The organism is Rhodococcus sp. NPDC056516, assembly GCF_042794655.1.
Classification (GTDB): Bacteria; Actinomycetota; Actinomycetes; order Mycobacteriales; family Mycobacteriaceae; genus Rhodococcus_F.
This window is the reverse complement of record NZ_JBHTTG010000007.1, coordinates 283306-340976: the sequence shown is the minus strand read 5'-3', so window position 1 is coordinate 340976 and position 57671 is coordinate 283306. Positions and strand designations below refer to the sequence as shown.

Genomic DNA, 57671 nt, shown 5'->3' with positions numbered 1-57671 from the left:
GGCCGAGCAGGCCAAGGAGTACGGCATCATCGACGACGTGCTCGCTTACCGGAAGCTCAGCGCACAGAAGTAGTCGATTTCCGCCTCGTGTCGAGATCCGTATCCCGATTCCCGACACGAGGCGGACACGTCGAGAAGTGCCAGGTGGAAGGCTTGCCAGGCCGAAATCTCGGCACTTTTCTTTTTTATCCGCAGGCGAAACGCCGAGAACAGGTCGACCCCGTTCGGGATCTGCGGGTACCGTCACTTCACGGGCTGGTTCTCGACCGGCGTTCTGCGATTGTTCGACCAGATTTGTTCGATCAGTTTGTTGATCAGTTTGTCTGATCTGACAACTCTGATCTGACAACTACCGACGTACTGCGGAGCATCTCGACCGATCGAGTGGCGGCGAGCGCACGTACATGAAGGAAAGTAGGGACCTCACGAGATGGCACGCATCGGCGACGGCGGGGATCTGCTCAAGTGCTCTTTCTGCGGTAAGAGTCAGAAGCAGGTCAAGAAGCTCATTGCAGGACCCGGGGTGTACATCTGCGACGAGTGCATCGACCTCTGCAACGAGATCATCGAAGAGGAATTGGCCGAGTCGAGCGAGGTCAAGCTCGACGAGCTTCCCAAGCCTGCGGAGATCCGAGAATTCCTCGAGAACTACGTCATCGGTCAGGACTCCGCCAAGCGGACACTGGCCGTGGCCGTCTACAACCACTACAAGCGCATCCAGGCCGGCGACAAGGGCCGTGATGCGCGGGGTGAGACGGTTGAGCTCGCAAAATCCAACATCTTGATGCTCGGCCCCACCGGCTGCGGCAAGACGTACCTCGCTCAGACTCTCGCAAAGATGCTCAACGTCCCGTTCGCCATCGCCGACGCGACGGCGTTGACCGAGGCCGGCTATGTCGGTGAGGACGTCGAGAACATTCTGCTCAAGCTGATTCAGGCGGCCGACTACGACGTCAAGCGCGCCGAGACCGGAATCATCTACATCGACGAGGTCGACAAGATCGCGCGCAAGAGTGAGAACCCGTCGATCACGCGTGACGTGTCCGGTGAAGGTGTTCAGCAGGCGCTGCTGAAGATCCTCGAAGGTACGCAGGCGAGTGTCCCGCCGCAGGGTGGTCGTAAGCACCCGCACCAGGAATTCATCCAGATCGACACCACGAACGTACTGTTCATCGTCGCGGGCGCTTTCGCAGGTCTCGAGCGGATCGTCTCCGATCGTGTCGGCAAGCGCGGTATCGGTTTCGGCGCCGAGGTTCGATCGAAGGCAGAACTGGATACGGTCGATCGTTTTGCCGAGGTCATGCCGGAGGATTTGATCAAGTTCGGTCTGATCCCCGAGTTCATCGGCCGACTGCCGATGATCGCGTCGGTGACCAACCTCGACAAGGAATCCCTCGTTCAGATCTTGTCGGAGCCGAAGAATGCTCTCGTCAAGCAGTACCGTCGACTCTTCGACATGGACGGCGTCGAACTCGAGTTCACCGAAGAGGCGCTCGACGCGATCGCCGATCAGGCGATCTTGCGTGGAACCGGTGCTCGTGGCCTGCGCGCCATCATGGAAGAAGTTCTTCTTCCGGTCATGTACGACATCCCCAGCCGTGACGACGTCGAAAAGGTGGTTGTCACCGCGGAGACCGTCAACGACAACGTACTTCCGACCATCGTTCCGCGTAAGCCGGAACGTGGCGAGCGTCGCGACAAGACGGCGTAGAAACTCTGAAACGACTGTGGCCCGGCATCTCTCGCGAGATGCCGGGCCACAGTCGTTCGTGCAGGATGTCTATCGGGTATTCGGCTAGATCGGGTTGCCGAGTTCCTTGAGGGGAGTGCGGAACGTCTCCTTGGCGGTGAACGCCGAGATCGCGCAGATGACGCACGCCACCGAAGTCAGAATGGCGACGGGCATCCAGTGTGTCTTGTCGCCGCCCATGAGGGCGTTGCCGATGGCGGGGGCGAAGCCTGCGAGGGCGAAGCCGACCTGGGTTCCGATTGCGATGCCCGAGTAGCGGACCTTGGTGTTGAACATCTCGGAGTAGAACGACGGCCAGATGGCGTTCGGGGCCGCGTAGAAGACGGACATCAATCCGATTGCGGCGAGGAAGATCAGGGGAACGTTGCCGCTGGCGATTGCGCCGAAGTACACGTAGATGAACACGGCGCTACCGAGGGCGCCGCCGATGAACAGCGGCCGGCGACCGATTCGGTCGGAGAGCATCGCCCAGGCGGGCTGACTGAGCAATGCCACGGCGTTGGCTGCGATGGCAACCCAGAGCATGGTCGATTTCGGAATCCCCACTTCTTCGGTGGTGGCGAAGGCGAGTCCGAAGACGGAGAAGATGGTCGAGACGACGGCGATGAAAGCGCAGCAGATCACGCGAATCAGATTTGCGCTGTGGGTGCGAAGAAGATCGGCGACAGGCAATTTGGCGACGGTCTTGGATTCCTGCTGCTCGGTGAACTCTTCGGGCTCTTCGAGCTTGAGACGCATGATGTATGCCGCCACCAGAACGATCAGGCTGCCCCAGAACGGGATTCGCCAGCCCCACGTGTAGAGAATGTCGTCGGGGAGTGCAGCGATGGGCAGGAATACGAGGCTGGCGAGGATGAAGCCGGCCTGGGTGCCGTTGAGGGTCCAACTGCAGAAGAACGCGCGTCGACCTTCGGGGGCATGCTCGAGGGTCAGCGAGCTGGCACCGCTCTGTTCGCCCGCGGCGGAGATTCCTTGAGCGATTCTCATCAGGACCAGAAGTATCGGTGCAAAAACTCCGATCGAATCGGCGCTGGGAATACATCCGATGAGGAAGGTGGCTGCGCCCATCAGAATGAGCGTGAGCAGCATGATCTTCTTGCGGCCGACGCGGTCACCGAAATGACCGAGGACCACTGCGCCGAGGGGGCGCGCGACGTACGCGACACCGAATGTGGCGAGCGAAAGCAGTGCCGCATGTCCGCTGTCCGGGAAGAACACCGTGGGGAAGATGAGCGCGGCGGCGGAGGCGTAGATGTAGAAGTCGTAGTACTCGAGCATGCTGCCGAGAAACGACGACGTTGCGGCGCGCTTGACCTTGGTCGTGTCCGGCCTGGCCAAGGATCCCGCCTCGGGGCCGGACGGTGTAACCGTGCTAGCTGACATGCTCATCTCCTGGGTGGAAGCGTCGTGGAGGCTCTACATCCGCTGATTCTGTTCGTAACGGTGTTCGTATTGAGAACGTCTGTGCGGAGAGCGATACAAGGAATGTAACCGACGCCACAGCAACTACACAAGATTATTAACCAAATAGTTCATAAAAATCTACCGGCGGACACATCACACGTCGAAGCTGCAGTTCAGGGGGTCAGGAGGCAGGCTGCGCTGCGGCCGCCACCAACTGCTCCACCTGTTCCTCGGTGATCCCGAGGCCGAAGGTGGCGAGCTTTCCGAGCGGCATCGAACCGGCGAGCGCCATCATTTCGGGGCTGACCGACTGCGCACCTTCGCCTGCCGCGGCAGACATGGCGGCGCCGAGAACGGCACTGCCGACGGGATGGGCGAGCCATTCACCGATCGTCGACATGGCGTCGAGCGTGCCGACGCCGACGTTTCCGGCCAGAGTGATCGTGTCGGTGGTCGCGATGTCCCGAGACGAGAAGCCGACGCGGATCTCGTACTCGCCGGGTTCGATCGCCCAGTCCTGCGCCGATATGGACCAGTAGGCAAACGCCCTGGTATCGAGCGTGATGGTCACAGACGCAGATTCGTCGGGGTCGAGGTGGATCTTGGCAAACCCCTTCAATTCCTGTGCGGGACGGTCGACGCCTTCCGAGGCGTCGTGAACGTAGACCTGAACGACGGTGCTGCCCGCTCGATCACCGCTGTTGCGCACGGTGACGGTCACGTCGGCGGAGTTCTCGCCGGCGTCGACAGCAGTGTCGGTGATGTCGAAGGTGGTGTAGCTCAGCCCGAATCCGAACGGGTACGCCACCTCACGCAGAGCGGAGTCGTAGTAGCGGTACCCGACGTACAGTCCTTCGCCGTATCGCACGTGCTGCTGTGATCCGGGGAAATGCAGAAACGACGGATTGTCTTGGAGCCGAAGCGGAATGGTCTCCGTGAGTCGACCGGACGGATTGGTGATGCCGAACAGCAGATCGGCGATCGCAGAGCCGCCGGCCTGGCCGAGTAGCCAACCCTCGAGGATTGCGGCGGCATGATCCTTCCAAGGCTCGATCGAAATCACTCCGCCGTTGGAGAGCACGACGACGGTGTTCGGGTTCGCACCGTGGACCGCTTCCAACAGGGCAATCTGGTCGGCGGGCAACTCGATGTCGGTTCGGTCGAACCCTTCGGATTCGGTGGCGGACGGTAGTCCGAGGAAGAGCACGGCGACGTCAGCGCGGCGCGCAGCGTCGACAGCTTCGGTGACCATGTCGTCGTCCGGAGTGCCGTCGAAGGTGAAGCCCGGTGCGAAGGTGACGCGGTCGGCGCCTTCGAGGTCGAGGATCGCGTCCAAGGCATTGTCGAGCCGGGTCGGAACCACCTGTGAACTGCCTGCACCTTGATATCGCGGGCTGCACGCGAATTCGCCGATCACCGCGACGGTTTGCCCGCCGGGCGTCAGCGGCAGTAATTCGCCGTCGTTAGCAAGGAGAACAGCGGACTCCGCCGCCGCGGTCCGAGCCAACTCGTGGTGACGTGCGACGTCGTACGTGTGGCCTTCGGTGCGCGCGGCGGCGGTGCGTTTCACCAGCGTCGACAGGCGTTCGGCTGCAGTGTTGAGTACGGATTCGTCCAGGTCTCCGCCGCGCACGGCGTCGACGATCTGAGTATCGGTTCCGGTCGGCGGCATTTCCAGATCGAGGCCGGCGGTGAGTGCCGCCACGCGATCGTTGACCGCTCCCCAGTCCGAAACGACGAGGCCGTCGAAGCCCCACTGCTCGCGGAGCACCTCGGTGAGCAGCCAATGGTTCTGGCTCGAGTACACACCGTTGATCTTGTTGTACGAGCACATGACCGTCGTCGGGGCCGCGGTTTTGACCGCGTACTCGAATCCGGCCAGATAGATCTCGCGCAGCGTCCGTTCGTCGACGTCGGCGCTGACTCTCATCCGGTCGTGCTCTTGGTTGTTGGCAGCGAAGTGCTTGAGCGAGGTTCCGACGCCGCGAGACTGGATGCCGGTGATCAGCGCTGCCGCGACGCGGCCGGAGAGGAATGGGTCCTCGGAGACGTACTCGAAATTCCGGCCGCACAACGGGGATCGTTTGATGTTGATACCGGGACCGAGGAGAACCGAGACCTGTTCGGCTTTGGCCTCGTCGCCCAGAGCCTCACCGACCTGGCGGATGAGGTCGAGGTTCCACGACGAGCCCAACCCGACTGCCGGTGGAAAACACGTCGCGGGAATGCTGTGGCCGAGTCCGAGTGCGTCGCCACCCTCGGGTTGTTTCCGGACTCCGTGCGGACCGTCGGTCAGCAATATCGACTCGATTCCGGCAACGGACTGGCTGTGCCAGAAATCCGAGCCGGACGTCAACGACGCCTTCTCCTCGAGTGAAAGCCCGTCTACGTAGTTCTCGGTCACGTCGTTCCTCCCGGTGGCAGCTGTGAGTTCCACTCACCACCGTAGGGGGATTTTTCGGACTTCGGGGTGGGTCAGGACGGCGTCGGTGAGGTCAGGAACGCAACAACCATGTCGCCGAGCATCGTTCGGAGATGTTCGCGATGAGTCGAGTCGGTCAGATCACGGTCGAAGAGCGCTTTGAACGTGTACCGGTTGGCGATGCGGAAGACGCAGTAACTGCTGATCAACATGTGAATATCGAGAGCATCGACGTCGGATCGGAATACCCCTGCGTGCTGCCCGTCGTGGAGGATCTGCGAGACCAGGTCGGCGGCGGGTGCGCCGAGGCCGCTGAGTAGTTCGGATTTCTCGATGTGCTCGCCGCGGAGCATGTTCTCGTTTGCCACCAGCCGAATGAAGTTCGGGTGCTGTTCGTGGTGGTCGAAGGTCAGTTCGGCCAAGGCGCGCACTGCTGCGGTGGGGTTCAATCCCTCGAGGTCGAGTTCACGCTCCTGCGCACGAATCACGCTGTACGCGTGTTCGAGGACTGATTTGTACAGTCCTTCCTTGTCGGTGAAGTAGTAGTAGATCATCCGCTTGGTGGTGTGCGTCTTGGTTGCGATCTCGTCCACCCGGGCGCCGGCGAAGCCCTTGTCGGCAAACTCCTCGGTGGCGACGGCGATGATGTTCACCCTGGTCAGATCACTGTTTCGGCGTCGCTTCTCCGGCTTCGACGCCACGGAGTTCACTGACTGCTCGGAAACCATGTGCTCACTCTATCTGTCAGGAGTTTGTCGACTTTGCTTGTCGAGTTCGCGTCGGGGGAGTAACGTCTAGTGAACTAACTCACTAGTTCGTACATTAGCTTCGAACGTCGACACCGAGGTGCCCTGATGACTCCATCTCTGCCGGTTCTGGTCCTCAACGGACCCAACTTGAATTTGTTGGGCCAGCGGCAACCGGAGTTCTACGGGACGGACACCCTGGACGACGTCGTTTCCCGCTGCGAAGTTGCGGCCCAGAAGTTCGGAGCGGTGGTCGAAGCAAAGCAGTCGAACCACGAGGGTCAACTGATCGATTGGATCCACGAGGCCAGAGGAAGAGTCGCGGGCATCGTCATCAATCCCGGTGGGTATTCGCATACATCCGTTGCGTTGCGAGACGCACTGGTCACACTCGACGCCCCCGTGGTGGAGGTGCACATCAGCAACATCCACGGTCGCGAAGAATTCCGTCACCACTCCTACGTGTCCGGGATCGCCGACGCGGTCATCTGCGGGTTGGGGATCGACGGCTACAGCGCCGCAGTCGAATTCGTCTGCATTCGAGAAGGGAAGAACTGATGAGTGATTCGATCCTCTGCGGTCTGATCGGAACCGGCATCGGAGCCTCCTTGACTCCGATCATGCACGAGGAAGAAGGGCGCAGACAGGGCCTGCCGTACGTTTACCGCATCCTCGATCTCGACGCGATGGGGATGGCGCCCTCGGACATCGGTGAACTTCTCACCTATGCACGACGTTTCGGGTTCCGCGGCCTCAACATCACTCACCCGTGCAAGCAGTTGGTGATCGAGCACCTCGACGAGCTCTCGCCGGACGCAGACAAGCTCGGCGCAGTGAACACGGTCCTCTTCGACTCCGGCAAGGTGATCGGACACAACACCGATTGGTCGGGCTTCGGACGAAATTTCGACGAGGGGCTACCCGGTGCGCAGCTCGATCGCGTCGTGCAGCTCGGTGCGGGCGGAGCAGGTGCGGCGGTTGCCTATGCCGCGCTCACCCGCGGCGTCGGGACGCTGACGTTGGTCGATTCGAGCCTGGCTCGCGCGGAAGAACTCGCGGATGCCTTCGCGCGGCAGTTCCCGGCGCAGGTAGTCCAGGCGCGGCACACGAGCGACCTCGCCGAAGCGCTCGGCAACGCACACGGATTGATCCACGCGACACCGATGGGAATGGCGGCCCATCCCGGAATGGCCTTCTCCCCGGATCTGCTCCGCCCCGATCTGTGGGTGGCGGAAATCGTCTACCGCCCGCTCGAAACGGAACTGTTGCGTCAGGCCAGGTTGATCGGCGCGCCGACGCTCAGCGGAGGCGGGATGACTGTCTTCCAGGCCGTCGACGCATTCCGGATCTTCACGGGCATCGAGCCTGACAGCAAGCGGATGCTCGCTCACATGACCGAACTGGTGCACGGCGAACAGACTGCGGCAGCGCTGTGAGTGCCCCCGTTCGGACGTCGATCGCGACGGTCTCGCTGAGCGGCACTCTCGAGGAGAAGCTCGACGCCATCGCGGCCGCCGGCTTCGACGGCTTCGAGGTGTTCGAGCCGGATTTTGTTGCTTCGCCGTGGTCCCCGAAGGAATTGCGAACGAGGGCAGCGGATCTGGGACTCACCCTCGATCTGTATCAGCCGTTCCGTGACTTCGACACGGTGGACGAACGCCAATTTGCTCGGAATCTTGTTCGAGTGCAACGCAAATTCGAGCTGATGGATCAGCTGGGATGCGAGACGCTCCTGGTGTGCTCCTCGCCCCTACCGACCGCGAGTCACGACGATGGTCAGTTGACAGAGCAGTTCGGAGCTCTCGCCGAATTGGCGTCCGAGCACGGCAAGAAAATTGCGTACGAGGCGCTCGCGTGGGGAGCCCACGTCAACACCTACGGCCACGCATGGAAGATCGTCGAAGGGATCGACCATCCTTCACTCGGAACCTGTCTGGACAGCTTCCACATCCTCTCGCGCGGTGACGATCCCGCCGGAATTCGCGAGATTCCGGGCGAGAAGATCTTCTTCCTCCAGTTGGCGGACGCACCGTTCTTGGCGATGGACATCCTGCAGTGGAGCCGGCACCACCGAAACTTCCCGGGGCAGGGCAGTTTCGATCTGAGTGCTTTTGCTCAGCACGTCTACGCCACGGGCTACGACGGACCGTGGTCCCTCGAGATCTTCAACGACGTATTCCGTCGCGCTGACACCCAGCGAACGGCAATCGACGCTCATCGGTCGCTGCTCCACCTCGAAGAACAGGTCGCTGCCGCGAACCCGGCCGTCGGTGGACCCACGCTGTTCACCGCCCCGGAGCGCACGCCGCTCGAAGGAATCGTGTCTCTGCGAATCGCGGCGGGACCAGCTAAGCAGGACCAGGTGCACACGATGCTCTCCCGCCTAGGTTTTCACCTTCTCGGGCGGCACCACGACCACGATTTGCAGTTGTGGCGGCACGGATCGCTCACCGTTGCCGTGGACGCGACCGCGGGCACGGTGTGGACGGCGCCCGGGCTGCCTGCGGATCTACCGGTTCTGACTCAGATCGGCATCCGGGCAACCGAACCTGAAGTGTGGGGTGAGCGAGCGCTGGCTCTCGAAGTACCGGCGACGCGAGTGCAGTTGCCGGGATCGAGTGACGAGAACTCCGAGGTACCGGACGTCGTACGTCTGAAGGTCACCGACGCGACGTCGATCGACCTTCGTGGCCCTGGCAGTGCTGCAGCGTGGGAATCGGCATTCGAGATCTATCCGCTGCCCGCCGAGCGCAATCGTGAACAGGGCGCAGTGTTCACCGGGATCGACCATGTGGCGCTTGCAGTTCCGGCCGAGAGCTGGGACGGCATCATGCTGCTTCTGCGGTCCGTGTTCGAGATGCAACCGCACGAGGGCCAGGACGTCACCGATTCCGTCGGCCTCATGCGGAGCCAGGCGCTTACGCTCGTTCAAGACGGCGACGGACAGGCCCTGCGCATCTCGCTGAACATGGTGGAGGGCAGTCGAAGCGGGCTGCCGACCGTCCGCCGCGGCGGCGTCAGTCACGTCGCCTTCGCGTGTGAGAACATCTTCGGTGCTGCCGCGTCGATGCAGGACTGGGGTTTTGTGCCGCTACCTATTTCCCCGAACTACTACGACGATCTCGACGCGCGTTTCGGACTGAATGCCGAACTGCTCGACCGTATGCGTAGCGCCGGAATCCTTTACGACGCGGACGCTCACGGCGAGTTCTTCCACCTGTTCACCCCGACCGTCGGGGGAGACCTGTTCTTCGAGGTCGTGCAGCGAGTGGGTGGGTACGAGGGCTACGGGGAGGTCAACTCCGCTGTGCGACTGTCGGCTCAATTGCGTGCGAGTTCGACGTGACCTCGACTCGGTGCGGGTGCGAGTAGACGTTCATCGAATCGCCGCGGATGAAACCGGCGAGAGTCAGCCCGGACTCCTGCGCTAGTTCCACCGCCAGTGATGACGGCGCGGAGACGGCTCCGAGGATCGGAATGCCGGCCATGACGGCCTTCTGGACGAGTTCGAACGACGCCCGACCGCTGACGATCAAGATCGTGTCGTAGAGGGGCACTCGGCCGTCGGTGATTGCCCACCCGATCACCTTGTCGACGGCGTTGTGACGGCCGACGTCCTCGCGCAGTGCCAGGAGTTCGCCGGTGGCGGTGAACAATCCGGCCGCGTGCAGGCCGCCGGTGCGTTCGAAGATCCGTTGGCTCTCCCGCAGCGTGACCGGCATGGCCGACAGGGTGGTGGAGGTGACGGAAGTGGTGTCACCGACCAACGGATGACGCGTCGTGGTCCGGACGGCGTCGAGTGAGGTCTTGCCGCACACTCCGCACGCGGAACTGACCACGGTGTTGCGGTCGGTGGTGTGATCGGGCAACGGCACTCCGGGAGCGAGAGCGATGTCGAGGACGTTGTACGTGTTCGCACCGGTGTCGTCGACGCCGTCGCAGTAGCGGACGACGCTCACGTCGTCGCGGGTGGCGATGACGCCCTCGCTGAGGAGGAATCCGTGTACGAGGTCGACGTCGTTGCCAGGTGTTCGCATCGTCACGGCCAGCACCTGGCCGCCGACCCTCATTTCGAGTGGTTCCTCGACGGCCAGCGTGTCGGGGCGCGTGACGACCCGATCGCCCGAGATTCGAACGACCGGTGTTCGTGTGGTGACTCGTCCCATCTCAGGCGCCTGATGCTTCGAGTCGAACGGTGACTGCCTTCGAAACCGGTGTGTTCGACTTGGCTGCAACGTGTTCGAGGGGAACGAGGGGATTCGTCTCGGGGTAGTACGCCGCCGCATTACCGCGGGGGGTGTCGTAGGAGACGATGCGGAACTCCGTGACCCGACGCTCTTCGAGAGTGCCGTCTGGGGTTGTCCACTCGGACACGATGTCGACCAGATCGCCGTCGCGGAATCCGAGTGCGGTGATGTCTTCGGCATTGACGAGGATGACTTTGCGTCCACCCTTGATGCCGCGGTATCTGTCGTCGAGACCGTAGATCGTGGTGTTGTACTGGTCGTGGCTTCGCATGGTCTGCAGAATCAGACGGCCACGAGGGGTGGGTATCCAGTGCAGGTCGTTCACGCCGAAGTTGGCTTTGCCGGTGTGCGTGCGGAATTCGCGCGAGTCACGTGGTGGGTGGGGGAGCTGGAATCCGTCGGGCTCACGGACGCGGGTGTTGTAGTTCTCGCAGCCTGGCACCACCCGCGAGATGGAATCGCGAATCAGGTCGTAGTTGCCCTCGAACGCCGACCAGCGGACGGAGTGATCGCTGCCGAGTAGTTCGCGGGCGAGTTGGCAGATGATGGCGACTTCACTGCGCAGGTAGGGGCTGACCGGTGTGAGGCGTCCGCGGGACAGGTGCACCATGGACATCGAATCCTCCACGGAGACAAGCTGCTTTCCGCCGGCTTGGACGTCGAGGTCGGTGCGTCCGAGGGTGGGGAGGATGATCGCGGTCTGCCCGTGGACCACGTGACTGCGATTCAGCTTGGTGGAAACCTGCACGGTGAGTTCGCACTGGTGCAATGCCGTTTCGGTGGCCGCAGTGTCCGGGCTGGCCTGGATGAAGTTGCCGCCCATCGCCATGAAGAAGCTTGCCTTGCCGGCGTTCATGGCGCGGATCGCGTCGACGGTGTCCCAACCGTGCTTGCGTGGGCTCGAGATCGAGAACTCGGTGTCGAGCGCGGCCAGGAACTCTTCCGGCATCTTCTCCCAGATGCCCATCGTGCGGTCACCCTGGACGTTGGAGTGTCCTCGCACGGGGCAGACGCCTGCACCTGGTTTGCCCATCATCCCGCGCATGAGCAACAGGTTGACCGCTTCCTCGATGGTGGCAACTCCGTGTGTGTGCTGAGTGATGCCCATGGCCCAGCAGGTGACTGTTCGTTCGGATCGGACCAGGGCGGCGGCTGTTTCCTCGAGTTGCGTCATCGACAGGCCCGTCGCTTCGATCACGGTGTCGAGATCGACTGCGCGGATGTGCTTCTCGTACTCGTCCCAACCGGCGCAGTACCGGTCGACGAATGCGCGATCGACGACGGTGCCGGGAGCGCGATCTTCCTGTTCGAGCAGCAGCTTCCCCAGGCCCTGGAACAGCGCCATGTCTCCGCCCAGCCGGATCTGCAGGAACTCGTCCGCGATCTCGACTCCGTGCCCGATCACGCCGGACACCTTCTGTGGATCCTTGAACCGTCGCAATCCCGCTTCGGGCAGGGGATTGATGGCAATGATCTTGGCGCCGTTGCCCTTTGCCTTCTCCAGCGTCGAGAGCATTCGAGGGTGGTTGGTGCCGGGATTCTGCCCGGCGATGAGGATGAGATCGGCGTTCTCGAGGTCGGGGACGGTCACCGAACCTTTGCCGATGCCGATGGATTCGGTCAGTGCGCTCCCGGACGATTCGTGACACATGTTGGAACAGTCGGGCATGTTGTTGGTGCCGTAGCTCCGAATCATCAACTGGTAGAGAAAAGCTGCTTCGTTGGAAGTGCGACCGGAGGTGTAGAACACCGCCTCGTCCGGCGACGCGAGGCCGTTCAGATGTTCGGCGATCAGTGCGTACGCGCCGTCCCAGTCGATCGGCTGATAGTGGGTTGCGCCCGGCGTCAGAACCATCGGGTGCGTCAGTCGGCCCTGCTGCCCGAGCCAGTAATCGGTCTTGCCTTCGAGGTCGGAGATCGAGTGCTCCGCGAAGAACTCGGGTGTGACGGTGCGAAGCGTTGCTTCCTCGGCAACAGCCTTCGCGCCGTTCTCGCAGAACTCGGCGGGCTTGCGATGTCCGGGAGTCTCCGGCCATGCGCACCCCGGGCAGTCGAAGCCGTGACGCTGGTTGAGCCTGGTGAGCGTTCGGGCGGTCCGTAAGGCCCCCATCTGCTCGATTCCGCGTTGCAGCGACACCAGGACGGCCGGTACTCCGGCGGCGTAGTCCTTGGGATGCGTGACTTCGAGATCCGATTCGTCGATGTCTTTCGAGGGGCCCTGGCGCGTCATGTCTCCATAGTGGCCCGAACGAGCCGGTACTGCCATCGAATGGCCCGGTCGAACTCGCCGGAATGCGACATTCATCGGCTAGCCTTACCTACCGAACCAGCGGACTTAAGGGGTAAGAACATGGATCGAACGGACGCAGGTCGGCTGACCCGGCGCGGATTTCTGATCGGCACGTCGGGAGCGTTGCTGGCATTCGCCGCAGCCTGCTCCAGTTCGAACGACGAGGACACACCCCCCAGCGGTGACTCTGCGGGATCGATCACTCACAAGTTCGGTACCACCGAACTGCCCAAGGATCCGCAGCGGATCGTCAGTGTCGGATACAACGATCAGGATGCGATTCTCGCGCTCGGCGGGACCTTGGTCGGAACCTTCGACTGGTACGGCGACTACCCCTCGGGTGTGTGGCCGTGGGCGCAACCTCTGCTGAACGGGTCGAGTCCGGAGATCATCGGAACCGCGGGCACCACCATTCAGATCGAGAAGGTCGCCTCCGTGACACCCGACCTCATTGTGGGCACCTACTCCGGGCTCACTCAGGCGCAGTACGACAAGCTCAGTGCCATCGCGCCGACAGTGGCACAGCCGAAGGAGTTCGCGGATTACGGAATCCCCTGGCAGGACCAGACGACCGTCATCGGCGAGGCATTGGGGCAGCAGGGAAAGGCCACCGAACTGATCGCCGGCGTCGAGGAGAAGTTCGCCGACGTGAAGACGGCCAATCCGGCGTTTGCGGGCAAGACTGTTCTGGTTGGCGCGTTGAAGGGACCGGGGCAGTTCGGGGTCTACGGACCGGAAGACCCCAAGGTGCGGTTCTTCACCGAGCTCGGATTCGTGAATCCGCCTGTCACCGATCAGATCACGGGTAACTTCGCCGAGATCAGCACCGAGCAACTCTCTCTTGCCGACGTCGACGTACTCGTCTGGTACGCCGGTGGTGGTTACGGCGACAAGCTTCGCGCGGAATTGGACAAGACCCCGATCTACCAGGAACTCGACGTCGTGAAGGACGACCGCGCGATCATCCTGGAAGACGCTGCTGCCGAAGCCATGACGTGGAGCACCGTACTGAGCCTGCCGTACGCGCTCGAACAGATTCCGCCGCGGATTGCGGGCTTGCTCGTCTGATCGGTTCACGGACAGCTCGGTTCAAGCACCGGGGATTCGGACAGTCGGCGGTACTCTCGCCTCATGGGTGTACACGTGCGGCCGGCTGTCCGATCCGATGTTCCGGCACTGTCGGCGGTGTTGGCCGAGGCGTTCGAGGACGATCCCTTGATGGCGTGGATGTTGCCGAACGAAGCCACCAGGGCTGATCGTCTGACGAAACTGTTTGCCGCAGAAGCTCGTTACCACCACCTCGCCGGTGGCGGTGTCGAGGTGGCCACCGATGACAACGGCGTGATCGGCGGGGCAACTCTGTGGGATCCGCCGGGGCGATGGAAGCAGTCGTGGATCTCCGGGCTCATGAGCTTGCCCGCAATGGTGCGTGTCTTCGGCAGCGGATTGCGACATGCGGCCGAGGTCAGCTCCGTTCTCGAAGGAGCACATCCGAATTCGCCGCACTGGTATCTCGCGACTGTCGGGACCGGCAGTGCAGCTCGAGGTGGGGGATACGGCAAAGCGCTGCTGAACTCCCGGTTGGAGCGTTGCGACCGTGAACATGTCGACGCTTACCTCGAGAGCAGCAAGGAATCGAACATCCCGTACTACAACCGCTTCGGTTTCGAAGTGACCCGCGACATCGTCATGCCGGGCGGCGGGCCGACGATCTACGCAATGATGCGTCAACCGCGGGGCGCGTGATACCAACTAGTGGTGACCCAGATTCCCGAGCTCCACGCAGGCACACCGTTCGACGAACTCGACGACTACATCGCTCTGGCCAGGTTGTCCGGCCTGGTGTTGTCACCAGACGGCTCGCTGCTCATCTGCGCGCGCGCAGTTCTCGACGACAAGAGCGCCGAATACGTGTCCTCGTTGTGGGAGATCGACCCGGAAGGTCGACGTCCTGCGCGTCGGTTGACCTGGGGTTCGACCAGCGAGTCCGGTGCTGCCTTCGCGTTCGACGGCGACGTGCTCTTCACCGCCACGCGAGCGGTGCCGGGCGAGAATGACCCGCAACCCGCACTGTGGCGCCTACCTGCGGCCGGCGGAGAAGCTCAGCTGCTGATCTCACGTCCCGGTGGCGTCTCGTCGGTATCAGCGGCCAAGGCGGCGCCGACGTTCGTGGCCCAGACGTCGGTCATGGCTTCGGCGATCAGTCTCGACCAGGACGATCAGGTGCGATCGACGCGCAAGGACAAGAAGGTCACGGCGATGCTGCACACCGGTTATCCGGTGCGGCACTGGGACCACGACCTGGGCCCCGATCATCCGCATCTGGTTGTGGCTGAGACGGATTCGAAGGAATCCGTCGAATTGCGGGACATCACGCCAACTGCAGGCGCGTCGCTGCGAGAGACGTCGACCACGATCTCCGACGACGGTCTCTTCGTGGTGACGACGTGGACTGTCGGCGATCCGAGTGCCGCCCGCCGATCCACGTTGGTTCGGATCGACACGGTGACCGGCGACCGAACCACCCTCGTCGACGAGGCCGACGCGGACGTCTACAACCCGGTGCTCTCGCCGGACGGAACCAAGCTCGCGTTCATCCGGGAGACTCTCACCACGCCGGAGTCCGCGCCGCGAATGACTCTGCAGCTCTACGACTTCGGATCCGGTGCCGTGACCGGCGTTGCCGACGGCTGGGATCGCTGGCCCACCTCCCTGGCCTGGCTACCCGACGGATCCGGGCTGGTGGTCACCGCTGACGACGGCGGCCGCGGTCCGATCTTCACGATCGACCTGTGGGGCCAACCGGTTCGCCTGACAGCCGACGACGCGGCGTACACCGACGTTCGAGTGGCGCCGGACGGTGAGTCGATTTACGCGTTGCGGGCTTCGTACGAAGCGCCCCCGCACGTGGTGCGGGTGGATCTTCGATCAGGTGAGATCACCGCACTTCGTGGACCCGACCCGCTGCCGGAGCTGCCGGGAACGCTGACCGAGATCACTGCGCGCGCCGAGGACGGTTCGACGGTGCGCAGTTGGTTGGCGCTGCCGACCGGCGCCGCGCCGCATGCACCGGTGCCATTGCTTCTCTGGGTCCACGGCGGGCCCCTCGGTTCGTGGAACACCTGGTCCTGGCGGTGGAATCCGTGGCTGCTCGTTGCCAAGGGCTATGCAGTACTGCTGCCCGATCCCGCGCTCTCGACCGGATACGGCCAGGATTTCGTTCAGCGCGGGTGGGGTCAGTGGGGCAAGGCGCCTTTCACCGATCTGATGGCGATCACCGATGCTGCCGTCGCGCAGCCCGAGATCGACCCCAAGCGGACAGGCGCGATGGGAGGTTCGTTCGGCGGTTACATGGCCAACTGGATCGCCGGCCATACCAACCGTTTCGACGCGATCGTCACCCACGCAAGTCTCTGGGCACTGGACCAATTCGGCCCTACCACGGACGCTGCCTGGTACTGGCAGCGCGAGATGTCGCCCGAGATGGCCGTCGAGAACTCGCCGCATCTGTACGTCGCAGACATCACGACGCCGATGCTGGTGATCCACGGCGACAAGGACTATCGCGTTCCGATCGGTGAGGGCTTGCGGCTCTGGTACGAACTGCTTGCCGAGTCAGGTCTGCCGGCCGACGACCACGGGAAAACGGACCACCGCTTCCTGTACTTCCCGGACGAGAATCACTGGGTGCTCAAGCCGCAGCACACCAAGATCTGGTACGAGGTGGTCACCGCGTTCCTCTCCGAGCACATTCTCGGGGAAGATGTCGCGCTTCCGGAAATTCTGGGCTGAACTGCGCGTGCCTCGTTCGGCCGCAACAGCCGAACGAGGCACGATCTTCTTCGCGCGGATCCGGACCGGAATCAGGCGCCGGGGCAGCGAACGGTGTACGACCAGATTGTCTGGTCGGGGCCCGTGACGCGGACCAGGACCGACGAGGCCCCGCCGGCGGGCACGTTGACGACCGTCGAGCCGGATCCCTCGTTGATGTTGTCGCCGACATAACCGGTGCTGTGTATCAACCGTCCTTCGTAGTACACCTCGATCAGGTCCGGGATGTTCTCGGTCTCGTAGCCGAGGACGAACGACGTCGGGCCGCCGCGGCCGAGCTCGTGCTTGGTGCTGGTGATTCCTGCGCCGCCGGAGACCGTCGAGGCGTCACACCGCTGCGTGGGTGCAAACGATCCACCACCGCCGCTGCCGCTGGCCAGCCCACTGAGAATGTCTCTGACATTGCCACTGGCCAGACCGTTGGCGATGTCCTTGGCGCTCGTAGATCCGGCGGCCAGACCGCCGAGAATGTCGTTCACGTTCCCGGTGGCGATTCCGCCGACGATGTCGCCCACGCTGCCGCTGGCGATGCCGTTCGCGATGTCGTTCCCCAGGTCGCCCACGCTTCCGTTGATCGTGGCGCTGCCACTGTCGACGCTTCCCTGCACGCTTCCTTCGATGCCGGGCGCAGCGGATGCAGTCGCCGGAAGCACCAGGGCAACCGCCGCTCCGATCGTCGCGGCAGCCGCCAAGGTTCGAACGCCGGGACGGCGAGAACTCCAGTTGTTCAACATATTTGCTCCACAGGTCGTTGGTCGGTCGTCCTTCAGAGCGATCCTGTCAGCGGAGCGGATCGGTGAATATCGTGTGTTCGGCTGACCCCCGGACTGCGGGGACCGTCGTTCGTGGCCACCGCGACGCCTGACGGGCGAATTCGTTCACGACGGGGGAGTCATTAGGATCAAGTGGTGACCAGTGCAGCTCCAGAGAACCCCCAGACCCCCGCCGACGCCCTACCCAAGAGCTGGGACCCCAGCGCGGTAGAGGCCGATCTGTATCGAGGCTGGGTAGACGCCGGGTACTTCCAGGCCGACGCGACCAGCGACAAGCCCGGCTACTCCATCGTGCTGCCGCCCCCGAACGTCACCGGCAGCCTGCACATGGGTCATGCCCTCGATCACACACTCATGGACGTGCTCAGCCGCCGCAAGCGGATGCAGGGCTACGAGGTTCTGTGGCTGCCGGGCATGGACCACGCCGGAATCGCCACGCAGTCCGTCGTCGAGAAGCAACTCGCTGCCGACGGCAAGACCAAGGAAGATTTCGGCCGCGAGCTGTTCATCGACAAGGTCTGGGACTGGAAGCGCGAATCCGGCGGAACCATCGGTGGCCAGATGCGGCGCATCGGTGACGGCGTCGACTGGAGCCGCGATCGTTTCACGATGGACGAGGGCCTCTCGCGCGCCGTCCAGACCGTCTTCAAGCGCATGTTCGACGAAGGTCTGATCTACCGCGCCGAGCGTCTCGTGAACTGGTCGCCGGTGTTGCAGACCGCGATCTCCGACATCGAGGTGAAGTTCGAGGACGTCGAGGGTGAACTGGTCTCCCTTCGCTACGGCTCGCTCGACGACAACGAGCCGCACGTCATCGTCGCGACCACCCGTGTCGAGACGATGCTCGGTGATACCGCAGTGGCTGTCCATCCCGAAGACGAGCGCTACAAGCATCTCATCGGCACAACTCTCGATCATCCGTTCACCGGGCGTCAGATCCCGATCATCGCGGACGACTACGTCGATCCCGAGTTCGGAACCGGCGCAGTGAAGATCACGCCGGCTCACGATCCCAACGACTTCGAGATGGGCCTGCGGCACAACCTGCCGATGCCCACCATCATGGACAAGACCGGCAAGATTGCCGACACGGGAACCGAATTCGACGGTATGGACCGCTTCGAGGCTCGCGTCAAGGTTCGCGAAGCCCTCGCCGAGCAGGGACGCGTCGTGGCCGAGAAGCGCCCGTACCTGCACAGCGTCGGACACTCCGAGCGCAGTGGTGAAGCTATCGAGCCGCGCTTGTCGCTGCAGTGGTGGGTCAAGGTCGAAACCCTGGCCAAAGCCGCCGGCGACGCGGTTCGCAACGGCGACACCGTCATTCACCCGGCAAGCCAGGAACCACGCTGGTTCGACTGGGTCGACAACATGCACGACTGGTGCATTTCCCGTCAGCTCTGGTGGGGACACCGCATCCCGGTCTGGTACGGCCCCGAGGGCGAAGTTGCGTGCTTCGGTCCCGACGAAACGGCACCGGAAGGCTGGGTCCAGGATCCCGACGTCCTCGACACCTGGTTCTCCTCCGGACTGTGGCCCTTCTCGACGATGGGTTGGCCCGACAAGACACCCGAACTCGAAAAGTTCTATCCCACCAGCGTTCTCGTCACCGGCTACGACATCCTGTTCTTCTGGGTCGCCCGCATGATGATGTTCGGCACGTATGTGTCCGAGGACGAGTCGATCACCGCCGGTCCGGGTAAGTCCGGCGCGCAGATGCCGTTCAAGGACGTGTTCCTGCACGGACTGGTTCGTGATCAGTTCGGCAAGAAGATGTCGAAGTCTCGCGGCAACGGTATCGACCCACTCGACTGGGTGGATCGTTTCGGCGCCGACGCCCTGCGATTCACACTCGCACGCGGGGCCAACCCGGGCAGTGACCTGTCCGTCGGTGAGGATTCGGCGCAGTCCTCACGCAACTTCGCGACCAAGTTGTTCAACGCGACCAAGTTCGCGCTGATGAACGGCGCCGCTCCGGCGCCGCTGCCCGCTCGAAGCGAACTGACCGACGCCGACCGCTGGATCCTCGACCGTCTCGACACGGTCCAGGCCGAGGCGGATGTCGCTTTCGATCGCTACGAGTTCAGCAAGGCATGCGAAGGCCTGTTCCACTTCGCGTGGGACGAGGTCTGTGACTGGTACCTCGAACTCGCCAAGGTGCAGTTCGCCGACGACGAGGCCGTCGCCGCGAACACCCGCGCAGTGCTCGGCAACGTTCTCGATGCACTGCTCCGCCTCCTGCACCCGGTCATCCCGTTCGTGACCGAAACCCTCTGGAAGGTGCTCACCGGAGGCGAATCCGTCGTCGTCGCCGACTGGCCGACGCTGTCCGGCGTCGCAGTCGACGCTGCGGCCGCCACCCGGATCGAAGACACCCAGAAACTGATCACCGAGGTGCGACGTTTCCGAAACGATCAGGGGCTCAAGCCTTCCCAGAAGGTCCCGGCGCGTGCGTCCGGGCTTTCGGAGGCCGGCATGGACGGCCAGTTCGCCTACGTGGCAGCGCTGGCCAAGCTGACCGAACCCGAAGAGGGATTCACCGCATCGATCTCCGTCGAGGTGCGTCTGAGCCAGGGCACCGTCACGGTCGACATCGACACCTCGGGCACCATCGACCTCGGTGCCGAGAAGAAGCGGCTCGAAAAGGACCTCGCGGCAGCGCAGAAGGAACTCGTCACCGCCGACAACAAGCTTGCGAACGAGGCCTTCTTGGCGAAGGCACCCGACGCCGTCGTCGACAAGATCAAGAACCGTCGCCAGATCGCCGTCGAAGAGATCGAGCGCATCACAGGACGTCTGAAGGAGTTGGCCGACAAGTGAGTTCGTACGAGCCGTCCCAGTTCGACGCTCAGAGTTCGGTTCCGACTCCGGTCGACATCGCCGAGCTGGCGCTGGTCGAGGCCGAACTCGACAAGCGTTGGCCCGAGACCAAGATCGAGCCGTCACTGACCCGTATCGAGGCGCTGATGGACGTGCTGGGCTCGCCGCAGCACAACTATCCATCGGTGCACGTGACAGGGACCAACGGCAAGACGTCGGTGACGCGCATGATCGACTCTTTGATGAGCGCTCTGCATCGTCGTACCGGCCGAACCACCAGCCCTCATCTGCAGATCGCGACCGAGCGGATCAGCATCGACGGTCATCCGATCTCACCGCGGCTCTACGTGGACACGTTCCGCGAGATCGAACCGTACGTGCAGATGATCGACGCACAGTCCAAGGAAGCCGGGGGACCGGCGATGAGCAAGTTCGAAGTGCTCACCGCGATGGCCTATGCGGCATTCGCTGAGGCACCGGTCGACGTCGCCGTGGTCGAGGTCGGCCTCGGCGGACGCTGGGACGCCACCAACGTGATCGACGGACAGGTCGCGGTGATCACCCCGATCAGTCTCGATCACGCCGAGTATCTGGGTACCGACCTGGCCGGGATCGCGGAGGAGAAGGCCGGAATCATCAAGAAGGGCCGCGAGGACCTGGTTCCGGTGGACACCGTCGCGATCATCGCCGAGCAGACTCCCGAAGTCATGGAGGTACTGCTGCGGCGAGCAGTCGAGGTCGAAGCTGCGGTCGCTCGCGAGGGCTCGGAGTTCAAGGTGCTTGCTCGCCAGATCGCGGTGGGCGGACAGCAGCTCGAACTCCAGGGTTTGAGCGGCGTGTACACCGACATCTTCCTCCCGCTGCACGGCGAGCATCAGGCACGCAATGCGGCTCTCGCGCTCGCGGCTGTCGAAGCGTTCTTCGGTGCCGGTCCGGATCGACAACTCGATCAGGATGCAATCCGCAACGGTTTCGCCTCGATCGTCAATCCTGGTCGCCTCGAACGTGTTCGGAGTGCGCCGACCGTATTTCTCGACGCCGCCCACAATCCGGACGGTGCCCGCGCCCTCGCGGCCGCACTGGCCGCGGAGTTCGACTTCCGCAAGCTCGTGGGAGTGGTCAGCGTCATGGCGGACAAGGACGTCGACGCAATCTTGACCGCATTCGAATCGGTCTTCGACGAGATCGTTGTCACCCACAACGGATCACCCCGGGCGATGGACGTCGAGGAACTGGCCAACATTGCCGTCGCAAAGTTCGGCGACGAGCGCGTCGTCGTCGCACCGGTGCTTGCCGACGCCTTGGAAGTCGCGATCGAAATCGCCGAGCAGGTCGCCGAACCCGGTGAAGCCGTATCGGGGGCAGGGGTCGTGGTGACGGGATCCGTCGTGACCGCAGGCGCCGCCCGCACGCTGTTCGGAAAGGACCCCGCGTGAGCACCCCGTCAGAATCCAATCCCGAGTCCGGCGAAACTGCCGGTGAGTTCGGGCCTCCGACCAAGGACCCGTGGAAGAGTTTCCGCGGAGTGATGGCCGGAACTCTGATCCTCGAGGCGATAGTCGTGCTGCTGGCATTGCCGGTCGTTGCGGTCGTCGGCGGTGGCCTCACCGCGCTCTCGGCCGGATTCATCATTGGCTTGGCGGTACTGATGATTCTGGGAGCCGGAGTCCAGGGAAAGCCGTGGGCGATGGGGTTCAACGTCGCACTGCAGGTGATTCTTCTGTTCGGTTTCTTCGTCCACCCGTCGATCGTGGGTGTGGCCATCACCTTCGGGATCGTCTGGGGATACCTCGTCTACCTGCAGAGAGACATCAAGCGCCGGATGGACAAGGGCCTGCTTCCCGGCCAGCGGGACTGACCATTTAGGCTGTCCGCTGTGACTGAGCGCACCCTCGTACTGATCAAGCCCGACGCCGTTGCCCGTGGATACGTAGGAGAAATCCTCAGCCGTATCGAGCGCAAAGGCCTGACAATTGCAGCACTCGAGCTCCGCGTAGCTTCCGAAGAGGTGGCTGGTAGCCACTACGCAGAGCACGCCGAGCGCCCGTTCTACCCGAGCTTGTTGGAGTTCATCACCTCCGGTCCGCTGGTGGCCGCAGTGCTCGAAGGCCCCCGCGCCATCGCTGCTTTCCGTCAGTTGGCCGGCGGAACCGACCCGGTCGACAAGGCTCTTCCGGGCACGATCCGCGGCGACTTCGGACTCGAAGCGCAGCAGAACCTCGTTCACGGCAGCGATTCCGTGGAGTCGGCAGAGCGTGAAATCGCTCTGTGGTTCCCCGCGCTGTCGTCCATCTGAATCTTCTATCCGGGCCTTCGGCCCACATCTCCACAGCGAATTCTCGGCACGTATCCCACATCGGTGCGCCCTTTGCAGTTGCAGGCGCGTTGGTGTGGGATACTGCTTTCAGTTGAACCGCAATTTGTTTTACGCACGTTCAACCGGATGACACCTAGGTTCGATGCCCTTTCATCGCTGCTCCAGGTCAACAGGAAATCCCTGGACCTCTGCACGCTGGATGATCAGGCGCTCGCGCACAGGACAACGGCCATCCAGCCAGGCACTTCATGTGCTCGCAGTGAATAACGGGCACTGCGGACCATGCGGAGCGAGACCTTACAATCTCGTACTCACTTCTGGGTGCGAGTACACACAGCACGCTCCCGCGTGGCCGCGTGACAACTCGACTTCTGGGTTGGACGCGCCCGGGGGCTGAGGAGACTTACGTGGCCGATCAATCCCCAACCGAATCAGATTCCAGCACCACCCCGGAATTCCCCGACAAGATGCGCGTACACGCGCTGGCGAAGCTGCTCGGTGTCACCAGCAAGCAGGTCCTTGCCGAAGCTGCAGCGCTCGGTACCGAATTGCGCAGTGCGCAGTCGAGTCTCCAACGTGACGTCGCTCAGCGGATTCACGCTTCGTTGACCTCCGCGGCCGAGGCCATCGAGCCGGTCGTCGCTGAGCTCGACACCCTCATCGACCCGGTTGTCGAAGCGCCTGCTGCGGAAACTCCGGCCGAGCAGCCTGCTGCGGAGATTCCAGCCGAGAAGCCGGTGAGGGCTCGTCGAACCCGCAAAAAGGCAGTAGTTGTCGAAGAACCGGCAGCCGAAGAAGCGGTGGATCCGGCTGTCGCCGAGATCAGCGCTGGACTCGACGCCGCTGCTGCGCTGCAGAGCAAGGAAGCCGAGCAGTCCGATCTGTTCACTTCCTTCGAGGCGCCGCAGACCCATCAGCCCGAGGTGGCTCCCGCCGCGCCGCAGGTTCCGCTGTTCCTGCAGCCGGATCTCGAGGCAGCCGAGGTGGCCCCGCGTCGCCGTCGCGCCCGCCGTGAACCCGCCGCACCGGTGGTAGTCGAAGAGAAGCAGACAGCCGCGGAAACCGAAACAGTCGCACCCGAGGTCTCGCCGGTTGTAGTTCCGGCCGTCGAAGAGCCGGCTGTGACCGCCCCGCAAACCGAGGGTGAGAGCGCCGAGTCCGAGGACGAGGACGACGATCAGCCGCGTCGCCGTCGTCGTGGACGCCGTGGACGTGGTCGTGGCCGCGGAGAACAGGGTGGCGAACAGGGCGGCGAGCAGGGTAGCGATCAAGGCTCGGACGAAGAGTCGGAGACGACCACCGAAGCGGAGCAGGAAACTGCCCCCGAGTCGGTCGAGAAGCAAACCGAAGATGCTTCCGGCGGAGAATCCGGAAACAAGACCGAGTCCGACGCGGATGCGGAATCCGAGAACGCCGACGATTCCGACCTCGATGCTGACGGATCGAGCCGTCGCCGCCGTCGCCGTCGCCGTCGTAAGACTGGCACCGATGCCGCCACCGACGCGACTGCGACGTCCGAGGACGATCCGCCGAACACCGTCGTTCACGAGCGCGAACCGCGCAACAAGACCCGCGTCAAGGATGAGGTCCAGGGCATCAGTGGCTCGACGCGTCTGGAAGCGAAGCGTCAGCGTCGCCGCGACGGTCGTGACGCCGGCCGTCGTCGCCCGCCGATTCTGACCGAGTCGGAGTTCCTTGCCCGTCGTGAAGCCGTCGACCGCGTCATGGTTGTGCGCGATCGAGCAGACAGCGGTCAGCCGCACGCGACTACACAGGTAGCAGTCCTCGAAGACGGCGTCCTGGTCGAGCACTTCGTCACCAACTCGGCTTCCGCGTCGATGGTCGGCAACGTCTACCTCGGACGCGTCCAGAACGTGCTCCCCAGCATGGAAGCTGCGTTCATCGACATCGGGCGTGGCCGCAACGGCGTGCTCTACGCCGGTGAGGTCAACTGGGAGGCAGCCGGTCTCGGTGGTAACTCGCGCAAGATCGAGCAAGCTCTCAAGCCTGGCGATCAGGTGCTCGTTCAGGTCAGCAAGGATCCGGTTGGGCACAAGGGTGCGCGACTGACCACACAGATTTCGCTTGCCGGTCGTTTCCTCGTCTACGTGCCCGGCGGCACGTCCACGGGTATCAGCCGCAAGCTCCCGGACACCGAGCGCAAGCGTCTCAAGGAAATCCTGCGCGACATCGTTCCCGCCGACGCCGGCGTGATCATTCGCACGGCGTCCGAGGGTGTCAGCGAAGAAGAGTTGGCGCGCGACGTGACTCGTCTGCAGGCGCAGTGGGCCGGCATCGAGGAGCAGGCCGCCGCTGCGGACGCCGGCAAGTCGGGCAACCCGCAGGCGCTGTACGAAGAGCCGGACATGCTGGTCAAGGTCATTCGTGATCTATTCAACGAGGACTTCTCCAAGCTGGTCATCGAGGGCGAGAAGGCGCACACGACGGTCGAGAACTACATCAACTCCGTCGCTCCCGACCTGCTTCCTCGGCTCGAGAAGTACACGCCGAACAACGGAATCGACGTCTTCGCGGCTCGCCGTATCGACGAGCAGTTGGCAAAGGCACTCGATCGCAAGGTGTGGCTGCCGTCCGGCGGCACCCTGGTGATCGACCGCACCGAGGCCATGACCGTCGTCGACGTCAACACCGGCAAGTTCACCGGAGCCGGCGGAAACCTCGAAGAGACCGTCACCCGTAACAACCTCGAAGCTGCCGAGGAGATCGTTCGCCAGATGCGCCTGCGGGACATCGGCGGAATGATCGTCGTCGACTTCATCGACATGGTCCTCGAATCGAACCGGGACCTGGTCCTGCGTCGACTCACCGAATGCTTGGGTCGCGATCGCACGCGCCATCAGGTGTCGGAGGTCACGTCACTCGGACTCGTGCAGATGACGCGCAAGAAGTTGGGCACCGGATTGGTCGAGGCCTTCTCGACTACCTGTGAGCACTGCCACGGCCGCGGCATCATCGTGCACTCAGAGCCCGTCGAGGTGAAGTCCTCGGACGACGGCGGATCGCGTTCGGGCTCGCAGCGCAGTGATTCCGGTACCTCGCGCAAGAACAAGCGTGGCCGCGGAGACAAGTCGGCTTCGACCGAGTCCAACGGACAGGAAGCTCCGGCGCCGGAGGTTCCGGCCGTCGACGCGACGGTCAAGCGGGCTCATCCGGTGGCATTGGCGATGGCCTCGCATCACAACGACGACGAGACCGTCGCGGCCGACTCGATCGAGTCTGATTCCGCCGGTACGTCTTCGGGGGATGATGCATCCAAAAGTGCCGATCGGCAACAGGATCGGCCGAGTGATACTCCTGCTGTTACTGAGCGCCCTGACGTTCCTGCTGTGGACTCTGCTTCGGAAGAAGCAACTCCCGCAGCGGGTAACGAGCGGGAAGCAACTCCCGCAGTGGGCAACGAGCAGGAAGCAGCTCCGCGAGGTCGTCGGCGTAGTCGCCGGGCGTCGCGGGCAGCGTCGGCACCGGTTGCCGAAGCATCTCCCGAGGTGGGCACGGTCTTCGTGATTCCGACTCCGGAACCCGTGGCGGAAGCGGTCGTGGAAAACGTTCCGGCTCCGGCTACCGAAGTTCCGGCTGAGGAAGAAGTTGTCGTCGTCAAGCGGCCCCGTCGCAGGCGTGCAGCAGCACGTCCCGCGGGTCCGCCGGTCGACGGAGAGTAGAACTACCGTCTTTCGGTCGGTTGGATGTCTTGGCGATGAGCGAGGACATCCAACCGTTATCCGAAGTTTCAGCTGGTAGAAGCAGTACAGAGTAGTGAGCACCACCCCTCGGCGGGGCGGTTTGACCCTGACGGTTGCTTTCCCGTAACCTTGGAGGGTCGCCACCCGGCGGTAGAGATTCCGTGTGCCTAGAGTGCGCGTGAATGTCCCGGTACGTCAGTGCCGAGCCGAGGTGACATAAACCAGACCAGTCGCGATGCATTTGAAGCCTCAGGCAGCAGCGCGAGCAAGTTCGAAGAAGCAAGGGGTAGCCCTCCGATGGCAACGTACGCGATCGTCAAGACCGGCGGAAAGCAGTACAAGGTCGCTGTTGGTGACCTCGTCAAGGTCGAGAAGATCGAGGGTGAGCCCGGCACTGCTGTCTCGCTTGCTCCCGTTCTCGTGGTCGACGGATCCGACCTGACCACCGACGCGGCCAAGCTGGCCAAGGTCGCAGTCACCAGTGAGATCGTCGAGCACACCAAGGGCCCGAAGATCCGCATCCACAAGTTCAAGAACAAGACCGGTTACCACAAGCGTCAGGGCCACAGGCAGCCGATCACGGTGCTCAAGGTCACGGGCATCAAGTAACCAGTTCTTTCTAGCTAATTTCACCCGAGGAGGGTCAATAGCATGGCACATAAGAAGGGTGCATCCAGCTCCCGTAACGGTCGCGATTCAAACGCCCAGCGCCTCGGCGTGAAGCGCTTCGGCGGCCAGTCGGTCAGCGCAGGCGAAATCCTGGTTCGCCAGCGCGGCACGCACTTCCACCCCGGCGTCAACGTCGGCCGTGGCGGCGACGACACCCTGTTCGCTCTCGCTGCCGGTGCAGTCGAGTTCGGCCAGAAGCGTGGACGCAAGACCGTGAACATCGTTCCGGCCGTCGTTGCGGCTGAGGTCTAGTCTTTCTCGCTAGTTGTGCGTCATCGGTTCTACTTCGGTAAGCCGGTTCTGCTTTCGGTAAGAGAGTGACGCGTTCCAAGCTCCCGATAGGGGCGGACCAGGGTTGAAATAACCCGGTCCGCCCCTATCGTTTGTTTAAGCAGTACCTGTTTGCCTCGAGCAACCCTGCTCACCAGAAGTTCAGCTCATCGCGTGAGACCCGCAATTGACTGAGGAAGGATCCGGCAGTCATGTCCCGATTCATTGACCGTGTTGTGCTGCACGTCAGCGCTGGAAAAGGCGGCAATGGTTGCGCCTCCGTACACCGCGAGAAGTTCAAACCGCTCGGCGGTCCGGACGGTGCCAACGGAGGTCGCGGTGGCGACGTCATCCTCGTGGTCGACGAGAACATCCACACCCTCCTCGACTTTCACTTCCATCCCAACGCGAAGGCGACCAACGGCAAGCAGGGCGCCGGCAGCAACCGCGAGGGTGCAAACGGTGAAGACCTCATCCTCAAGGTTCCGGATGGAACCGTGGTTCTCGATACCGACGGCAACGTGCTTGCCGACCTCGTGGGAGTCGGTTCGCGCTACGACGCCGCTCAAGGCGGCCGCGGCGGACTCGGTAACGCAGCGCTGGCGTCGAAGGCCCGCAAGGCTCCCGGCTTCGCACTCCTCGGTGAGGACGGTGTCGAACGTGACCTGGTTCTCGAACTCAAGTCGGTAGCCGACGTCGGTCTGCTCGGATTCCCCTCTGCAGGTAAATCTTCACTGGTGTCCGTTCTCTCTGCGGCCAAGCCGAAGATCGCCGACTACCCCTTCACCACTCTGGTCCCCAATCTCGGCGTCGTCTCGAGCGGTGACACCACCTTCACCGTCGCCGACGTGCCCGGGCTGATCCCCGGTGCCAGCGAAGGCCGCGGTTTGGGCCTGGACTTCCTGCGCCACATCGAACGCTGCGCCGTATTGGCGCACGTGATCGACTGCGCCACCCTCGATCCGGGACGTGACCCGATCTCCGACATCGACGCCTTGGAAGCAGAGCTGGCTGCATACACGCCTGCGCTCTCCGGCGACTCGGGACTCGGTGACCTCGACAAGCGCCCGCGCGTCGTCATCCTCAACAAGACCGACGTTCCCGAGGCCGCCGAATTGGCCGAAATGGTCACACCTGAGATCGAAGCCCGCGGATGGCCGGTCTTCACCATCTCGGCCGTGAGCCGAGAAGGCCTGCGACCGTTGACATTCGCGCTGGCGAAGATGGTCCGTGACTACCGCGAAGCTCATCCGAAGCCCGAGCCGAAGCGCCAGGTCATTCGCCCGGTCAAGGTCAAGGATTCCAGCTTCACCATCGAGAAGGATCCCGATATTCCCGGTGGGTTCGTCGTCCGCGGCACCCGCCCGGAGCGGTGGATTCGTCAGACCGCCTTCGACAACGACGAAGCGGTGGGCTACCTCGCCGACCGTCTTGCTCGATTGGGTGTCGAGGACGCATTGGTCAAGAAGGGCGCTCAGCCAGGAGCTTCCGTCACCATCGGTGACGTGAGCTTCGAGTGGGAGCCGATGACGCCGGCCGGTATCGATCTGACCCGCACGGGCCGTGGAACCGATCCGCGTCTCGATCAGGTGGAGCGCATCGGCGCCGACGAGCGCAAGCACGCGCGTCGTGTCCGCCGCGGCTTGCTCGACGAAGACGCCTGACCCCACGCGATTTCAGGACGAAAACCGAAGAGAGGGAACGGGACTGTGCTCGGGTCCACCAGGGAGTCGATAGCGTCGGCTCACAGTATCGTCGTGAAGATCGGGTCGTCTGCGCTCACCAGTTTGGTGGCGGGACTCGATACTCACCGACTCGATCTGTTGGCCGATGCCATCGAGGCTCGCATGCGTGCGGGTTCCGATGTCGTCGTCGTCTCGTCCGGTGCCGTCGGCGCCGGACTGGCGCCGCTGGGACTGACCAAGCGGCCTCGGGATCTCGCGACCAAGCAGGCTGCGGCCAGCGTCGGTCAGTTGGCTCTGGCTCACGCCTGGGGTACGTCGTTCGCCCGTTACGGGCGTACCGTCGGGCAGGTTCTACTCACGGCGGACGACATCGCTCGACGGACGCAGCACCGCAACGCCCAACGGACACTCGATCGTCTACGGGCATTGCACGCGGTGGCGATCGTGAACGAGAACGACACTGTCGCCACCACCGAACTTCGATTCGGTGACAACGATCGGCTGGCTGCACTGGTTGCTCATCTCGTCGGCGCCGACGCGTTGATCCTGTTGTCGGATGTGGACGGACTGTACGACGGTGATCCCCGAAAGGGCGATGCCACACTGATTCCCGAGGTAAACAGTCCCGAGGATCTCGACGGTGTGGTTGCCGGTTCGGGTGGCGCCCTCGGTACCGGAGGCATGGCGTCGAAGCTCTCAGCAGCACGCCTGGCCGCTGATTCCGGCGTGCCGGTTCTGCTCGCGGCGGCATCGGACGCTGCGCAGGCACTCAGTGGTGCCGATGTCGGAACGGCATTTGCGCCCCGGCCGACGCGATTGTCGGCCCGCCGATTCTGGGTTCGTCACGCCGCTGACACATCGGGTGACCTCCACCTCGACGAAGGCGCCGTTCGCGCGGTCGTGTCCAAGCGTCGAAGCCTGCTGTCCGCGGGCATTGTCGGTGTATCCGGTGACTTCCACGCCGGCGACGTCGTGTCCCTGATGGGGCCGGGGGAGAAGCCCGTCGCCCGGGGTGTCGTCGCATTCGACGCTACGGAGATCGAGGAGATCCTGGGGCGCTCCACCACCGATCTACCGGCCGACATGCAGCGTCCCGTGGTTCACGCGGACGACTTGGTGGCGCTGTAACTGTCGTGCTCGACCAGAGCGGAAAGTGCTTCAGCGCAACCGGCTTCGAGCTTGAGGTCGGCGAATTCGTCGCCGCGAGTCGTGCCACGATTGACGATGGCGATCGGCTTCCCGGTCTTGGCAGCATGCCGGACGAAACGTAGGCCGGACATCACGGTCAACGACGACCCGGCTACCAACAGTGCGTCGGATTGGTCGACAAGGCTGTACGCCCGGGCCACGCGTTCCTTGGGGACGGATTCGCCGAAGTAGACGATGTCTGGTTTGAGCAGCCCACCGCACACGGCGCAATCCACGACGCGAAAGTGTGCGGTGGATTCGATCACGGCATCTGCGTCGGGTGCGATCTCGACTCCTGTTGCAGCAGCGACCGTTTCGGCGAATCCGGGATTGGCTTCTTCCAGTCTCTCCGCGAGAGTGGTGCGGGAGATCAGCCGCTGGCAGCTCAGGCATCGAACCTGCGCGTAGGTGCCGTGGAGGTCGATGACGTTTCGCGCGCCGGCCTTGGTGTGCAGGAGGTCGACGTTCTGGGTGATCACGCCGACTGCTCGCCCAGTTCGCTCGAGTGCTGCGACGGCCCGGTGGCCCTGGTTGGGGCGGGAGCTGTCCATGTATCGCCACCCGATGTGGTTGCGCGCCCAGTAGTGTCGCCGAAACGCCGGATCGCCGATGAACTGCTGGAACGTCATCGGGTTGCGCGGGGGTGAATCGGGTCCGCGGTAATCCGGGATTCCGGAGTCGGTGGAGATGCCGGCGCCCGTGAGAACTGCCAGGCGACGGCCGGCCAGGAGCTCGGGAAGGGCGTCGAGGCGGCTGTTGTCGGTAGGCACCGTTCCAGGATAGGCGCGTATGCGAGACGAAGGCGCGGAGGAAGTCCGAAATGTTCAATAGAACACGTGTGCGATCGCCAATACTCGTACCCATGAACACAGTGAACCCAATCCCCGCCGGTTACCGCACGATCACTCCCTACCTTGCGGTGCCGGACGGCCATGCCGCACTCGACTACTACAAGCGAGCACTCGGAGCTGAGATTGTCGATGCGATGAACGCTCCTGACGGCTCCCTCATGCATGCGGAGATCCGGATCGGCGATTCGATGCTGCAGCTCTCGCAGGAGATGCCGGACTTCGGACTCAAATCACCACAGGGCGGCTGGGTGCATTCGTCGATCGTCGTCTACACCGAGGACACGGACGAGTTTGTCGCTCGGGCAGTCGCCGAGGGAGGCACGCTGGTCACGGCTGTGGCCGATACATTTTCGGGCGACCGGCATGGAGTGTTTCTCGATCCGTTCGGCCACAGGTGGGCAGTATGCACGAAGGTCGAGGATGTACCTGCCGAAGAGGTCGCTCGCCGGGCGCGGGCGCTTTTCTTTCCGGAGACGCAGTCGCCACAGTAATTTGTGGCAACCGTGGACCGAGCATTCGAGCTTCGGCGGCGTGCTCAGTATCCGGCTACGGGGTCCACGAGGGCAGCCAGCGCCTCACCCTTCGCGAAGCGGGTCACGTTCTTGGAGACGTGATCCGCGAACGCGGCGGGGCGAACGCCTGGCGGATTGGAATCGTGGGGTGTGATGATCGCATTCGTCAGATCCCACAGTGGGTGACCGTCCGGGAGGGGTTCGGGATCGGTGACGTCGAGACCGGCGCCGCCGATCTGTTCCGACTCGATGGCCTCGACCAGTGCGTCGGTGTCGACCAGTGATCCGCGCGCGACATTGATCACCCAGGAATGGGGTTGCATCGCCGCCAACTGCGCACGGCCCACGAGGTGACGGGTGGCCGGGGTGGCGGGCGCAGCAATCACGAAGTGATCTGCGCGAGAATAGATTTCATCCATCCTGGATGCGGGGTACGTCGAGATCGCCCCGGGGACCGGGCTACCGGAACGATTGACTGCGATGCTGTCCGCCCCCTGCGCGGCCAGCATCGGAATCAGCGCGCGGCCGATACCGCCTGCGCCGATGATCGCAACCGTCGAGCCACGAAGGGTGCCGATCTTGGGAAAGAACTCGAACTGACGCCACGTTCGAGCCTCGATGTGTGCAGGCAAGTGGCGAACTCCGGCCAAGAGAAGCATGAGTGCATGCTCGGCCACCGACGCCGAAAACGCACCGGCCGCCGAGGTCCACGTGATTTCTGTGTCCTTCGGAATCACACCGGAGTCGAACCAATCCTCGATTCCCGCCGACGGAAGCTGCACCCACCTGACCGACGCCGGTAACTCCGACGGAAAGGTCTCGGGTGAGCCCGCCCAGATCAGGGCGTCCGCAGTGTCGATCGGACTGATCAGACCACCGCCCCGAAGCACCGCGCTGTCGAGCAGTGCATCGGGGACGGGGCCGATCGCTACGCGTGGAGAGGTGTCAGTCGCCATGACTAGACGCTACGCGGGGACCTCCACCAGTGGGTAGACACCGTTCTCGTCGTGCACCTCACGCCCGGTGACCGGCGGATTGAACACGCACAGCATGCGCATCTGCGTGTCGGGCTCGACGCGATGACGCTCATGGCCGTTGAGCAGGTACATCGACCCCGGTGCGAGATCGTATTCCTTGTCGTTGTCGAGGTCGATCAGCTTGCCGGTGCCCTCGACGAGCCAGACAGCCTCGACGTGGTTGGCGTAATGGAACTCGTTGACCGAACCCGCCTTGATGGTGGTCTCGTGGAACGAGAACCCGACGCGGTCGCCGCCGAGGACGATGCGCTTGCTGCGCCAGTTGCCGTCCTCGCTCGTGATGTCGCGGTCGGTGTCGGTGATGTCGGTGGTGGTGCGAACGATCATGGGAGAGTCCTTCCTCTAGCTGCAGACCTTGAGTGTCGCCTCGGCCAGGATGGAGAGGCCGTGCTCGAGCTCGTCGTCGGTAATCGTCAGTGCGGGAAGCAGTTTCACAACCTGGTCGGAGGGCCCGGAGGTCTCGGCGAGCAATCCCTCGTCGAATGCCAGCTGGCAGACCTTTCCGGCGCGCTCCGGCTGGTCGAAGACCAGGCCCTGGACCAGGCCGCGTCCGCGGTGAGAGACCTCGCCGGGGAACTGATCGGAGAGATTGGCGAAGCATTCGCTGATGCGTGCGCCCTTCTTCAGCGTTGTCTTGGTCAGTGCGTCGTCGGACCAGTAGTGGTCGAGTGCCACCTTGGAGGTGACGAACGCCGGGTTGTTGCCACGGAAGGTGCCGTTGTGCTCGCCCGGTCCCCAGACGTCGAGTTCACGCTTGAACAGCGTGAGCGCCATGGGCATTCCGTAGCCGCTGATCGACTTGGACAGTGTGACGATGTCGGGAACGATTCCGGCCTCTTCGAAGGAGAAGAACGGGCCGGTACGGCCACAACCCATCTGCACGTCGTCGACGATCAACAGGATTCCGCGATCCGAGCACAGTGTTGCCAGCGCCCGAAGCCATTCGGGGCGAGCGACATTGACGCCACCTTCACCCTGCACGGTTTCGACGATCACTGCCGCGGGGCGGTTGATACCACTGCCGGAATCATCGAGAACGCGGGAGAACCACTGGAAGTCCTCGGTGACGCCGTCGAAGTAGTTGTCGAAGGGCATCGGTGTCGTGTGCACGAGGGGGACACCGGCGCCCGCGCGCTTCATCGAGTTACCGGTCACGGAGAGTGCACCAAGGGTCATTCCGTGAAATGCGTTGGTGAAGTTGATGACTGCCGAACGTCCGGTGACCTTGCGAGCCAGCTTCAATGCAGCCTCGACGGTGTTCGAGCCGGTCGGGCCGGGGAACTGGACCTTGTAGTCCAGGCCGCGTGGCTCGAGGATGTTGCGCTGAAAGGTCTCGAGGAATTCGCGTTTGGCGACAGTGGACATGTCGAGGCCGTGCGTGATGCCGTCGTTCATGATGTAGTCGACCAGTGCGGATTTGAGCACCGGGTTGTTGTGACCGTAGTTGAGTGCGCCGGCGCCGGCGAAGAAATCGAGGTAGTCGCGTCCGTTCTCGTCACGAATCCAGGATCCGGATGCGCTGGTGAACACTGCGGGCCAGTCACGGCAGTAGCTGCGAACCTCGGACTCGAGGGTTTCGAAAATGCTTGCTTCGTTGATATTCATATCTTCTTTGTTCCTCCGGGGCATGCTGTATGCCGAGCGCGAAGTGCGCTAGGCGCCGATCGTGTAAAGATCTTCGGCTTCGTGTCCATCGGGAAAATCGTTGGGCGAGAACAAAGTCTGCCTGGTTATCGGTACTTCGCGTCGGCGTGCGAGCGCGGTGAAGAGTGCGATCGAAGCCTCGTTGTCGGGGCTGATCGTCGTCTCCAGATGTGTAACACCCAGTGGGGCAGTGCGATCCATCAAGTCGGACAGCATGCGGGCAGCAATTGCCTTGCCGCGCTGGTCTTCGTCGACCGCCACTTGCCACACGAACAGGGTTTCCTGCGCGCTGGGACGGGTATAACCGGAAACGAATCCGACTACGCGGCCGTCTACCTCTGCGACGATGGACGTCGCGCTGAAATCCCTGCACCACAACAGGTATGCATAACTCGAATTGAGGTCGAGCACCTTCGAATCACGTGCGATCTCCCAGAGCCGGACTCCGTCATCGATCTGTGGGCTTCTGAACAACACCGCGTCCGGCGCGGTGGTCGGGATAGCTCTCGTATCAACAGGCTTCATCGGTCATCTGAACGTAACAATCATTGCTGTCGAAGTCATGCAGATGTCCGTTTCGGGCCGTGTGGAACCCGTTGCGCCCCAGGTGAGGACATGAATGTGATGGTGCTCACATTATGTAACTTTTGCCGTTGTCGGAGCGACTATTTCGGGCAAAAACTCGCTATTTCGGGCTCGCGAGCGCCAACGGAAGTACGGAGTGAGCACCAGCCTGTCGAAGTGCGCGTGCGGCCATCGTGAAAGTCCAACCGGTATCGGCGATTGCGTCGACAAGGAGTATTGGTCCCTGGTGGATACTCATGTCCGGGACTTCCCAAACATCGACCAGTCCGGACACGCGATAGGCGGAGTTCGCTGCCGACACCGGAGGGTGGTCGGGGCGCAAGCGAAGGGTGCCCAGGTCGGTCAATCGCCCGACCTCGGCCAGCTTGGCAGCCAGGCTCGACACCAGCAACGGATGCGTCGTGGATTCGAGGGCCATGACACCGGTGGGGCGCTCGGCCCAATTCCAGGCCGCCAAAACGCTGATACACGCGCTGACCACAGCATCGGGTACCTCTGCGTCGGGACCGTCGAAAAGTGCGCGGAGACGTTGGCCCCAGCCCAGGTCCGACATCCGTCCGAGAATGCGCCCGGTTTCCGGGCCCTCGGTGATCTTCCCGGACAGCTTGACGCCCAGCTTGCTCAGGCCGGTCGGCCACATCTTGCGCGGCTCCAGGTCGAATCCGGGGCGCTGCAAGCGCGCCCGAGTCTCGTCGAGGGCGGCGGTGTCGACAGTGGTGTCGTAGCGATCGCCCGTGCAGTTGTCACAGCGACCGCACTGTGAGTTCTTTGAGGTCAGGCCCGGATCGTCGAGTTGTTCACGCAGGAAGGTCATTCGACACGTCGTGATGCTCTGGTACTCGACCATTGCGGCCTGCTCGGCCTGGCGAGCGTCGTCGAGTCGGCCGTAGCGCTCGGCGTCGTACACCCAAGGTTCGCCGGTGCTGATCCAGCCGCCCTTGACGCGTTTGACGGCGCCGTCGACGTCGAGGACTTTGAGGACCATCTCGAGACGCGTTCGATTGAGCTCCACCAGAGGTTCGAGTGCCGGTGTCGACGTGGCCTTTTCGGTGTCGAGGTGCTCGATGACGCTGCGGACGAGATGCTCGCGGGGGAAGGCGACCGAGGCGAAGTAGCTCCAGATCTGCTTGTCCTCGGCGCCCGGCAGCAGGATCACGTCGGCCCTGTCGGTGGAACGACCGGCGCGGCCCACCTGCTGGTAGTACGAGATCGGCGACGACGGTGCGCCGAGGTGGACGACGAACCCGAGATCGGGCTTGTCGAAGCCCATCCCGAGGGCCGAGGTGGCCACCAGGGCCTTGACGCGATTGCCCAACAAGTCCTGCTCGAGGGATTCACGTTCGGTGGGATCGGTCTGGCCCGTGTAGGCGGCGACGGTATGCCCGCGTTCGGAGAGCAGGCTTGCGAGGTCGCGTGCGGCCGAGACCGTCAGCGTGTAGATGATGCCCGATCCCGGCAGCGTCTCGAGCATGTCGGCGAGCCAGGCAGCACGCGCCGTCGCCTCGGGAATGTGAACCACGGAAAGGTGAAGTGACTCGCGTTCCAGCCCGCCACGAAGTACGAGCGTCTCCTCGCCGCCGACGCCGAGTTGGGCGGACACGTCCTCGACGACGCGGTTGTTGGCCGTAGCCGTGGTCGCGAGGACGGGAATGCCTTCGCCGAGTTCGGCGATCAACGTCCTGATGCGCCGATAGTCGGGACGGAAGTCGTGTCCCCAGTCGGAAACACAGTGAGCCTCGTCGACCACTACCAAGCCGGCGTCAGCTGCCAGGGACGGAAGAACCTGATCGCGGAAGTCGGGGTTGTTGAGGCGCTCGGGGCTGACCAGCAGTACGTCGAGATCGTTGGCTGCGACGCGGGCGTGGATGTCGTCCCACTCGGTGACATTGCCCGAGTTGATGGTTGCGGCTCGCACCCCGGCACGCTCGGCAGAACTGACCTGGTTTCGCATCAGGGCCAACAACGGAGAGACGATGACCGTGGGGCCGTGGCCTGTTGCCCGGAGCAGCTTCGCCGAGATGAAGTAGACCGCCGACTTGCCCCAACCGGTCCGCTGCACGACAAGCGCGCGCTTGCGCTGCACCACCAGCGCCTCGATGGCCGTCCACTGGTCCTCCCGTAGGCGGGCATCCGGCCCCGCGAGTTCGCGGAGCAGCCGCTCGGCTTCGTCGCGCATGGCTGGGGCAGTGGCGGTGGTCATGGACCCCATGGTGCACGACCCTGCCGACATGTGCGGGCTTCAGGCCTTGGCAACAGGTTCCTGCAGTTCGGTGACCCAGCCGTCGACATCTTCCGGGCACGCCAGCGTCACCTCACGGCTGGGGCCGGCATTGCGGTATCCCGCTGCGTCGATCCATTGAGCCAACGCCTGATAAGCGGGCAGGCAGTTGTCCATCGAACCCTTGTGGAGCAGCGAGGCCACGTGCTCTTCGGCCCGCAGGTCCACCACAGCGAACTCGTAGTCGCCCTCGGGATCCGCGTCGACCGGTAGCGCCGCGTGCACGACGACGTTCTCGTCGTCACCGGAATCCTCGTAGTAGGCGACGGCGGGTCCGATCGCGGCGATACCGGCACGATCCAAACCGGTACAAAGGCGCTCGTACAACCCGCGAACCACCGGTCCGATCGACGACGGATCCATCGTCTTGGCGGTACCGGTCAACTCCGCGACCCGCAGCGCCGGAACGGACTTGATCACAACCTCGTATGCGGACATCTGTCCCTCACTTTCGATGATGCGTAGGCGCGCCTGTACGTGCGCCAGTCGCGCGGTGTCTTCCTGGATTCGGGTTTCGAGTTCTGCACGGCGAAGCGTGAGCATCCCGCGGATCTCGTCGACGGTGACCGCCGACTCCACCACTTGCTGGACCTGGGCCAGGGTCAGGCCCAACTCCTTGAGAGCGACGATGCGGTTGAGCAGCGCCAACTGGCCCGCGGTGTACGAGCGATACCCGGTGGATGCGTCAACCCTCGCGGGTCTGAGCAGACCGATGGCGTCGTAGTGGTGGAGCATGCGCACCGACACACGACCTGCTCTCGCGAAGTCTCCGATGCTCAACATGGTTGCTCGCCCCGTTTCTCTCTCACAAACCCGACACCTACAGGTTTACGACCTCACACGGTGTCAGAGTCAAGCCTGACGCTTCAGCACTTTCTCGATCGCAGCGCGAGTGGGTGATGACACCGAGGCACCGCGCACCGTCGTCGCCAGGCTTCCCGCCGTGGCAGCGAACTGCAGGGCGCGTTCCTGGTCCTGCACCCACTCCACCGCGAAGGCGCCGGTGAAGGCATCGCCTGCGCCGGTTGTATCCACGGGTGTCACGGCCGGGGAGTCGGCGTGGATTGTCTTCTCGCCCGACCTGAGATCCGCGCCGCCCGCCCCGAGCGTCGTGACGAGGTATCGGACGCGGCCGGTGGCCGCGGCCAACTGCTCCGACTCGGTCTGGTTGACGATCAGGATATCGACAGACTCGATCAGGGCGCCCGGAAGGGCTTGTACCGGCGAAGGATTGAGGATGACGGTTGTTCCGTTGGCATGCGCGTGCCGGGCCGCTGCGGTGACCGTGTCGAGGGGTATTTCGAGTTGGCACAGGAGAACGTCGGCGTGTGCGATCGCGTCGAGGTCTCCTTCGGACAACGAGGTGACCGAGGAATTGGCGCCCGGGACGACGATGATGTTGTTCTCCGCGTACTCGCTCACGGTGATGGCGGCAACGCCACTCGGGCCGTCGACACTACGAAGCAATGCGGTGTCGACGCCGGCGTCTTCAAGCGTGTCTCGCAACTGGGTACCGAAACCGTCGTCGCCGACCGCTCCGACGAACGACACATCGCCTCCTGCCTTCGCGGCGGCGATGGCCTGATTACTGCCTTTGCCTCCCGCGGTTGTGGCAAAGGCAGTGCCGAGCAGTGTTTCTCCCGGAGCAGGAAATCTGGACACTGAGGTGGCCAGGTCCATGTTGATACTGCCGACGACGACGATTCGAGGCGTGCTCATACCTCGAGGTTATCGGCCTTCATTCTCTTTCGACGAACCTTGCGGATGATCCGACGTGCCTCCTCGTCGGTGGCGACGGAAGGCGGGGAACCGTCGAGTGGCTTGCGTGCCGTCTCGGGGATGAGCAGTACCGCGATACCGCCGATCACTGCGGCGATCATCATGTACATCGGCGCGACCAGGTTGCTGCCCGTTGCACTTTCGAGGGCGGTGAGCACCAGGGGAGTGGTTCCGCCGAAGATGGAGACCGCGACGTTGTATCCGATTGCCAAGCCGCCGTACCTGATTCCGGTCGGGAACAGTGCGGGCAGCACGGACGGGAAGACTCCGACGAACAGCAGGAGCAATCCGCCGAGAATTGCGAGTCCCAAGAAGACCGTCACGTAATTGCCGACGCCGATCAACAGGTATGCGGGCAGGGAAAGGAGGAAGAATCCGATGAAACCGCTGAGCAACAATGGTTTACGCCCGACTCGGTCCGAGAACTTTCCGACGTAGCTGATTCCCATCATCATCACGATCATGACGATGATCATCAGGACGAGTCCGTGGGATTCGTCGTAACCCAACGTGTTGGTCAGGTACGTCGGCATGTAGCTGAGCAGGCCGTAGTGAGCGATGTTGTACGTCGCCACGAGAACGATGCACAGGACGAGCGGTCGCCAGTTGTCGACTAGAGTTTCGCGCAGTTTCTTGCCGGTGGATTCGTCTGCGAGGGAGCGCTCTTCGGCCTGCTCCATCATCTGGAACGCGGGGGTTTCTTCCAAGCGCAGGCGGAGGTACAGACCGATGAGACCCAGCGGTCCGGCAATGAGGAAGGGGATGCGCCAGCCCCACTGGAGGAGGTCCTCGGCGCTGACGACGGTCTGGATGATCGTGACGATGCCCGCTGCCGCCACATATCCTGCCAGGGTGCCGAATTCGAGGAAGCTGGCGAAGAAGCCGCGCCGCTTGTCCGGTGCGTATTCGGCGACAAACGTACTGGCCCCGCCGTATTCGCCGCCGGTGGAAAAGCCCTGCAGTAGGCGTAGGAGTACCAGCAGGATCGGGGCGGCGATACCGATGGATTCGTAGCTCGGGATGAGGCCGATGGCGAAGGTGCTGCCCGCCATCAGAATGATGGTGGTGGCCAGGACTTTCTTGCGTCCGATGCGGTCACCGAGTGGACCGAAGAACAATCCGCCGAGTGGGCGGACGATGAAGGCTGCCGCAAAAATTGCAAAGGTGGAGAGGAGTTGAGCGCTGCCGCTCGCGTCCGGGAAGAACACTTTTCCGATAGTGGTAGCTAGATATGCGTAAACGCCGAAATCGAACCACTCCATGGCATTTCCGAGCATCGTTGCCTTGACAGCGCGCTTGACGGACGCATTGTCGGTGACGCAGACATCGGGTGATTCGGCCACTTCGAGAGCGCTGATCGAGTTCTCTGGTGTAGTCATGACATGCGCTCCCCAGCGCAATCATCGAACCGAGCGGGGCACGTACCTGATGCACGCATCTTTTCGTTGCCCACTCGCCGATGAGCCGGTCGGGAAATCGAGCGTCCGCGTGCCCTGTGGCTCGTTGCGACCCCCGTCGCACGGCTCTGGCCCGCGGCAGTGTCCGGAGCCCACAGGGCTCCGGACTACCGGCAAGTAAGACGCTTACGCTATCAAAGTTGTGCGCGGGAGCCGATTTTCGGGCTAGAAGGCACGGGCGTACTGCGACGGGATATGCGGTCCTACCTCGGCGTTCAGTTCCCGGGCCGCCCGGCGCGCCCAGTAGGGATCACGCAGCAGCTCGCGGCCGAGGAGCACCGCCACGGCGCTACCGTCCTCGACGATCTTCTCGGCTTGTTCGGGTTCGGTGATGAGGCCCACGGCGGCGGCCGGTAGCAGGCTCTCGTTCTGCAGGCGACGGGCGAACGGAACCTGATATCCCGGTTCCACCGGAATCTGCGCCGCCGGTGAATTACCGCCGGTGGAGACGTCGACGAGATCGACTCCGTAGTCGGAGAGGATGTTGGCGAGGGCAACGGTCTGATCGGCGGTCCAGCTGTCGACCTCCAGTCCGCGCTCTTCCGTCAGCCAATCCGTCGCCGAGACCCGGACGAAGAGCGGCAACTCGGCCGGCCACACCTCGCGGACTGCGCTCAGGATTTCCAGGAGCAACCGAATGCGGTTCTCGAAGCTGCCGCCGTAGCGGTCCGTTCGCTTGTTGCTCTCGGGGGAGAGGAACTGATGGATCAGGTATCCGTGAGCCGCGTGAATTTCCACGACCTTGAATTCGGCCTTCAATGCACGGGTTGCCGCCGCTGCGAAGTCCGCGACGACCTTTTCGATGCCCTCGGTGGTGAGCTCGACCGGATCGGCGAGATGACCGAACGGAACCGCGCTGGGAGCCACTGTCTGCCAGGACAGACGGTCGTCGGCCGGCAGGCTCTTGCCTCCGCGCCACGGAACCTGCGTCGACGCTTTGCGTCCGGCGTGCGCCAGCTGAATTCCGGGCACTGCGCCGAAGTACGCGAGTTGCGCGTTGATCTCGGCGAAGGCTTGCGCCTGCGTGTCGTTCCAGATCCCCAGATCAGCTGCCGATATGCGGCCCTCGGGATTGACGGCCGTCGCCTCGGTGAGAATCAGGCCGGTGCCGCCGATCGCACGGCTCACCAAGTGCGTGCGATGCCACTCGTTGGGCACTCCGACCTGGTCGCCGATGACGTCAGCCGAGTACTGGCACATCGGTGCCATCCAGACGCGGTTCGGAATGGTGACGCCGCGCAGGGTCAATGGCTCGAACAACACACTCACGGATGGCTCCTGACTCGAAGAAGAAGGTCGGTGGGTGCAACAGTGCCTCGCGCCGGAATTGTTCCCCGGCGGTCCGTCGAAATGTTTTCGGACGGTCCGTCGGAACGTTCCCCGGCGGTCCGCCGCAATGTTGTCCGGTGGTCACAGCCTTGTTCCGCCGAGCAGGCCGCCACGGTGGGTGGTTAATGTGTATTCATGACCGCTGTGACATCCAACGCAGAAACCGTCGACTCGAATGCGTCCGACACCAAGGCCGTCGTGCACGACGCCGCACGCCGAGCCCGTAAGGCTTCGCGCGTCCTGGCTCTGCTGACCACCGCGCAGAAGGACGCTGCGCTCCACGGCGCAGCCGACGCCGTACTCGCGGCCAGTGATCGGATTCTCGCGGCCAACGCTCTCGATATCGACACTGCGAAGGCCGGTGGCACCGAGGAATCATTGCTCGACCGCCTTCGGCTGACTGCTGACCGGATCGAGGGCATCGCTTCGGGTCTGCGTCAGGTTGCCGGGCTACCCGATCCGATCGGTGAGGTGCTTCGTGGTTCCACTCTGCCGAACGGCTTGGAGCTACGCCAGCAGCGCGTTCCGCTCGGTGTCGTCGGCATGGTCTACGAGGCTCGCCCCAATGTTACCGTCGACGCTTTCGGGCTGACTCTCAAGTCGGGAAATGCTGCGCTGCTTCGTGGTTCGTCTTCGGCGGTCAAGTCCAACGAAGCGTTGGTGGAGGCGCTGCGCGCGTCGTTGGTTGCTCAGGGGCTTCCCGAGGACTCCGTTCAACTTCTGCCGAGTGCGGATCGGTCGACGGTCACGCACCTCATCCAGGCCCGCGGGCTCGTCGATGTAGTCATCCCGCGCGGCGGTGCCGGCTTGATCAGCGCAGTTGTGCGTGATGCCACCGTGCCCACCATCGAGACCGGTGTCGGTAACTGCCACGTCTACGTTCACTCGGCCGCCGATCTCCTGATGGCCGAGAAGATTCTGCTCAACTCCAAGACCCGTCGGCCCAGCGTCTGCAATACAGCCGAAACCGTGCTGGTCGACGCTGCGATCGCCGAGACCGCCGTGCCGAAGCTGCTGCAAGCGCTCCAGATGCACGACGTTGTAGTGCACGGTGATCTGCCGGGACTGGTCCCCGCCACCGAGGACGACTGGTCGAAGGAATACCTCACCCTCGACGTCGCTCTCAAAGTCGTCAAGGACTTGGACGCTGCCGTCGAGCACATCGACCAGTACGGAACGGGCCACACCGAAGCCATCGTGACGTCCGATCTCTCGGCTGCCCGCGAGTTCACCGCTCGCGTCGACGCCGCCGCAGTGATGGTCAACGCGTCGACTGCATTCACCGACGGTGAGCAGTTCGGATTCGGCGCCGAGATCGGCATCTCCACCCAGAAACTGCACGCGCGTGGCCCCATGGGGCTGCCGGAACTGACGTCCACGAAGTGGATCGTCTGGGGCGACGGGCACACCCGACCCGCCTGAAAAGTTCACCAGACTTGCCCCACCCTTTTTAGGAGTTAACCGTGGACCGAGCTCTCCCCGATACAACACCGTTCTTCTCGAGCGTCGACGACGTGATCGAGCGTTTGGCCGAGACGGGTTACCTGTCCGACAAGGGCACTGCAACGGCAGTGTTCCTTGCCGACCGACTGGGCAAGCCCCTGCTCATCGAGGGACCGGCCGGTGTCGGTAAGACCGAGTTGGCGCGCGCGGTAGCCCAGACGACAGGCGCCGAGCTGGTACGTCTGCAGTGCTACGAAGGCGTCGACGAGGCTCGTGCGCTCTACGAGTGGAACCACGCGAAGCAGATCTTGCGGATCCAGTCGGGCGGGGCGAGCGGAGCGAGGGGTGATGTCGCGGTCGACCACAGCTGGGATTCGACGAAGGCGGACGTGTTCTCCGAGGAGTTCCTGCTCGCACGTCCACTGCTCAAGGCCATTCGCCGCGAGGACCCGACGGTGCTGCTGATCGACGAGACGGACAAGGCCGACGTCGAGATCGAGGGTCTGCTCCTCGAAGTGCTCAGCGACTTCGCGGTCACGATCCCCGAACTCGGAACCATTACCGCCACCCGCAAGCCGTTCACGGTGTTGACCTCGAATGCCACTCGTGAACTCTCGGAGGCTCTGAAGCGTCGTTGCCTCTTCCTGCATCTCGACTTCCCGGATGCCGACCTCGAGCGTCGCATCCTCGCAAGCCGTGTGCCGGAGCTTCCTGAAGCGATTGCCGAGCAGCTGGTCAACACCATTCGTGTTCTTCGCGGAATGCAGCTCAAGAAGGTCCCTTCGGTGTCGGAGACCATCGACTGGGGCCGCACACTCCTGGCTCTGGGCATGGACACTCTCGACGACGATGCCGTTCGCGCCACGCTCGGCGTGATCCTCAAGCACCAGTCGGACCAGGTGCGTGCCGCCGCTGAACTTCGGCTGAACTGAGGTCTGACATGGCTCCCGCAGGATCGACGTCGCCGCTCTCACCTGGCGGCCTGGCAGCGCCGCACGGGATTCCCGGTCACCTCGTCGATTTTGTCGAGGCGCTGCGACGACGCGGAATCATGGTCGGCCCGTCCGAGACCGTCGACGCCGGTCAGGTCATGTCGGTACTCGATCTGCTCGATCGTGAGGCACTTCGTGAAGGGCTGGCGTGCTCGCTCCTGCGCAGGCCGACCCACCGGGCCACGTTCGACGCCGTCTTCGACCTGTGGTTCCCCAAAGCGATCGGTGACCGGGCGGTCGGAGACGTCGACGTCACACTGCCGCGCAAGCCAGACGGCTCGATCGATCTGCAGGCCTTGCGTGAGCTGATCGCCGAATTGCTGACTGACGGCAGCGACGAGGCGATGGAGTTGACCGAACTTCTCACCGCCGCAATGGTCGAGGAACTCGGGCAATACCAGTCGAGCAACGGCCCGTCGTTCTCCGCCTACCAGGCACTGCGCGACGTCGCCCCGGAGACTTTGCTCAACAAGATCCTGCAGGGCCTGCTCGGCAACCAGGAAGGTTCCGGGTCAGAGGGCAAGGACAACTCCGACTACCAGTCCGAGGTCGCCAAGCGCACGGCAGCACAGCGCATCGCGGACTTCCGCAAGATGGTCGAGAAGGAAACGCGTCGACGCACAGCCGAGAATCTGGGCAAGGAACGGGTCGCCACGTACGGCGTTCCGAAACTCGCCGAGGAAGTCGACTTCCTGCGAGCGTCCGATGCCGAACTCACCACGCTGAAGAAGAACGTCGCACCCCTGGCTCGCTTGTTGGCCAGCCGTCTCGCCGTGCGTCGTAGCCGCTCCCGCGCGGGTTCGATCGACCTGCGTCGCACCTTGCGCAAGTCCATGTCGACGGGTGGAGTGCCGATCGATCTGGTGCAGCGCAAGCCGAAGCGAGCACGACCGGAACTTGTGGTGATGTGCGACGTATCCGGCTCGGTGGCGGGGTTCAGCCACTTCACCCTGCTGCTCGTGAACGCCTTGCGCGAGCAGTTCTCGCGCGTGCGGGTGTTCGCGTTCATCGACACGACCGACGAGGTCACGCGGTTCTTCGACTCGAACGCAGACCTCGGGTCCGCGATGTCACGGATGGTGCGTGAAGCCGAACTGATCACCTACGACGGCCACTCCGACTACGGGCACGCCTTCGGGGTCTTCCAGGAGAAGTTCGCGCAGTCGATCACCAGTCGCACGTCGCTGCTGGTACTCGGCGACGGTCGCAACAACTACCGTGATCCCAACCTCCAGTCGCTGTCGCAGATGGTTGCGGTTGCCAAGCACGCACACTGGCTCAACCCTGAGCCGAAGGGGCAATGGGGAACGGGTGACTCCGCGGCGAAGGTGTACAACGAGGTCATCAGCATGCACGAGTGCCGCTCGGCCCAGCAGCTTGCCGACGTCGTGTCCCGTCTGCTGCCGGTCTGACCCGTAAGCTCGACACTCGTGCAGAAGGGACTATCGGTGGAACGTGCTCGACGCCTCGGAGTGATGGGTGGCACCTTCGACCCCATTCACCATGGCCACCTCGTTGCGGCCAGTGAGGTCGCCGACCGGTTCGGACTCGACGAAGTGATCTTCGTCCCCACCGGGCGGCCCTGGCAGAAGCAGGGGAGGGGCGTCAGTCCTGCCGAGGATCGGTACCTCATGACGGTCATCGCCACCGCCTCCAACCCGCGGTTTTCCGTCTCTCGGGTCGACGTCGACCGTGAAAAAGTGACGTACACCGTGGACACATTGCGAGACCTCCGGGCCTACCATCCCGACGCCGAACTCTTCTTCATCACCGGTGCCGATGCGCTGGCCAGCATCCTTTCCTGGCAAGATTGGGAAGAGTTGTTCGCATTGGCGAAGTTCGTCGGGGTATCGCGACCGGGCTTCGATCTCAATGCAGAGCACCTGGCCGGTCACCTCGACACCATGCCCGCCGACGCGGTCACGTTGATAGAGATTCCGGCACTTGCCATTTCGTCGACCGAATGTCGGCGTCGGGCAAGTGAAGACCGCCCTGTCTGGTACCTGGTGCCGGATGGAGTGGTGCAGTACATCTCGAAGCGGAACCTGTATCGACCTGTCGACGCGGAGCGCCGCGACGGAGCTACAACGATGTCGGAGCCCGCACCGGGGAAGTCGGAAGCCGTCCCGGGCGCCGAATCGAGCTAGCCGAGAACAACAAGTACTTTCTGAAGACGAAACTGGAGAACATCGAGTGAGTGCAAACACCGAAGCCATCGACATGGCACGCATCGCGGCCTTGGCAGCCGACGAGAAGCTGGCCACCGAAGTGGTGGTGCTCGATGTGTCCGAACAGCTGGTCATCACGGACTGCTTCGTGATCGCGTCCGCGACCAACGAGCGTCAGGTCAACTCGATCGTCGAGAACATCGAGGATCGCCTCCGCGAAGCCGGACACAAGCCTGTCCGTCGTGAAGGCACCCGCGAGGGCCGCTGGGCACTGCTCGACTACGCCGACATCGTCGTCCACGTCCAGCACGACGAGGAGCGCAACTTCTACGCTCTCGATCGCCTGTGGAAGGACTGCCCGACGGTCGAGGTCGAAGGTCTCGGACAGAACCGTCTCGGCCCCGCCGACGCCAACACGGTGTTCGAGACCGACACGGTTTCCGAGCCGGACGCGCAGGATCCCTCGCTGTGACTTCATCGGCGCCCAGTGCGGCGTCGAACCCTGTCCGCCGGCTCATCCTGCTGCGTCACGGACAGACCGAATACAACGCCGACTCTCGGATGCAGGGGCAACTCGACACCGACCTGTCGGAGTTGGGACGCACGCAGGCCAAGAGTGCAGGTCCGGTGATCGCCGATCGCAGACCGTTGACGATCGTGTCCTCGGATCTGCGTCGGGCGTACTTCACGGCCGTCGCTGTCGGTGATGCCGCCGGACTTCCGGTCCTCACCGACACGCGTCTGCGTGAGACACACCTGGGCGAGTGGCAAGGCCTGACGCATCACGACGTCGACGAGCGTACTCCCGGTGTGCGATCTGCCTGGCGGGCAGATGCCACGTTGGCGCCGCCCGGCGGTGAAAGCCGAATCGACGTCGCAAATCGCAGCCTTCCGGTAGTTCACGAGCTACTCGAGACGCACCCGGACTGGGCCGAGAGGCCCGTGGTTCTGGTGGCGCACGGAGGCTTGATCGCGGCACTGACAGCGGCATTGCTCGACCTGCCCATCGACCGCTGGGCCGTCCTCGGCGGATTGGGAAACACCAGTTGGGTGCAACTCAGCGGACATGGTGACGTCAAGTCGATCGAGTGGCGACTCGACGTATGGAATGCTTCTGCGAGTGTCGCAAATGACGTCCTCTGAAAGTGCTGACGGGCAGCGCCCCGTCCTCCTCGTGCTCGCGGATTCGCTGTCGTATTTCGGCCCCAAAGGCGGCCTCGCGGCAGATCATCCACGCATCTGGCCCAACATCGTGGCCGACGAACTCGACTGGGATGTCGAGTTGGTCGCCCGTATCGGCTGGACGTGCCGCGACGCGTGGTGGGCACTGACTCAGGATCCTCGCGTGTGGGCGGCGGTGCCGCGGGCCGGTGCCGTCGTGTTCGCAGTCGGCGGTATGGACTCGCTGCCGTCCCCATTGCCTACCGCGCTCCGCGAGACGATCCGCTATGTTCGTCCTCCGGCGCTTCGACGCGTGGTGCGCGAGGGTTATCAGTGGCTGCAGCCGAGGCTTGCACCGCTGGGCCGCCCGGTCGCGCTTCCGCCCAAGCTGAGCGTCGAGTATCTGGAAAGCTCGCGAAATGCGTTGGAGTACATGCGGCCGGAACTACCGATGATCGCGACTCTGCCATCCGTGCACCGCAGCGATGCCTACGCAAGCGTGCATGCCGGCCGGCCGGCCGCCGTGTCCGCGATCACCGAGTGGGCTACGAAGAAAGACGTTCCCGTGGTCGACCTCGCGGATGCAGTGCGCGACAACGTCTTTTCCGAGAACGGTAATCCTGATGGCATTCACTGGGGTTGGGACGGTCACGTCGGCGTAGCCCGCGCGATGATCGCTGCGATTCGCGGGGTCGAGGCGCAGACAGTGGTTTCGCCGGAACTTGTCTCACCGCAACTCGTCTCACCACCGAGCGAAGTCGGGTAGCACAGTGCCGGTCGTCGTCGTCACGGATTCCTCCGCCTGCATTCCGCAGGAGTCGGCCGACGCATGTGGCATTCAGGTGGTTCCCCTCCATGTGCTCCGCGACGGCTGCGACTTGCGTGAGGGCGTCGACGCAATGCCGAACGATCTGTCGGGAGTGACAACGGCCGGAGCGTCGCCCGCCGAGTTGTCCGAAGCGTATGCACGCGCCCTGGACATGAGCGACGGTGACGGCGTTCTCGCCGTTCACATTTCACGTCAACTCTCGGGAACGTGGGAAGCCGGACGAGTCGCGGCCCAGGAGTTCGGTGGCGCCGTCCGGATCGTCGATTCACAGTCCGCCGGAATGGGTTTGGGATATCCCGCTCTCGAAGCTGCGCGCTTGGCCGAGAAGGGCGCTTCACTCGAAGAGGCATATGGCCGGGCGGTCGACGTTGCAAGTCGTGGGCGCTGCTACATCGTCGTCGACAAACTTGATCAATTGCGCCGGGGCGGACGAATCGGAACCGCGGCTGCGTTGCTGGGTACTGCATTGGCGATGAAGCCGATCCTGCATCTGGTGGACGGCAAGCTGGTGCTCGGCGAGAAAACACGTACCACCACCAAAGCGCTTGCACGCTTGGTGGATTCGGCAGTCGAGCGCGCTGGTCTCGGTCGTGTGGCGATAGCCGTGCATCACATGCGAGCGCGAGAGCGTGCGGACGGGATCGCGGAACAGTTGGCCGAGCGCATCCCCGATGTAGCGGAATCTGTGGTTACCGACTTCAGTGCGGTCATCGGAGCGCACGTCGGTGTCGGCGCGATCGGTGTGGTGGTGTGCCCGCTGCCGGACATCGACACGAGCGACTGATCGTTTCTCCACAACCCTCGAGTTCTCCACAGATTGAAATTGTTCGTCGTTGGCGGCGAGGTCTCTCGTTAGCGTCCAGTCATGAGGATCAGCGAGGAGCGCGAGCGGGCGCGTGATCGCCTCGCGGCGATGGACGGCAACTACAGGCGGCGACACGAGGACGTCGACGAATTCGGGGATTCAGCGTCTTTCGAGAGGTCCCCGCAGCCATTCGAGAGATCCCCCGAGTGGCTTCAGGACTTCGACGAGGACGACTACGAAGCTCAACCCGACTCGTCACGGTTCGACCGATTGCCCGAACATTGGCGCGGAACACGTTGGCGCCCGAGTCGATCGGCGACCTGGGTGTTGGCGATCGTTGCAGTTCTGGCCACGGGAATCGGCTTGTTCACCGTGTGGTGGGATTCTCCGAGCATGCAGGCGGTCCCACCGTTGCCCTCGCCCCAGAATGTCACGGCGCAGAATGTCACTGCCGACGATGGTAAATCACCCAGTCCCGTACCTACCGGCGTCGTGGCAGAGCATCCGCCCGAGGCTGTGGTGGTCAGTGTCGTCGGACTCGTGCGCACGCCGGGTCTTGTCAACCTACATTCGGGCTCGCGCATCGCCGACGCGCTTGCTGCGGCAGGTGGCGTGCTCGACGGAGCGGAGACGGTGGGCCTGAATCTGGCTCAGAAACTTGTCGACGGCGATCAGATCGTGGTTGGTGCGGCCGATCAGTCCGGTGGTGTTTCTTCGAGTACCACTGCAGGAGGGACCAGCCCCGCAGCTACGGGGGAATCCGGCGGGGCTGGGCTGGTGAACCTCAATACCGCCACCGAGGCCGAACTGGACGAGCTTCCCGGGGTAGGGCCGGTAACGGCTGCGGCGATCATCTCCTGGCGCACCTCCAACGGAAGATTCACGGACATAGAACAATTGGGGGAAGTCGACGGGATCGGCCCGGCAAGGTTGGCCAAATTGCGAGTGCTGGTGTCGGTATGAACGAACCGGAAGCCTCGCCGGTCCTCGACGCTCGACTGCTTCTGTCGGCCGTCGCAGTGTGGGGGAGCAGTGCGGTGGGGATACTGTTCGGCCCGGTCGCCGCGTGGGTACTGGCGGTGGCGTGTGCGGTTCCAGCGGCACTCCTCACTTACGTGGTTGTGCGCCGGACATCAGCGGGGTGGGCACGAATCATGTTGGTTGCATTGCTGTTCGGCGCCGGGTGTAGTGCGGTCAGCGGGTGGCGAGCGACCGAGGTCGAGGGGCACCCACTGACCCGGGCTGCCCTCGAGGGATCGTGGGTGAGTGTCGAAGTGGAACCCACTGAGGATCCGCACGTGGTCTCCGGCGCGGTGGGTCAAGGTCAGGTCTTCTTCCGGGCAACCGTCAATTCGGTGACTGCACACAACCGCAGGTACTCCGGAGGCGGCTTGGTCACCATCCGGGCGCCCAGTTCGTCGTGGCTCGAAGTTGTTCCAGGGCAGCGCCTCACGGTTCGCGGCCGGGCGAGTCAGCCCTGGCGTAGCGATTCCACGCTCGCCGTGATCACGTCCGAAGGCCCTCCCGTCGCGGTGGGAGACGTGCCCTGGTACCAGCGATGGGCGAGCGTGGTGCGCACTCGTTTCGCGGCTGCGTGCTCGGCTGCACTCCCGCCGGATCAGGCAGGTCTGCTGCCTGGCCTCGTCGTCGGAGACACGTCGGCGTTGTCGCCGGTGGTGAAGGACAACTTCACCGTTGCCGGGCTTTCCCATCTCACCGCGGTGTCCGGCGCCAACATCAGCATTCTGCTCGGGGCCGTTCTGCTGTTGGTCAGAGCAGCGGCGCTGAGTCCGCGGGTCGGCGCCGTCTTGGCACTGATGGCCCTCGTCGCTTTTGTTGTCGTCGCGAGGCCGTCGCCGAGTGTTCTACGCGCGTCGGTGATGGGCCTGATCGGCCTGCTCAGTCTGGTCACCGGTCGGCGCAAACAGGCGCTGCCTGCTCTTGCTGCCGCCGTCATCGTTCTGGTTGTCGTGATGCCCGAGCTGGCCGTCGACTGGGGATTCGCGCTGTCGACCACGGCCACCGGTGCACTGGTGATCATTGCCCCCGTGTGGGTGGATGTGCTTCGCCGACGAGGATGGCCCCGTTGGCTCGCGGAGATGACAGCCGTCTCCAGTGCTGCGTTTGTCGTCACTGCACCGTTAGTGGGCGCCATGGCGGGAACATTCAGTGTCGTCACGATTGCCGCGAACATGGCGGTGACTCCCGTGATCGGAATTGTCACGGTGTTCGGTGCGGTAATTGCCTTGTGCGCGCTGATCAGTCCGTCGATTGCCGTGTTCATTGCTCCGCTCGTCCGGCCTCCGATGGGGTGGCTGCTATACGTGTCCGAGCGGGCGGCGGCGCTTCCCGGAGCGTCGGTGGTGGTGCCGTCAGGACTCATCGGCGCTCTCGTCGTCGTGGGCGTCTTACTGGTCGTAGCGCTGACGCTGTGGAATCGGATCTCGAGATGGGTGGTCGGCGTCCTCGTTCTGGGAGTTGTTCTAGCGCTCATCTTTCAACATGTGTTCGGGGGTGGTCGTATTGCTCCGGGGTGGGTACTGGTGATGTGCGACGTCGGTCAGGGGGACGGTCTGGTGCTCTCGACCGGCGACGGCAGGGTGATCGTCGTCGATGTCGGTCCTGATCCCACGTCGATGGATCGTTGCCTGAACATGTTGGACGTCAACGACATCGCGTTGCTGATGATCAGTCATTTTCATGCCGATCATATCGGTGGATTGGAAGCAGTTCTGGGTGGGCGTTCGGTCGCTGCTGTCGGAGTCGGGTCGATGTTGTTGCCGGAGTCAGGTTTTCGGGCAGTGAAGGAAGCCGCCGACTCGCAGGCCGTTCCGGTTGTCTCGTTGCGCGCAGGTATGGAGTTGACGTTGGGATCGGTGAACGTGGAGGTTCTCGGTCCGTTGCTTCCGGCTCCCCGCGATGCGGGGGACGGCGCGGACGCCGCCAACGATCAGTCGCTGGTGGTGATGGCGCACACGGGCGCGGGTCGAATTCTGTTGACGGGCGACGCCGAAGTTGCGGGGGAGGAGGCTATCCTCCGATCGGGAGCGGACGTGAAGGCCGATGTGTTGAAGCTGCCCCATCACGGTTCTCGGACCACGTCGTCGGCATTTCTGGAAGCGGTGCGTCCGAGGTTGACGATGATCAGCGTCGGCGTCGGCAACAGTTTCGGGCACCCGAATGCGGAGGTTCTCGATGAACTGGATTCATTGGGCGGGGCGGTGGTTCGGACCGACGTCGACGGCACCGTCGCTGTGTATGGCGGGGGCGGCGGGTCTGTGTCGATCGTGTCGGTTCCTCGTGGGACCATCTTCGGGTGAGTAATCCGTCTGGAGTCGATCCGCTGCATCTTGTTCTCGGGGACGACGAGTTCCTGATCGACCGCACGGTATCGCAGCTCATCAGAGCCGTCCGCGGTGACCGCGGCCAGGGTATTTCGGATCTCCCGGTAACCAAGATGCGTGCGGGCGACACCAATGCTCCCGAGTTGGCTGAACTGCTCAGCCCTTCTCTTTTTGCCGAAGATCGTGTGATCGTCTTGGAATCGGCGGCAGAAGCAGGCAAGGATGCCGTAGCTCTTGTACTCGAGGCGGCGCGTGAGCCGGCAGAAGGCGTCGTTCTGATCGTCGTGCACTCGGGCGGCGGTCGCGCGAAAGCGTTGGCACCGGCCCTCGAGAAGCTCGGTGCCACGGTGCACAGCTGCGGAAAACTGAACAAGAGTCAGCTGGTCGACTTCGTCCGCGGTGAGTTCCGGACCGCCGACGTCAGGGTTGCGCCCGACGCGATCGCAGCGATGATCGAAAGTGTCGGCTCCAACCTCCGCGAACTGGCATCGGCCTGCTCACAATTGGCGGCAGATACCGGCGGCAAGATCGACGTCGATGCGGTCCACAAGTATTACTCGGGCAAGGCCGAGGTTTCCGGATTCGACGTGGCCGACAAAGTCATCGTCGGCGATACCCGGGGTGCGCTCGAGGCGCTCCGATGGGCAGATCAGATCGGAACTGCCCATGTCCTGCTCGCTGATGCCCTCGCCGACGCAGTCCACACCATCGCGAAGGTCGGCCCGTTTGCCCGGGGCGGTGACCCGTTCCGGTTGGCGTCGGATCTCGGGATGCCGCCGTGGAAGGTCAAGAAGGCGATCAAGGAAGTCGGCGGCTGGGATCCCACGTCGATCGGCGCTGCAATGCAGATCGTCGCCGCCCTCAATGCCGACGTGAAGGGCGCCGCAGTCGACTCGTCCTTCGCCCTGGAGATGGCAGTGCGGAAAGTGTGTGCACTGCGGAAGAACTGAGGACACGATGTCTCAGCGCGAGGTTGGCCGGCAGTAGTCTCGCGACCGTGGAGACACCCGTCCAGTAACCCAGCAAGCCTGATCGAGAACGCAAAATAGCCGCCTGGTCTTTCGACCTGGCGGCTATCGAGACGAACCAGTATGACGGCGAACCGTCACAGTGGAAGCGTCAGAGCTTGTTGGCGGCCTGCGAGAGTGCAGACTTCTTGTTGGCAGCCTGGTTGGCGTGAATAACGCCCTTGCTGGCTGCCTTGTCGAGCTTGCGGCTGGTGGAGACGAGGAGCTCGTTGGCCTTGTCCTTGTCACCGGCTGCCGCAGCCTCGCGGAATGAACGGATCGCGGTACGCAGCGAGGACTTCACCGACTGGTTACGGAGTCGGGCCGCCTCGTTGGTACGGATTCGCTTCACCTGGGACTTGATGTTGGCCACGCGTAAAATCCTTGTCGTCTTTAGCTGGTTACGGTCGAGAAAGCTGTGGGCGCACTGATGCACCGACTGGCAAGATTACCAGCCGAGGGCCCAAGAACCCAAACCGTCGCACGTTGCGTCTGTCGAGAAGAGTACACCGAGCGCCCGAACTCTCGCCGGGCTGCCGAATAGCCGCACTTGTAGCAGCATGTTGCCCTATGACGCCGCCGCCTTCGATAAGTTCGAGTAAAACAGGTTCGACCACCACCCGAGCGCGTCCCGCTGCAGTGTTCGACGGATATTCAGACATCGGTCGCTACGAGTTGGCTTTCGACGAGATGTTCGAGCCCGACGGCTCGGTGCGTGCTCCGTACAAAGGCGTGTTCAAAGCCCTGGCGCCGACGAGCAGCGCCGACCTCGCCGCGCGTGCCGACGCGCTCGGACGTGCATTCATCGACCAGGGAGTGACATTCTCGCTGTCCGGGCAGGAACGACCGTTTCCATTGGATCTGGTGCCGCGCGTCATTGCCGCGCAGGAGTGGTCGCGGCTGGAAAAGGGCATCAAGCAGCGTGTGAAGGCGCTCGAGCTGTTCCTCGCGGACATTTACGGCGAGCAGCGAATCCTGCGCGATCACGTGCTGCCGCGCCGTCTGGTCACCTCGTGTGAGCACTTCCACCGTGAAGCGGCCGGCATCGTGCCGCCCAACGGTGTGCGAATTCACGTCGCCGGTATCGACTTGGTCCGTGACGAGGCCGGGGAGTTCCGAGTTCTCGAGGACAACCTGCGATCTCCGTCCGGCGTCTCCTATGTGATGGAAAACCGTCGCACGATGACTCGGGTGTTCCCCGACCTGTTCATGTCCCACAAGGTGCGGGCCGTCGGGGATTACGCAACACACTTGCTGAGGGCGCTGCGCGCGGGTGCTGCACTCAACGAAGCAGACCCCACAGTGGTTGTTCTCACACCAGGTATTGCCAACTCGGCCTATTTCGAGCATTCGTTGCTCGCTCGTCAGATGGGCGTGGAACTCGTCGAAGGTCGCGACCTGTTCTGCCGCGACAACATGGTCTACATGCGCACTACGGAAGGTGAGCGCCAGGTCGACGTCATCTATCGCCGCATCGATGACGAATACCTCGACCCGATGCACTTCCGCCCGGATTCGATTCTCGGCGTCGCAGGCCTACTGAATGCGGCGCGGGCGGGCAATGTCGTGATCTCGAGTGCCGTCGGCAACGGAGTCGGTGACGACAAGCTGGTCTACACCTACGTTCCGCAGATCATCGACTACTACCTCGGTGAGAAGCCGCTCTTGCAGAACGTCGACACGTTCCGCTGTTGGTTGGACGAGGAGTGCGAGCAAGTCCTCGACCGGGTCGCGGAACTCGTCATCAAGCCGGTGGAAGGGTCCGGCGGCTACGGAATCGTCTTCGGGCCCGACGCGAGCCCCAAGGAACTGGCCGCGATCACCCGCAAGATCAAGGCAGACCCGCGCGGGTGGATCGCGCAGCCTCTCGTGCAGCTGTCCACGGTGCCGACCAAGATCGACGACGTTCTCTCGCCGCGCCATGTGGACTTGCGGCCCTTTGCCGTCAACGACGGTGACGACGTGTGGGTGTTGCCCGGCGGTCTGACCCGGGTGGCGCTTCCGGAAGGTTCGCTGGTGGTCAACTCCAGCCAGGGCGGTGGAAGCAAGGACACGTGGGTGCTTGCGAGCCGCACCTCTCACGAGGACCCGGAGCTTTCCGGCGAGGAGTTGGTGTCCGAGCCCCCGGAATCCGCGGAACCGGTGCAGGGACCGGAGCTGAGCACCTCACAACAACAGCAGCAGCAGCAACAGTGAACTCCACTGAACTGCCCAGCTACCAAGAACTATCAGCGAACGGAGCGTGGTGACTGATGCTTGCTCGCAACGCAGAGTCTCTCTACTGGATCGGCCGCTACGTCGAGCGGGCGGACGACACCGCTCGGATCCTCGATGTCGCCGTCCACCAACTTCTCGACGACGCCACCGTCGATCCTGACCGCACGTCGCGCTTGCTCTTGCGTGTTCTCGGCATCGAGGCGCCGGAGGAGAAGCTCGACGTGCGTTCCCTCACCGATCTGGTTGCGTTCAGTCGCAATCAGGTTGGTTCGATCGTGGACTCGCTGGCGAGCGCCCGAGAGAATGCTCGCGGAGCACGTGAGGTCACGTCGAGTGAGATGTGGGAGTGCTTGAACACCACGTACAACGGATTGGCTGAGCGTGAACGCGCGTCACGCAGGCTGGGGCCGCACGAGTTCTTCCGTTACGTGGAGGAACGCGCAGCTATGTTCGCGGGTCTCGCGGATTCCACGCTCAGCCGCGACGACGGCTACCGGTTCCTTCTGCTGGGGCGCTCGATCGAACGTGTCGACATGATCGTGCGAATGCTGCTGGCGCGCGCCGGTGACCGACCGTCTTCGCCGGCGTGGGTCAGTGTTCTTCGCTCGGCGGGTGCGCATGACACGTATCTGCGTACGTATCGCGGAGCACTCGACGCCAATCGCGTCGTCGAGTTCATCTTGTTGGACAGGCTCTTTCCGCGCTCGGTGTTCCACTCGATCAGGCAGGCCGAGAAGTGCCTGCAGGAACTCGACCCGCAGCCGGGCAGTCGCGTCGGAATCCGGGCGGAGGCGCCGCGGCTTCTGGGCCGCGCACGCAGTGAGCTCGAGTTTCTGCCACAGGGCGTGTTGCTCGAGGATCTGCAGGGACGGTTGCTCGGTTGGCAGGAGACGTGCCGCGAACTGGGTGAGGCAATTGCATTGCAGTACTTCCACGCCGCGCCGTGGGTCGCATGGACGGATGCCGGGGCCGCGTACGCGGATTCGACGGTGGAGGGAGAGCTGTGAGCTGGCGAATGAGGGTCGTGCACACCACGGGATATGCGTATGACGCCCCGGTGACGTCGTCGTACAACGAGGCGCGATTGACACCCCGCGGCGACACCAGGCAGACGGTGATCCTCACGCGCGTCGAAACCCAGCCGGCAACGCGTTCCTACCGGTACACCGATTACTGGGGCACCGCGGTGACTGCGTTCGACTTGCACGCGCCGCACACCGAACTCGAAGTGACCGGACTGTCGGTGGTGGAGACGGAACCGTTCGTTCAGCCCGAGGAAACCGTCGACTGGGATGAATTATCGGGTGACGCGATTAAAGATCGATTCAACGAGCAACTGAGTTTCACGAGATATGTTCCGCGTGATCGTAAGCTGGCGACAATTGCCAAGGAATTGCGCAAAGATAAATCACCTGAAGATGCAGTAGTGGCTGCGTCGCAATGGGTTTACGGTGAAATGTCTTATGTTCCGGGTACGACCGGAGTGCATACGTCGGCGGTCGAGGCCTGGTCGGCCAGGAAAGGTGTCTGCCAGGATTATGCGCATCTGACCTTGGTATTGCTACGAACGATGGGCATTCCGTGTCGATACGTTTCCGGCTATCTCCACCCCAAACGTGATGCGGCAGTCGGGGACACGGTGGTCGGGGAATCGCACGCGTGGATCGAAGCGTGGACCGGCGCGTGGTGGGGATATGACCCGACCAATGCGATAGCTGTGAATGAACAGCATGTCTCCGTCGGAATAGGAAGGGACTATTCGGATGTGCCGCCTTTGAAGGGAATCTTTTCCGGTGGACGCTCCACAGATCTCGAAGTTGTTGTGGAGATCACCAGGCTTGCGTAAAGTCCGGCAAATCTAGGCGCGTGAGCATTACTACCGTTCGATGAGAAGAAGGTGGGAATATGTCTCCAACTGCACAGGAATTGACTGAGATCGAACCGATCTCGGATGTGAAGAAGTATGCGGCCGAAGCGGTGGGGACTTTTGTGCTCGTGTTCTCCGCGGTCGGAACTGCCGTCTTCGCAGGTGCGAAAGTCGGCAATCTCGGAGTTGCCTTCGCATTCGGCTTGACCCTGCTGTTCCTCGTCTATGCGATCGGGCCGATTTCCGGTTGCCACGT

The 57671-nt window shown here is 63.3% G+C and carries 50 protein-coding genes (2 of these 50 only partly in view); 33 read left to right on the top strand and 17 right to left on the bottom strand.

All coding sequences use genetic code 11. The annotated features are described in order from the left end of the window. Both ACFQ6Y_RS22795 and clpX read left to right on the top strand, forming a co-directional pair. Nucleotides 1–73, top strand: partial view of an ATP-dependent Clp protease proteolytic subunit gene (locus tag ACFQ6Y_RS22795; protein WP_003944539.1) — the 3' end only. 590 nt of this gene lie to the left of the window's left edge; the window shows 73 of its 663 coding nt (coding positions 591–663); its start codon lies beyond the left edge, outside the window; the stop codon is at nt 71–73. Nucleotides 74–430: 357 nt separating this feature from the next. Further along, nucleotides 431–1711, top strand: coding sequence for an ATP-dependent Clp protease ATP-binding subunit ClpX (gene clpX, locus ACFQ6Y_RS22790; protein ID WP_003944582.1), 1281 nt, complete (start codon nt 431–433; stop codon nt 1709–1711). A gap of 84 nt (nt 1712–1795) precedes the next feature. On the opposite strand, the gene ACFQ6Y_RS22785 is transcribed toward clpX, so the two are convergent. The 3 genes from ACFQ6Y_RS22785 to ACFQ6Y_RS22775 form a co-directional block, all read right to left on the bottom strand. Next, nucleotides 1796–3133, bottom strand: a complete 1338-nt coding sequence (locus tag ACFQ6Y_RS22785) for an MFS transporter (protein ID WP_230814005.1) — start codon at nt 3131–3133, stop codon at nt 1796–1798. 202 nt (nt 3134–3335) lie between these two features. Further along, nucleotides 3336–5558: a glycoside hydrolase family 3 C-terminal domain-containing protein gene (locus ACFQ6Y_RS22780; RefSeq protein WP_378637439.1), complete on the bottom strand. Its 2223-nt coding sequence runs from the start codon at nt 5556–5558 to the stop codon at nt 3336–3338. Between the two features lie 71 nt (nt 5559–5629). Beyond that, nucleotides 5630–6304, bottom strand: coding sequence for a TetR/AcrR family transcriptional regulator (locus ACFQ6Y_RS22775; RefSeq protein WP_378447846.1), 675 nt, complete (start codon nt 6302–6304; stop codon nt 5630–5632). Nucleotides 6305–6430: 126 nt separating this feature from the next. On the opposite strand from ACFQ6Y_RS22775, the gene aroQ reads away from it, so the two are divergent. From aroQ to ACFQ6Y_RS22760, 3 genes are read left to right on the top strand one after another with little or no spacing between them, the layout of a single operon-like run. After that, the gene (aroQ, locus tag ACFQ6Y_RS22770) at nt 6431–6880 is read left to right on the top strand and encodes a type II 3-dehydroquinate dehydratase (protein WP_378447847.1); all 450 of its coding nucleotides are present in this window, start codon (nt 6431–6433) and stop codon (nt 6878–6880) included. Further along, complete coding sequence (locus tag ACFQ6Y_RS22765; RefSeq protein WP_378637434.1) at nt 6880–7758, top strand: shikimate dehydrogenase; 879 nt, start codon at nt 6880–6882, stop codon at nt 7756–7758. Before aroQ ends, ACFQ6Y_RS22765 begins: the two co-directional genes overlap by 1 nt. Then, the gene (locus tag ACFQ6Y_RS22760; protein ID WP_378637431.1) at nt 7755–9668 is read left to right on the top strand and encodes a TIM barrel protein; all 1914 of its coding nucleotides are present in this window, start codon (nt 7755–7757) and stop codon (nt 9666–9668) included. Before ACFQ6Y_RS22765 ends, ACFQ6Y_RS22760 begins: the two co-directional genes overlap by 4 nt. Here the strand turns inward: ACFQ6Y_RS22760 and fdhD are convergent. Both fdhD and ACFQ6Y_RS22750 read right to left on the bottom strand, forming a co-directional pair. Then, nucleotides 9619–10488, bottom strand: a complete 870-nt coding sequence (gene fdhD / locus ACFQ6Y_RS22755; protein ID WP_230813992.1) for a formate dehydrogenase accessory sulfurtransferase FdhD — start codon at nt 10486–10488, stop codon at nt 9619–9621. The two genes, ACFQ6Y_RS22760 and fdhD, sit on opposite strands and share 50 nt — an antisense overlap. A 1-nt stretch (nt 10489) precedes the next feature. Beyond that, nucleotides 10490–12799, bottom strand: a complete 2310-nt coding sequence (locus tag ACFQ6Y_RS22750) for an FdhF/YdeP family oxidoreductase (RefSeq protein ID WP_378637426.1) — start codon at nt 12797–12799, stop codon at nt 10490–10492. 120 nt (nt 12800–12919) lie between these two features. Here ACFQ6Y_RS22750 and ACFQ6Y_RS22745 point away from each other — a divergent pair, with 120 nt between their 5' ends. The 3 genes from ACFQ6Y_RS22745 (at nt 12920) to ACFQ6Y_RS22735 (ending at nt 16651) form a co-directional block, all read left to right on the top strand. Continuing rightward, a complete protein-coding gene (locus tag ACFQ6Y_RS22745; protein ID WP_378637423.1) occupies nt 12920–13927 on the top strand; it encodes an iron-siderophore ABC transporter substrate-binding protein in 1008 nt (335 codons plus the stop codon). A 63-nt stretch (nt 13928–13990) separates the two neighbouring features. Continuing rightward, nucleotides 13991–14605 (top strand): GNAT family N-acetyltransferase, encoded by a 615-nt coding sequence (locus tag ACFQ6Y_RS22740; RefSeq protein ID WP_378447853.1) that lies wholly within the window; start codon nt 13991–13993, stop codon nt 14603–14605. A gap of 12 nt (nt 14606–14617) precedes the next feature. After that, entirely contained in the window at nt 14618–16651 is a 2034-nt protein-coding gene (locus tag ACFQ6Y_RS22735) for a prolyl oligopeptidase family serine peptidase (protein ID WP_378637409.1), read from the top strand. Nucleotides 16652–16722: 71 nt separating this feature from the next. Here the strand turns inward: ACFQ6Y_RS22735 and ACFQ6Y_RS22730 are convergent, their stop codons facing one another. After that, on the bottom strand, nt 16723–17424 hold the full coding sequence (locus ACFQ6Y_RS22730) for a hypothetical protein (protein WP_378538044.1): 702 nt from the start codon (nt 17422–17424) through the stop codon (nt 16723–16725). 174 nt (nt 17425–17598) lie between these two features. Between ACFQ6Y_RS22730 and ACFQ6Y_RS22725 the strand changes: the two genes are divergently transcribed. The 9 genes from ACFQ6Y_RS22725 to proB all read left to right on the top strand — a co-directional run bounded on the left by ACFQ6Y_RS22725 (nt 17599) and on the right by proB (nt 30050). Beyond that, entirely contained in the window at nt 17599–20280 is a 2682-nt protein-coding gene (locus ACFQ6Y_RS22725) for a valine--tRNA ligase (RefSeq protein ID WP_378637406.1), read from the top strand. Then, nucleotides 20277–21716, top strand: a complete 1440-nt coding sequence (locus tag ACFQ6Y_RS22720) for a bifunctional folylpolyglutamate synthase/dihydrofolate synthase (protein WP_378538054.1) — start codon at nt 20277–20279, stop codon at nt 21714–21716. The genes ACFQ6Y_RS22725 and ACFQ6Y_RS22720 overlap by 4 nt, the downstream gene beginning before the upstream one ends. Then, nucleotides 21713–22138 (top strand): DUF4233 domain-containing protein, encoded by a 426-nt coding sequence (locus ACFQ6Y_RS22715; protein WP_378538057.1) that lies wholly within the window; start codon nt 21713–21715, stop codon nt 22136–22138. The genes ACFQ6Y_RS22720 and ACFQ6Y_RS22715 overlap by 4 nt, the downstream gene beginning before the upstream one ends. Before the next feature lie 18 nt (nt 22139–22156). Further along, complete coding sequence (ndk, locus tag ACFQ6Y_RS22710; protein ID WP_019749070.1) at nt 22157–22576, top strand: nucleoside-diphosphate kinase; 420 nt, start codon at nt 22157–22159, stop codon at nt 22574–22576. A gap of 428 nt (nt 22577–23004) precedes the next feature. Next, nucleotides 23005–26277 carry a translation initiation factor IF-2 N-terminal domain-containing protein gene (locus ACFQ6Y_RS22705; RefSeq protein ID WP_378637402.1) on the top strand — a complete coding sequence of 1091 codons (3273 nt, stop codon included), beginning with the start codon at nt 23005–23007 and terminating at the stop codon, nt 26275–26277. Nucleotides 26278–26595: 318 nt separating this feature from the next. After that, the gene (gene rplU / locus ACFQ6Y_RS22700) at nt 26596–26907 is read left to right on the top strand and encodes a 50S ribosomal protein L21 (protein ID WP_003944533.1); all 312 of its coding nucleotides are present in this window, start codon (nt 26596–26598) and stop codon (nt 26905–26907) included. Between the two features lie 42 nt (nt 26908–26949). Beyond that, nucleotides 26950–27219, top strand: coding sequence for a 50S ribosomal protein L27 (rpmA, locus tag ACFQ6Y_RS22695; RefSeq protein WP_003944532.1), 270 nt, complete (start codon nt 26950–26952; stop codon nt 27217–27219). Between the two features lie 230 nt (nt 27220–27449). Further along, nucleotides 27450–28901: a GTPase ObgE gene (gene obgE, locus ACFQ6Y_RS22690; RefSeq protein ID WP_019749068.1), complete on the top strand. Its 1452-nt coding sequence runs from the start codon at nt 27450–27452 to the stop codon at nt 28899–28901. 45 nt (nt 28902–28946) lie between these two features. Continuing rightward, the gene (proB, locus tag ACFQ6Y_RS22685; RefSeq protein WP_378637398.1) at nt 28947–30050 is read left to right on the top strand and encodes a glutamate 5-kinase; all 1104 of its coding nucleotides are present in this window, start codon (nt 28947–28949) and stop codon (nt 30048–30050) included. On the opposite strand, the gene ACFQ6Y_RS22680 is transcribed toward proB, so the two are convergent. Next, on the bottom strand, nt 30023–30880 hold the full coding sequence (locus ACFQ6Y_RS22680) for an NAD-dependent protein deacetylase (RefSeq protein ID WP_378546729.1): 858 nt from the start codon (nt 30878–30880) through the stop codon (nt 30023–30025). The genes proB and ACFQ6Y_RS22680 overlap by 28 nt on opposite strands. 50 nt (nt 30881–30930) lie before the next feature. Between ACFQ6Y_RS22680 and ACFQ6Y_RS22675 the strand changes: the two genes are divergently transcribed. Next, a complete protein-coding gene (locus ACFQ6Y_RS22675; protein ID WP_378637395.1) occupies nt 30931–31452 on the top strand; it encodes a VOC family protein in 522 nt (173 codons plus the stop codon). Between the two features lie 44 nt (nt 31453–31496). Here the strand turns inward: ACFQ6Y_RS22675 and ACFQ6Y_RS22670 are convergent, their stop codons facing one another. The 9 genes from ACFQ6Y_RS22670 to ACFQ6Y_RS22630 form a co-directional block, all read right to left on the bottom strand. Further along, the gene (locus ACFQ6Y_RS22670) at nt 31497–32429 is read right to left on the bottom strand and encodes a D-isomer specific 2-hydroxyacid dehydrogenase family protein (protein WP_007731007.1); all 933 of its coding nucleotides are present in this window, start codon (nt 32427–32429) and stop codon (nt 31497–31499) included. A 9-nt stretch (nt 32430–32438) separates the two neighbouring features. Continuing rightward, complete coding sequence (locus ACFQ6Y_RS22665) at nt 32439–32837, bottom strand: ectoine synthase (protein ID WP_378637392.1); 399 nt, start codon at nt 32835–32837, stop codon at nt 32439–32441. Between the two features lie 15 nt (nt 32838–32852). After that, nucleotides 32853–34115: a diaminobutyrate--2-oxoglutarate transaminase gene (gene ectB / locus ACFQ6Y_RS22660; protein WP_378538076.1), complete on the bottom strand. Its 1263-nt coding sequence runs from the start codon at nt 34113–34115 to the stop codon at nt 32853–32855. Between the two features lie 48 nt (nt 34116–34163). Beyond that, nucleotides 34164–34679, bottom strand: a complete 516-nt coding sequence (gene ectA / locus ACFQ6Y_RS22655) for a diaminobutyrate acetyltransferase (protein WP_003944572.1) — start codon at nt 34677–34679, stop codon at nt 34164–34166. 160 nt (nt 34680–34839) lie between these two features. Beyond that, on the bottom strand, nt 34840–36939 hold the full coding sequence (locus ACFQ6Y_RS22650; RefSeq protein ID WP_378637389.1) for a RecQ family ATP-dependent DNA helicase: 2100 nt from the start codon (nt 36937–36939) through the stop codon (nt 34840–34842). A gap of 39 nt (nt 36940–36978) precedes the next feature. Continuing rightward, on the bottom strand, nt 36979–37800 hold the full coding sequence (locus ACFQ6Y_RS22645; protein WP_378637386.1) for a MerR family transcriptional regulator: 822 nt from the start codon (nt 37798–37800) through the stop codon (nt 36979–36981). Nucleotides 37801–37869: 69 nt separating this feature from the next. After that, nucleotides 37870–38736 (bottom strand): ribokinase, encoded by an 867-nt coding sequence (locus tag ACFQ6Y_RS22640; RefSeq protein ID WP_378637383.1) that lies wholly within the window; start codon nt 38734–38736, stop codon nt 37870–37872. After that, complete coding sequence (locus ACFQ6Y_RS22635) at nt 38733–40175, bottom strand: MFS transporter (protein WP_378637379.1); 1443 nt, start codon at nt 40173–40175, stop codon at nt 38733–38735. Before ACFQ6Y_RS22635 ends, ACFQ6Y_RS22640 begins: the two co-directional genes overlap by 4 nt. Nucleotides 40176–40418: 243 nt before the next feature. Continuing rightward, nucleotides 40419–41522, bottom strand: a complete 1104-nt coding sequence (locus ACFQ6Y_RS22630) for an NADH:flavin oxidoreductase/NADH oxidase (RefSeq protein WP_378637376.1) — start codon at nt 41520–41522, stop codon at nt 40419–40421. 195 nt (nt 41523–41717) lie between these two features. Between ACFQ6Y_RS22630 and ACFQ6Y_RS22625 the strand changes: the two genes are divergently transcribed. From ACFQ6Y_RS22625 to holA, 11 genes are all read left to right on the top strand, one after another. Next, nucleotides 41718–43004, top strand: coding sequence for a glutamate-5-semialdehyde dehydrogenase (locus ACFQ6Y_RS22625; RefSeq protein ID WP_378447869.1), 1287 nt, complete (start codon nt 41718–41720; stop codon nt 43002–43004). Between the two features lie 41 nt (nt 43005–43045). Continuing rightward, nucleotides 43046–43957 carry a MoxR family ATPase gene (locus ACFQ6Y_RS22620; RefSeq protein WP_019749056.1) on the top strand — a complete coding sequence of 304 codons (912 nt, stop codon included), beginning with the start codon at nt 43046–43048 and terminating at the stop codon, nt 43955–43957. 8 nt (nt 43958–43965) lie between these two features. After that, on the top strand, nt 43966–45429 hold the full coding sequence (locus ACFQ6Y_RS22615) for a VWA domain-containing protein (protein ID WP_378637371.1): 1464 nt from the start codon (nt 43966–43968) through the stop codon (nt 45427–45429). An 18-nt stretch (nt 45430–45447) separates the two neighbouring features. Beyond that, nucleotides 45448–46164: a nicotinate-nucleotide adenylyltransferase gene (gene nadD / locus ACFQ6Y_RS22610; RefSeq protein ID WP_080657183.1), complete on the top strand. Its 717-nt coding sequence runs from the start codon at nt 45448–45450 to the stop codon at nt 46162–46164. Between the two features lie 46 nt (nt 46165–46210). After that, on the top strand, nt 46211–46657 hold the full coding sequence (rsfS, locus tag ACFQ6Y_RS22605) for a ribosome silencing factor (protein WP_378637368.1): 447 nt from the start codon (nt 46211–46213) through the stop codon (nt 46655–46657). After that, entirely contained in the window at nt 46654–47328 is a 675-nt protein-coding gene (locus ACFQ6Y_RS22600; protein WP_378504694.1) for a histidine phosphatase family protein, read from the top strand. Before rsfS ends, ACFQ6Y_RS22600 begins: the two co-directional genes overlap by 4 nt. Further along, nucleotides 47315–48112: a diglucosylglycerate octanoyltransferase gene (gene octT / locus ACFQ6Y_RS22595; RefSeq protein WP_378538099.1), complete on the top strand. Its 798-nt coding sequence runs from the start codon at nt 47315–47317 to the stop codon at nt 48110–48112. Before ACFQ6Y_RS22600 ends, octT begins: the two co-directional genes overlap by 14 nt. Before the next feature lie 4 nt (nt 48113–48116). Continuing rightward, nucleotides 48117–48959: a DegV family protein gene (locus ACFQ6Y_RS22590; protein ID WP_378637364.1), complete on the top strand. Its 843-nt coding sequence runs from the start codon at nt 48117–48119 to the stop codon at nt 48957–48959. Between the two features lie 81 nt (nt 48960–49040). Next, entirely contained in the window at nt 49041–49943 is a 903-nt protein-coding gene (locus ACFQ6Y_RS22585; RefSeq protein ID WP_378637359.1) for a helix-hairpin-helix domain-containing protein, read from the top strand. Beyond that, the gene (locus tag ACFQ6Y_RS22580) at nt 49940–52300 is read left to right on the top strand and encodes a ComEC/Rec2 family competence protein (protein WP_378637354.1); all 2361 of its coding nucleotides are present in this window, start codon (nt 49940–49942) and stop codon (nt 52298–52300) included. Before ACFQ6Y_RS22585 ends, ACFQ6Y_RS22580 begins: the two co-directional genes overlap by 4 nt. After that, on the top strand, nt 52297–53274 hold the full coding sequence (gene holA / locus ACFQ6Y_RS22575) for a DNA polymerase III subunit delta (RefSeq protein ID WP_283304155.1): 978 nt from the start codon (nt 52297–52299) through the stop codon (nt 53272–53274). The genes ACFQ6Y_RS22580 and holA overlap by 4 nt, the downstream gene beginning before the upstream one ends. A gap of 169 nt (nt 53275–53443) precedes the next feature. Here holA and rpsT read toward each other — a convergent pair whose 3' ends face one another. Beyond that, on the bottom strand, nt 53444–53704 hold the full coding sequence (gene rpsT / locus ACFQ6Y_RS22570) for a 30S ribosomal protein S20 (protein WP_003944567.1): 261 nt from the start codon (nt 53702–53704) through the stop codon (nt 53444–53446). Between the two features lie 197 nt (nt 53705–53901). On the opposite strand from rpsT, the gene ACFQ6Y_RS22565 reads away from it, so the two are divergent. The 4 genes in view from ACFQ6Y_RS22565 to ACFQ6Y_RS22550 are tightly spaced (at most 59 nt apart) and all read left to right on the top strand, a layout consistent with a single transcriptional unit that may run on beyond the window. Next, nucleotides 53902–55527 carry a circularly permuted type 2 ATP-grasp protein gene (locus tag ACFQ6Y_RS22565; protein WP_378637349.1) on the top strand — a complete coding sequence of 542 codons (1626 nt, stop codon included), beginning with the start codon at nt 53902–53904 and terminating at the stop codon, nt 55525–55527. Between the two features lie 56 nt (nt 55528–55583). Next, nucleotides 55584–56555, top strand: coding sequence for an alpha-E domain-containing protein (locus ACFQ6Y_RS22560; protein WP_095969748.1), 972 nt, complete (start codon nt 55584–55586; stop codon nt 56553–56555). Between the two features lie 8 nt (nt 56556–56563). Continuing rightward, on the top strand, nt 56564–57394 hold the full coding sequence (locus ACFQ6Y_RS22555) for a transglutaminase domain-containing protein (RefSeq protein WP_378538543.1): 831 nt from the start codon (nt 56564–56566) through the stop codon (nt 57392–57394). Between the two features lie 59 nt (nt 57395–57453). Beyond that, nucleotides 57454–57671, top strand: partial view of an aquaporin gene (locus ACFQ6Y_RS22550; RefSeq protein ID WP_378637345.1) — the start only. It continues 556 nt past the right edge of the window; 218 of the gene's 774 nt are visible here — the first part of the coding sequence; it begins with the start codon at nt 57454–57456; the stop codon falls past the right edge of the window.

Bases quoted from the DNA above. Each gene is read 5' to 3' on its own strand.
- clpX (WP_003944582.1), top strand. From the start codon at position 431: ATGGCACGCATCGGCGACGGCGGGGATCTGCTCAAGTGCTCTTTCTGC.
- ACFQ6Y_RS22785 (WP_230814005.1), bottom strand. From the start codon at position 3,133: ATGTCAGCTAGCACGGTTACACCGTCCGGCCCCGAGGCGGGATCCTTG.
- ACFQ6Y_RS22775 (WP_378447846.1), bottom strand. From the start codon at position 6,304: ATGGTTTCCGAGCAGTCAGTGAACTCCGTGGCGTCGAAGCCGGAGAAG.
- aroQ (WP_378447847.1), top strand. From the start codon at position 6,431: ATGACTCCATCTCTGCCGGTTCTGGTCCTCAACGGACCCAACTTGAAT.
- ACFQ6Y_RS22765 (WP_378637434.1), top strand. From the start codon at position 6,880: ATGAGTGATTCGATCCTCTGCGGTCTGATCGGAACCGGCATCGGAGCC.
- fdhD (WP_230813992.1), bottom strand. From the start codon at position 10,488: ATGGGACGAGTCACCACACGAACACCGGTCGTTCGAATCTCGGGCGAT.
- ACFQ6Y_RS22750 (WP_378637426.1), bottom strand. From the start codon at position 12,799: ATGACGCGCCAGGGCCCCTCGAAAGACATCGACGAATCGGATCTCGAA.
- ACFQ6Y_RS22745 (WP_378637423.1), top strand. From the start codon at position 12,920: ATGGATCGAACGGACGCAGGTCGGCTGACCCGGCGCGGATTTCTGATC.
- ACFQ6Y_RS22740 (WP_378447853.1), top strand. From the start codon at position 13,991: ATGGGTGTACACGTGCGGCCGGCTGTCCGATCCGATGTTCCGGCACTG.
- ACFQ6Y_RS22730 (WP_378538044.1), bottom strand. From the start codon at position 17,424: ATGTTGAACAACTGGAGTTCTCGCCGTCCCGGCGTTCGAACCTTGGCG.
- rplU (WP_003944533.1), top strand. From the start codon at position 26,596: ATGGCAACGTACGCGATCGTCAAGACCGGCGGAAAGCAGTACAAGGTC.
- rpmA (WP_003944532.1), top strand. From the start codon at position 26,950: ATGGCACATAAGAAGGGTGCATCCAGCTCCCGTAACGGTCGCGATTCA.
- obgE (WP_019749068.1), top strand. From the start codon at position 27,450: ATGTCCCGATTCATTGACCGTGTTGTGCTGCACGTCAGCGCTGGAAAA.
- ACFQ6Y_RS22675 (WP_378637395.1), top strand. From the start codon at position 30,931: ATGTTCAATAGAACACGTGTGCGATCGCCAATACTCGTACCCATGAAC.
- ACFQ6Y_RS22670 (WP_007731007.1), bottom strand. From the start codon at position 32,429: ATGGCGACTGACACCTCTCCACGCGTAGCGATCGGCCCCGTCCCCGAT.
- ACFQ6Y_RS22665 (WP_378637392.1), bottom strand. From the start codon at position 32,837: ATGATCGTTCGCACCACCACCGACATCACCGACACCGACCGCGACATC.
- ectB (WP_378538076.1), bottom strand. From the start codon at position 34,115: ATGAATATCAACGAAGCAAGCATTTTCGAAACCCTCGAGTCCGAGGTT.
- ectA (WP_003944572.1), bottom strand. From the start codon at position 34,679: ATGAAGCCTGTTGATACGAGAGCTATCCCGACCACCGCGCCGGACGCG.
- ACFQ6Y_RS22650 (WP_378637389.1), bottom strand. From the start codon at position 36,939: ATGACCACCGCCACTGCCCCAGCCATGCGCGACGAAGCCGAGCGGCTG.
- ACFQ6Y_RS22645 (WP_378637386.1), bottom strand. From the start codon at position 37,800: ATGTTGAGCATCGGAGACTTCGCGAGAGCAGGTCGTGTGTCGGTGCGC.
- ACFQ6Y_RS22640 (WP_378637383.1), bottom strand. From the start codon at position 38,736: ATGAGCACGCCTCGAATCGTCGTCGTCGGCAGTATCAACATGGACCTG.
- ACFQ6Y_RS22635 (WP_378637379.1), bottom strand. From the start codon at position 40,175: ATGACTACACCAGAGAACTCGATCAGCGCTCTCGAAGTGGCCGAATCA.
- ACFQ6Y_RS22625 (WP_378447869.1), top strand. From the start codon at position 41,718: ATGACCGCTGTGACATCCAACGCAGAAACCGTCGACTCGAATGCGTCC.
- ACFQ6Y_RS22615 (WP_378637371.1), top strand. From the start codon at position 43,966: ATGGCTCCCGCAGGATCGACGTCGCCGCTCTCACCTGGCGGCCTGGCA.
- octT (WP_378538099.1), top strand. From the start codon at position 47,315: ATGACGTCCTCTGAAAGTGCTGACGGGCAGCGCCCCGTCCTCCTCGTG.
- ACFQ6Y_RS22585 (WP_378637359.1), top strand. From the start codon at position 49,041: ATGAGGATCAGCGAGGAGCGCGAGCGGGCGCGTGATCGCCTCGCGGCG.
- ACFQ6Y_RS22580 (WP_378637354.1), top strand. From the start codon at position 49,940: ATGAACGAACCGGAAGCCTCGCCGGTCCTCGACGCTCGACTGCTTCTG.
- ACFQ6Y_RS22565 (WP_378637349.1), top strand. From the start codon at position 53,902: ATGACGCCGCCGCCTTCGATAAGTTCGAGTAAAACAGGTTCGACCACC.
- ACFQ6Y_RS22560 (WP_095969748.1), top strand. From the start codon at position 55,584: ATGCTTGCTCGCAACGCAGAGTCTCTCTACTGGATCGGCCGCTACGTC.
- ACFQ6Y_RS22555 (WP_378538543.1), top strand. From the start codon at position 56,564: ATGAGGGTCGTGCACACCACGGGATATGCGTATGACGCCCCGGTGACG.